The organism is Pseudomonas sp. MS01C9, from assembly GCF_058202755.1.
Genome location: NZ_CM177073.1, coordinates 1,310,846 through 1,368,516, shown reverse-complemented (window position 1 = coordinate 1,368,516; position 57,671 = coordinate 1,310,846). Strand labels below are relative to the sequence as shown.

Sequence of the window (57,671 nt, the reverse complement as noted above, 5' to 3'; positions counted from 1 at the left end):
GACCACTATTCCCACCGGGTACGTATCGTACTGGCAGAGAAAGGTGTCAGCGCCGAGATCATTTATGTCGAGGCGGGTCGTCAACCGCCAAAGCTGATCGAGGTGAACCCTTACGGTAGCCTGCCTACGCTGGTCGATCGTGACCTGGCGTTATGGGAGTCGACCGTGGTGATGGAATATCTGGATGAGCGTTATCCGCATCCACCCTTGCTGCCGGTGTACCCTGTCGCTCGTGCGAACAGCCGTCTGCTGATTCATCGTATCCAGCGCGACTGGTGCGGATTGGTGGACCTGATCCTGGATCCGCGAACCAAGGAGTCGGATCGGGTGGTCGCGCGCAAGGAGTTGCGCGAAAGCCTGACAGGCGTATCGCCGCTGTTCATCGACAAACCGTTTTTCCTCAGTGAGGAACAAAGTCTGGTGGATTGCTGCCTATTGCCCATACTCTGGCGTTTGCCGATTCTGGGTATCGAACTGCCGCGGCCCGCCAAGCCGCTGCTTGATTATATGGAGCGCCAATTCGCGCGTGAGACGTTCCAGGCAAGCCTGTCTGGTGTCGAGCGCGACATGCGCTGAGGCTTAGGGAGCCGCTATGAACTCCAGTCGACCTTATCTGGTCCGCGCGCTCTATGAGTGGATTGTGGACAACGATTGCACCCCGCATATGCTGGTCAACGCCGAGTATCCTTCGGTGCAGGTGCCGCAGGGTTTTGCCAGTGATGGGCAGATTGTCCTCAACGTTTCGCCGGCCGCCGTGCGCCATCTGCACATGGACAACGACGCCGTAAGTTTCGAAGGGCGCTTTGGTGGTGTGCCGCACACGCTGTATGTGCCTATTGCTTCGATCCTCGGGATCTACGCCCGGGAGAATGGCCAGGGCATGGTGTTCGAGTTGGAAGCGCCATTGGATGGCGAGGATGAGTATGAGGCGGATGATGACTTGCCGCCGGATGACGAGCCGCCGCGGCCTAGTGGGCGGCCTAGTCTTAAGGTGGTGAAGTAGCGGGGCGCCGTTTTTTTTGACTGCTTGGTGTGTATATCCGTTTCTTCGATAACGGCTGCTTACGGTTCCGCAGAAACGGATATACACACAAACCAACCCCCCAAAAAAAACGGCACTTCCCCATCTGAAGAAGCACCGTTTTCCAGCCAAGCCAAGCGCAGCATCAAGAACCGCAACTGCCCTCAGTCAATATACTCAAACAACTTAACGATCTTCTGCACCCCGGAAACTCCCTGCACCAGATTGGTCGCCTGGGCGGCCTCTTGCTTGGTCAGCAGACCCAGCAGATAAACAATACCGTTCTCGGTCACGACCTTGATGCGCGAGCCTGGAATACTGGCATCGGTGAGCATCTGGGTCTTGATCTTGGTGGTCAGCCAGGCGTCGTTCTGGCGCGCCAGCAGCGAGGAGGGTGGCAGGACCTGCAACTCGTTATGGACGGTCTTGACCCGTTGCACGGCGCTGGCGGCTTGCTCGGCCTTGGCCTTGAGGTCTTCCCTCGGGGTCTGGCCGGCCAGCAGCACGACACCGTTGAAGCTGGTGACGACGATATGCGAGTTGTTGTCCAGGTCCGGGTCGGCCTTGGCGATGTTCACGCCGGCCTTGGTTTCGATCAGAGAGTCGTCGATCTTGCTGCCGAAGGTGCGGGTGCCGCGGTCGTCTTCAATCGGCTTCTCCCGGCTGGCGTTCACCACCGATGTGCAGCCGCTGATGCCGAGGCACAGGGTCAGGGCCAGAAGGCCAAGGCGATTAGGGGTCATTCTTCACTCCCGAACAGTTGGCTGTCGATCAAGTCGCAGAGACAGTGGATCGCCAGCAGGTGGACTTCCTGGATACGTGCGGTGACATTGGCCGGTACGCGAATCTCGACGTCCTCGGGCAAGAGCAGTGATGCCATGCCGCCGCCATCGCGTCCGGTCAATGCTACGACAATCATTTCGCGATCATGTGCGGCCTGGATCGCCTGAATAATGTTGGCCGAGTTACCGCTGGTGGAGATCGCCAGCAATACATCGCCAGGCTGGCCCAGGGCGCGGATCTGTTTGGAGAAGACTTCGTTGTAGCTGTAGTCGTTGGCGATGGAGGTGATCGTCGAGCTGTCGGTGGTCAGGGCGATGGCCGGCAGGCTCGGGCGCTCGCGCTCGAAGCGATTGAGCAGCTCCGACGAGAAGTGCTGGGCGTCGCCGGCCGAGCCGCCGTTGCCGCACGACAACATCTTGCCCTCGTTGAGCAGGGCGTTGACCATCACCTGGCTGGCTTGCTCGATGTGCGGTGCAAGTACGTCCATCGCCTGCTGCTTGGTGTCGATACTGGCCTGAAAAAGCTGGCGGATTCGCGATTGCATGTCCATCTGTGTGACCTTAAGTAGCGCGACTTATCGGCACAGGCGTGTGCGGCGCGCAAAGCAAAGAGCAAAAATTGAATGAAGGTGTCCGGCCCGGTTCGTCATGACGTTGGCGTTCAACTGTCGAAGGCGTTCTGTAGCCAGTTCAACTGATCGGCGTTGCTGTCGATGGCAACCACGTCGAAACGACAGGGGTGATCGGCCCATTGAGATTCGCATTGCAGAAAATACTGCGCGGCGAATATCAGCTTCTGGCGCTTGCGCGCGTCGATGCTGTCGAGGGCGCCACCCCATTGGGTGTTTTTTCTGTAGCGGACTTCGACAAATACTACTGTATCGCCATCAAGCATGACCAGATCAAGCTCGCCGCGTTTACACAACCAGTTCTGCGCCACCAGGCGCAGACCGTGTTGCTGGAGATGCGCGAGGGCGAGGCCCTCGGCATTCCGACCGCTTTGCTGGCGTGATCGCTCGGGCATCAGCGCTGAGTGTCCGGCAGGCGCTGCACTTGACCGTTGACGAACTCGGCCCAGGGCAGTTGCCGCTGGATCCGCTGGGATTGCGACACCGCCAGGCTACCCGACAGGCCTTCGATACGGCTGTCCGGCAGGGTCTTGAGCTGACCCAGGCGTGGCGCCAGGCGGTAGGCATCCGCGCCCATCGCGTACAACCGGCCCAGGCTGCCGCCGGCCTGGGGCCATTGTGCGGTGACCTGCTTGCGCAGCGGGTCGTTGGCATCGAGCAGCCACGGGGTTTCGCAGAAACGGATACCGTTCATGTCGTTGTACTGGTTCTGGTCGCCGCTGGCACTGAACACCTGGGACGTTGCGTAGACCGGCACGTCGCCAGCGTATTGGAAGTTCAGGGTCGGCTTGATCTGCTGGGCCTGTTGCGGAGTCGAGGCCAGGAAAATGAATTCGATGTCCTGGCGACGGGACGGCTGGGCCGCAACCGTGGTGCCCACGGTGCTCTGCAGGCTCTTGGCGCGGGCTTCGCTCTGGCGCAGCTGGAACATGTCGGCGATCTGCTGGGCCAGTTGTACTGGCTGGTCGACGCGTTCGATAGCGACGATGGTGCCGCCGTTGGCTTGCCAGTCCTGGCTGAAGGCCTTCAGTACCCGATCACCCCATTCGCCTTTCGGCACCATCGCGGCCGCGCGATGCAGGCCGTCGGCGCGGGCGCGACGAGCGACTTCGCGAGCTTCGTCCTCCGGAGCCAGGCCGAACTGGAATAGCTGGGGTGGGCCTTGCTCGCCTTCGCTGTAGTTCAGCGCCAGGGTGGTGATCGGCAATTGCGGCCGCGTGCTGATCTGCTTGACCAGCGGTTTTTCCAGGGGGCCTACCACCAATTGCACGCCGTCCGCCTGGGCCTTGCGATAGAACTCGTCCATGGAGGTCAGGTTGGTGCTGTCGTAGAACTGGATGCTGGGTGGATTCTGCCCGGCCTGTTGGGCCTGGTAGTGGGCGGCCATGAAGCCTTCGCGCAGGGCCTTGGCAACCGTAGCCAGCTGGCCATTCTGGGGCAGCAGCAATGCGATTTTGCTCAGTGGCTGGCTGGCCAGCTCCTTGAGCTTGACCAGGGGTGTCGGCAGCTGGATCGCGGCGGGATGCTTGGGATTCTGCTCGCGCCAGCTATCGATGGCGGCCTGCTGCTGCTCCAGGGTGCCGGCGGTTTTCACCGCACGGGCCAGGCTCAGCCAGCCTCCGAGGTCATCGGTGGTGCTCGGTTGCAGTTGATCGGTGGGCAGCGAGGCGATCAGCGACCAGATGGCTTCGTGGTTTTTCGCCGCGGCCTCGTTCTCGAGCAGTGGTGCGATGAAGATCCGTTCCCGGGCGGCCGCCAGGGTCTGGCCATCGGCCTCCAGGGCACGGGCATGCACGGTGCCGGTACGGATCTGTTGTTCAACCGGCATTTCGCCTAGGTGCTGCTGGCTCGGATGGCTCAGGGCAGCCAGCGCCGCCTTGGGCTGATTGCGTGTCATGGCCAGTTCCGCCGACAGGGTGCTGGCGAAGATCTGCTGGCCAGGCTTGAGCTGTTCCAGCGGCACCTGTTGCAGGATCTGCGCGGACTGGCCGGCATTGCCTTGACGGTAGGCCAGGTCCGCCGCGCTCAGGCGCAGCAGGGCGGCTTTTTCCGGAGTTTTGCTTTGGGCGGCCTGTTCGAGCAGTTGCTCGATACTGGCATCCGGGGTCCGTGGAAGCTCGCCAAGGCTGGACGAGGGCGAGCTGGCGCAGGCCGCCAGAAGGGCAGCGAGGCAGAGAGCGGAAAACAGCCGCAGGCAAGCGATCATGTAAATGTTCCTGATACGAGATCAAATTAGCGTCGAATTGTACCCAAGCGCTGGCCGGGGTGCGATGTCGGTGGCGTGAATCGATCGATTTAGCTATTTCAAAGGGTGCGGCGCGCCACAAAAGTCAGGTATTGACCTGTGGCCAGGGGGCGCGCTCCCTGGCCACAATGGCTGAAGTGAACAGCCGAGACGGCCGGCACACGCTACAATGGCGGTTTTACCGATCATGAGGTATGCGCTTTGACTGTTCCAGGTGCTTTGAATTCCGCCGCCGGCTCGCTTTATGTGGTGGCGACGCCCATCGGCAACCTGGACGATATCAGCGCCCGGGCGCTGAAGATTCTGCAGGATGTTGCCCTGATCGCGGCCGAAGACACGCGCCATTCCCAGCGTCTGCTGCAGCATTTCGGCATAGGCACGCCGTTGGCGGCCTGCCATGAGCACAATGAGCGCGATGAAGGCAGTCGCTTCATCACGCGCCTATTGGCGGGCGATAACGTTGCGCTGATTTCCGATGCCGGTACGCCGCTGATTTCCGACCCCGGCTATCATCTGGTGCGCCAGGCCCGTGCCGCCGGTATCAATGTCGTACCGGTGCCGGGAGCCTGCGCGCTGATCGCAGCGTTGTCGGCGGCCGGCCTGCCGTCGGACCGTTTCATCTTCGAAGGTTTTCTGCCGGCCAAGGCGGTGGGGCGGCGGGCGCGCCTGGAGTCTATAAAGGAGGAGCCTCGTACCCTGATTTTCTACGAAGCACCGCATCGGATCCTGGAATGCCTGCAGGACATGGAGTTGGTATTCGGTCCCGAGCGCCCGGCGCTACTGGCCCGCGAGCTGACCAAGACCTTCGAAACCCTCAAGGGGCTACCGTTGGCGCAGTTGCGGGCTTTCGTCGAAAACGATAGCAACCAGCAGCGTGGCGAATGCGTGGTGCTGGTGGCAGGCTGGACGGCGCCGGAAAATGAGGAGGGTGTCAGCGGCGAGGCGATGCGCATCCTGGACCTATTGCTCGAGGAAATGCCGCTCAAGCGCGCCGCCGCGCTTGCCGCGCAGATTACCGGCGAGCGCAAGAACGTGCTGTATCAGGTAGCGCTGGATAAACAGAAGGCCCGGTAAAACCGGACAGGCAACCTGGCCAAAGGCTTTTAGCGCTTGTTCTTCGCACGCTCTGCCGTTAACCTTCGCGGCGGAGAGTCGATCGGACAGTCGCTGCCCTCTATGAGAATTAGGGGGGGGAGGAAAGTCCGGGCTCCATAGGGCGAAGTGCCAGGTAATGCCTGGGAGGCGCGAGCCTACGGAAAGTGCCACAGAAAATAACCGCCTAAGCGCTTCGGCGCCGGTAAGGGTGAAAAGGTGCGGTAAGAGCGCACCGCACGGCTGGCAACAGTTCGTGGCTAGGTAAACCCCACTTGGAGCAAGACCAAATAGGGTCCCAAGGCGTGGCCCGCGCTGGGACCGGGTAGGTTGCTAAAGATGTCCAGTGATGGCCATCGTAGACGAATGACTGTTCAAGACAGAACCCGGCTTACAGATCGACTCTCCACCTTTTCCCTCCCTGCTGAAATCATCGGCAGCAGCAGTTGCTAATACCAAAAAAATCTTACTCTTAACAAATCACTTTAACTTGTGAGCGCAGTTTCCTGTGTTCGCTCGAATTATGGTGAAAAATCCTACGTCAGATTCCTGTTAGCCCTCCAGATCCGCTCCTAAATCTCCGATCTATAAGGCTTTTCCTTCAATCCGCGCCTTGACGGTGCAGTGGGCGCGTTCCTATAGTGTGCGCGAGTGGAGGAAAGTGGCATGAAGTGGGTTTTTTGGGCGGTAAAACGCTGAATCTGGGAGAAACGCTGACGTGTTTCGCGGAGCTAACGCCATCAGTCTCGATGCAAAGGGCCGTCTCGCCATGCCGAGCCGGTACCGTGACGAGCTCGTTTCGCGTAGTTCCGGGCAATTGATCGTCACGATCGATGCTGTTGACCCCTGCCTATGCGTCTACCCCCTCGATGAATGGGAAGTCATCGAAACCAAACTGCGCGCACTGCCTTCGCTGCGTGAAGAAAACCGCCGTCTGCAACGTTTGCTGATCGGTAATGCCGTCGATCTCGAGCTCGACGGCAGTGGTCGTTTCCTGGTCCCGCCGCGCCTGCGCGAATACGCCAAGCTGGACAAGCGCGCGATGCTGGTGGGCCAACTGAACAAGTTCCAATTGTGGGACGAAGATGCCTGGAATGCGGTTTCCGCCGCCGACCTCGCTGCTATTCAACAACCGGGTGCCATGCCCGATGAACTGCGTGATCTGATCCTGTGACTATTGATAGCGGCTTCAAACACATCACCGTACTGCTGGACGAGGCCGTCGACGCTCTCGCCGTACGTCCTGATGGCTGCTATCTGGACGGCACGTTCGGGCGCGGTGGGCACAGCCGGCTGATTCTCAGCCAGCTCGGTCCGGACGGCCGGCTGCTGGGGTTCGACAAGGATCCTCAAGCGATTGCCACCGGGCAAGCGCTGGCGGCCGAAGACGGCCGCTTTGTCGTTGTGCAGCGCAGCTTTGCCGAGCTGGGTTCGGAAGTCGCCGAGCGGGGCCTGGCCGGCAAGGTCAGCGGCGTCCTGCTCGACCTGGGCGTGTCTTCGCCGCAACTGGACGACCCGGAGCGCGGTTTCAGTTTCCTCAACGATGGCCCGCTGGACATGCGCATGGATCCTTCCCGTGGCATCAGTGCGGCCGAGTTCGTCAATACCGCCCCAATGGAAGAAATCGCCCGCGTCTTCAAGGAATATGGCGAAGAGCGTTTTTCCGGGCGCATGGCGCGTGCCGTGGTGGAACGGCGCGAGATCAAGCCTTTCGAACGCACTGGTGACCTGGCCGAAGTGCTGAAGGTCGCCAATCCGGCATGGGAAAAGGGCAAGAATCCGGCGACCCGTGCTTTCCAGGGGCTGCGCATCCACGTCAATAATGAATTGGGCGATCTCGAAGCCGGCCTCGAAGCGGCCCTCGATGCGCTGGAGGTCGGTGGTCGGCTGGTGGTAATCAGCTTCCATTCCCTGGAAGACCGTATCGTCAAGCTGTTCATGCGCAAGCTGACCAAGGGCGAAGCCGATAACCTGCCGCGCAACCTGCCGGTGCGTTTCGAAGCCTTCGTGCCCAGGATCAAGATCCACGGCAAGGCCCGGTTCGCCTCCGAGGCTGAGCTCAAGGCCAATCCACGCGCCCGTAGTGCCGTCATGCGTGTCGCGGAGAAGTTGCGGTGAGCCGGCTCTTCGCCAAGCCCCTGCCAGGCGGCAGCTTTTTCATGCTGCTGCTGTTTATCGGCGTGCTCGTGTCGGCCATTGCCGTGTCCTACAGTGCCCACTGGAACCGTCAGCTGCTCAATACGCTTTACAACGAACTGAGCGTGCGCGACAAGGCGCAGGCCGAATGGGGGCGGTTGATCCTGGAGCAAAGTACCTGGACGGCCCATAGCCGTATCGAAGTGCTGGCCACCGAACAACTGAAAATGCGCATCCCGGGCGCTGCCGAAGTGCAGATGGTGGCGCCATGATGAAGCTCGAAGGGGCGCTGTTCCCGTGGCGGTTCCGTCTGGTCCTGGGGTTGCTCGGGATCATGGTGGCTGCCATTTCGTGGCGCATCATCGACCTGCAGGTCGTCGACCGTGATTTCCTCAAGGGGCAAGGTGACGCCCGCAGTGTGCGTCATATTCCTATTCCGGCTCACCGCGGCCTGATCACCGACCGCAATGGCGAACCCCTGGCCGTGAGTACGCCGGTGACCACCTTGTGGGCCAATGCCAAGGAAATGCAGCTGGCCAAGGACAAGTGGCCCGCCCTGGCGGCCGCTCTCGGGCAGGATCCCAAGGCTTTGGCCGAGCGTCTCGAAGCACAGGCCAACAAGGAGTTCATCTATCTGGTTCGCGGCCTGACCCCGGAACAGGGCCAGAGCGTGCTCGACCTGAAGGTGCCGGGTGTCTATGGCATCGAAGAGTTCCGGCGTTTCTATCCCGCCGGGGAAGTCACGGCCCACATGGTCGGATTCACCGACATCGATGACCGCGGCAGGGAAGGGGTCGAACTGGCCTACGATGAATGGCTTGCCGGGGTGGCCGGCAAGCGGCAAGTCATCAAGGATCGGCGCGGCAGGCTGATCAAGGATGTCCAGGTCACCAAAAACGCCAAGGCCGGAAAGCCCTTGGCGTTGTCCATTGATCTGCGCCTGCAATACCTGGCCAACCGCGAGCTGCGCAATGCCATCGTCGAGAACGGTGCCAAGGCCGGCAGCCTGGTGATCATGGACGTGAAGACCGGCGAGATCCTCGCCATGGTCAACCAGCCGACCTACAACCCCAACAACCGTCGCAACCTGCAGCCGGCGATGATGCGTAACCGCGCGATGATCGACGTGTTCGAGCCTGGTTCCACCATGAAGGCGGTCTCCATGGCCGCCGCCCTGGAGACCGGACGCTGGAAACCGAGCGACACCGTCGAGGTGTATCCGGGGACCTTGCAGATCGGCAAGTACACCATTCGCGACGTGTCCAAGACCGAAGGCCCGGTGCTCGACCTGACCGGTATCCTGATCAATTCCAGTAACGTCGGCATGAGCAAGATCGCCTTCGACATCGGCGGCGAAACGATCTACCGCCTGGCCCAGAAGATCGGCCTCGGCCAGGACACCGGCCTGGGGTTCCCGGGTGAACGTGTCGGCAACCTGCCGAACTATCGGGAATGGCGCAAGGCCGAAACGGCCACGCTGTCCTATGGCTACGGTGTCTCCGTGACGGCGATCCAGTTGGTCCACGCATTTTCGGCGTTGGCCAACAATGGCCGTATCGCACCCCTGACCCTGATCAAATCCGACAAGCCGCCGCAAACCACCCAGGTGATCCCGGAGAATGTCGCCAAGACCATGCAGGGCATGCTGCAGCAGGTGATCGAGGCGCCGCGCGGGGTGTATCGCGCCCAAGTGCCGGCCTATCACGTCGCGGGCAAGTCGGGTACGGCCCGCAAGACCTCCGTGGGGACCAAGGGCTATGCCGAGAACTCCTACCGTTCGCTGTTCGCCGGCTTCGGCCCGATGAGCGACCCTCGCTACGCCATCGTGGTGGTCATCGACGAGCCGAGCAAGGCCGGTTACTTCGGTGGCCTGGTTTCAGCGCCGGTCTTCAGCAAGGTCATGTCCGGCACCCTGCGCCTGATGAACATTACTCCGGATAACCTGCCGCCGACCCAGCAGGCGAGTACCGCGCCGGTCGTCCCCTTGAAAGCCGATGGAGGGCGTGGCTGATGTCCCTGAGCCTGAACAAGATATTCGCCCACGCCGGTCACGATCTGCTGATTCGCGAACTGGCCCTGGACAGCCGCAACGTCCGTGCCGGGGATCTGTTCCTGGCCGTGCCGGGCGCGCGTTCCGATGGCCGTGCCCATATCGCCGATGCCTTGAAGCGCGGGGCTGCCGCCGTGGCCTATGAAGTGGAAGGCGCCACCGTGCTGCCGATCACCGATGTCCCGCTGATCCCGGTGAAGGGGCTGGCGGCGCAGCTGTCGGATATCGCCGGTCGCTTCTATGGCGAGCCGAGCCGTCACCTGAACCTGATTGGCGTGACCGGCACCAACGGCAAGACCAGCGTTACCCAACTGGTGGCCCAGGCGCTGGACCTGCTGGGCCAGCATTGCGGCATTGTCGGGACACTGGGCAATGGTTTCCACGCAGCGCTGGAAAGCGGCCTGCATACCACGCCGAACCCGATCGCCTTGCAGGCGACCCTGGCCGACCTGAAGAAGGCTGGGGCCAAGGCCGTGGCCATGGAAGTTTCCTCCCACGGCCTGGACCAGGGCCGCGTGACCGCCCTGGCATTCGACGTCGCGGTGTTGACCAACCTGTCCCGCGACCATCTGGATTACCACGGCACGATGCAGGCCTATGGCGAAGCCAAGGCACGGCTGTTTGCCTGGAACGACCTGAAATGCCGGGTCATCAATATCGACGACGCGTTCGGCCGGCAATTGGCCGCCGAGCACCGCGAGTCCCGGTTGATCACCTACAGCCTGGAAGATGCCAGCGCCTACCTTTATATACGCCAGGCGCAATTCACCGACGAAGGCGTGCGCGCCACGCTGGTCACGCCCCAGGGCGAACATCACCTGCGCAGCACCTTGCTGGGGCGTTTCAACCTGAGCAACGTGCTGGCCGCGGTGGGCGCCTTGCTTGGCCTGGACTACCCGCTGGATGAAATCCTCAAGGTCCTGCCGAAACTCGAAGGCCCGGCCGGTCGCATGCAGCGCTTGGGTGGCGGTACGCAACCGCTGGTGGTGGTCGATTACGCCCATACCCCCGATGCCCTGGAGAAAGTCCTGACGGCCCTGCGGCCTCACGCCCGGGGCAGGTTGCTGTGCCTGTTCGGCTGTGGTGGCGATCGCGACCGCGGCAAGCGTCCGCTGATGGCCGAAGTGGTCGAGCGGCTGGCCGATGGCGTGCTGGTCACCGACGACAACCCGCGGACCGAAGACCCGATGCGGATTTTCGACGACATCCGCGCCGGATTCACCGCTGTGGATAACGTCACGTTCGTGGCCGGCCGTGCTCAGGCGATTGCGCAATTGATCGCTGGCGCTTCGGCGGACGACGTCATTGTCCTGGCTGGCAAGGGCCACGAGGACTATCAGGAAATCAATGGCGAACGCCACGCTTTCTCCGATCTGGTGGAAGCCGATCATGCCTTGACCGCGTGGGAGGTGGCCCATGCTTAAGGCCTTGAAACTCAGTGAACTGACCCATGCCTTGAACGGGCGCCTCGTCGCCGCGGACGCTACCTTCGACGGCGTGAGCATCGACAGCCGGGCCATTGTCGCCGGGCAGCTCTTCGTGGCCCTGGCCGGGCCGCGTTTCGACGGCCATGACTACCTGAACGAGGTCGCCGCCAAAGGCGCGGTCGCCGCGTTGGTCGAGCGGGAAGTGAGCAACAGCACGTTGCCGCAATTGCGAGTGGATGACACCCGCCAGGCCCTGGGCCAACTGGGCGCATTGAACCGTGCGGCGTTCGACAAGCCGGTCGCGGCCATCACCGGTTCCAGCGGCAAGACCACGGTCAAGGAAATGCTTGCCAGCATCCTGCGCACCCGTGGGCCAGTGCTGGCGACCCGTGGCAACCTGAACAACGACCTCGGCGTGCCCCTCACCCTGCTGGAGCTGGCGCCGGAACACAGTGCCGCCGTCATCGAGCTCGGGGCCTCGCGGCTCGGCGAGATTGCCTACACCGTGGCCATGACCAGGCCTCACGTGGCGGTGCTCAACAATGCCGGTACCGCCCACGTCGGCGAGTTCGGCGGTCCGGAGAAAATCGTCGAGGCCAAGGGCGAGATCATCGAGGGGCTGGATGCCAATGGCGTCGCCGTGTTGAATCTCGATGACAAGGCTTTCGAAATCTGGAAGGCCCGGGCCGGTGAGCGCAAGGTGCTGACCTTCGCCCTGAGCAACCTCGCCGCGAACTTCCATGCCAGCGACCTCGATCGCGATGCCCGCGGCTGCCCGGCCTTCAACCTGCACGGTCCCGACGGCGCCGAGCGGGTCCAGTTGAACCTCCTTGGCACCCATAACGTTGCCAACGCCCTGGCCGCGGCGGCGGCTGCCCATGCCCTGGGCATTTCGCTGCCGGGCATCGTCGCCGGGTTGAACGCGGTGCAACCGGTCAAGGGGCGCTCGGTCGCGCAATTGGCCAGCAACGGCATGCGCGTGATCGACGACACCTATAACGCCAACCCAACGTCCATGTGCGCAGCGGTGGATATCCTGGCCGGGTTCTCCGGTCGCACCGTGCTGGTGCTGGGGGATATCGGCGAGCTGGGCGAGTGGGCGCAGCAAGGCCATCACGATGTAGGGGCCTATGCCCGTGGCAAGGTCGACGCGTTGTATGCGGTCGGCCCGATGATGGCCCATGCGGTCGCCGCCTTTGGCGAGCACGCGCGGCATTTCACCACTCAGGCCGAGCTGATCGAGGCCCTGGGTGCCGAACAAGACCCGAACACCACTTTATTGATCAAGGGCTCTCGTAGCGCCGCGATGGAAAACATCGTCGCGGCGCTGTGCGGCACCCGTATGGAGAAACATTGATGCTGCTGCTGCTAGCGGAGTACCTGCAACAGTTCCACAAAGGCTTCGCGGTCTTCCAGTACCTGACCCTGCGCGGGATCCTGGGCGTGCTGACCGCGTTGTCGTTGTCGCTGTTCCTGGGCCCGTGGATGATCCGCACCCTGCAGAACCTGCAGATCGGCCAGTCGGTGCGTAACGACGGCCCGCAGTCGCACCTGTCCAAGTCCGGTACTCCCACCATGGGCGGTGCGCTGATCCTGTCGTCCATCGGCATCAGCACCTTGCTCTGGGCCGACCTGGCGAACCGCTACGTCTGGGTCGTGCTGTTGGTGACCCTGTTGTTCGGCGCCATCGGTTGGGTCGACGACTACCGCAAGGTCATCGAGAAGAACTCTCGTGGGCTGCCAAGCCGCTGGAAGTATTTCTGGCAGTCGGTGTTCGGCCTGTGCGCGGCTATCTTCCTTTATATGACCGCCGCCTCGCCGGTGGAAACCACCCTGATCCTGCCGATGCTCAAGGACTACAGCATCCCGCTGGGCGCCGGCTTCATCGTGCTGACCTACCTGGTGATCGTCGGTTCCAGCAACGCGGTCAACCTCACCGACGGCCTCGACGGCCTGGCGATCATGCCCACGGTCATGGTCGGCGGCGCGCTGGGGATCTTCTGCTACCTGTCGGGTAACGTGAAATTCGCCGAATACCTGCTGATTCCCTACGTACCGGGGGCGGGTGAGTTGATCGTGTTCTGTGGCGCCCTGATCGGTGCCGGCCTGGGCTTCTTGTGGTTCAACACCTACCCGGCGCAAGTCTTCATGGGCGACGTCGGCGCCCTGGCGCTGGGCGCGGCCCTGGGCACCATCGCCGTCATCGTTCGCCAGGAAATCGTCCTGTTCATCATGGGCGGCGTGTTCGTGATGGAGACCCTGTCAGTCGTCATTCAGGTTGCTTCCTTTAAATTGACCGGCCGCCGCGTATTCCGCATGGCACCGATCCACCACCACTTTGAACTCAAGGGCTGGCCCGAGCCACGCGTGATCGTCCGTTTCTGGATCATCACCGTGATCCTGGTGCTGATCGGCCTTGCCACCCTGAAACTGAGGTAGAACGAGTGTCCCTGATCGCTTCTGACCACTTCCGCATCGTTGTCGGCCTCGGCAAGAGCGGCATGTCCCTGGTTCGCTTCCTGGCGAAGCGGGGCGTGTCGTTTGCCGTGGCCGATACGCGGGAGAATCCACCTGAGCTTGCGACGTTGCGTCGCGACTATCCGCAGGTGGACGTGCGTTGTGGCGAGCTGGACGTCGAGTTCCTGTGCCGCGCCGATGAGCTCTACGTGAGTCCCGGCCTGGCCCTGGCGACGCCGGCCCTGCAGGCGGCCGCTGCCCGTGGCGTGAAATTGTCCGGTGACATCGAGCTGTTCGCCCGCAACGCCAAGGCGCCGATCGTTGCCATCAGCGGTTCCAACGCCAAGAGCACCGTCACCACCCTGGTGGGCGAGATGGCCGCGGCCGCCGGCAAGCGGGTCGCCGTCGGTGGCAACCTGGGCACTCCGGCCCTGGACCTGCTCAGCGATGACGTCGAGCTGTATGTGATGGAGCTGTCGAGCTTCCAGCTCGAAACCACCGACCACCTGGGCGCCGAAGTGGCCACCGTGCTCAATATCAGCGAAGACCACATGGACCGCTACAGCGGCCTGCCGGCCTATCACCTGGCCAAGCACCGGATCTTCCGGGGCGCCCGGCAAGTGGTGTTCAACCGCCAGGATGCCCTGACCCGCCCGTTGTTGGGCGAGGGCATGCCGTGCTGGTCCTTTGGCCTGGGGGTACCGGACTTCAAAGGGTTCGGGTTGCGCGAAGAGAATGGCGAGAAATACCTGGCCTTCGAATTCCAGAACCTGATGCCGGTGCGCGAGCTCAAGATCCGTGGCGCCCATAACCAGGCCAATGCCCTGGCGGCGTTGGCCCTTGGACATGCGGTCGGCCTGCCGTTCGATGCCATGCTCTCGGCCCTGCGGACCTTCGCCGGGCTCGAGCACCGTTGCCAGTGGGTGCGCGACCTCGATGGCGTGGCCTGGTACAACGATTCCAAGGCCACCAACGTCGGCGCTGCGCTGGCCGCCATCGAAGGCCTGGGCGCGGACATCCAGGGCAAGCTCGTGCTGATCGCCGGCGGTGACGGCAAGGGCGCCGACTTCAAGGACCTGCGCGATCCGGTGGCGGCCAACTGCCGCGCCGTGGTGCTGATGGGGCGTGACCGCGAATTGATTGCCCAGGCCATCGGCGATGCCGTGCCGCTGGTTCGCATCGACTCCCTGGACGAGGCCGTGCGGCAATGTCGCGCCCTTGCCCAGCCGGGCGACGCGGTGCTGTTGTCGCCGGCCTGCGCCAGTTTCGACATGTTCAAGAACTACGAAGAGCGTGGGCAGCTGTTTGCCCGGGCGGCGGAGGACTTGGCATGAGCCTCATGAATATCATCAAGCCGTACCCGTCGCCGTTGATCACCGGCCGTGGCATCGACCTGGACTTCCCGATGCTTGCCGGCTGCCTGGCGCTGCTGGGCCTGGGCCTGGTGATGATCACTTCGGCGTCCTCGGAAGTGGCCGCGGTGCAATCGGGCAACACGCTTTACCACATGATCCGTCACTTGATCTATCTGGTGATCGGCCTGGGCGCGTGCATCGTCACCATGATGGTGCCGATCGCCACCTGGCAACGCCTGGGCTGGATGATGCTGCTCGGCGCCTTTGGCCTGCTGGTGCTGGTGCTGGTGCCGGGGATCGGTCGCGAGGTCAACGGTTCGATGCGCTGGATCGGCTTCAGCTTCTTCAACGTGCAGCCTTCGGAAATCGCCAAGGTCTTCGTGGTGCTCTTCCTGGCCGGCTACCTGGTGCGGCGCCAGAAGGAAGTGCGCGAGAGCTGGATGGGCTTCTTCAAGCCATTCATCGTCCTGCTGCCCATGGCGGGCCTGTTGCTGATGGAGCCGGACTTCGGTGCCACGGTGGTGATGATGGGCGCTGCGGCGGCCATGCTGTTCCTGGGGGGCGTCGGACTGTTCCGTTTCATCCTGATGGTGGCGCTGGCGGTCGCGGCCGTGACCGTACTGGTACAGGCGCAGCCCTACCGGATGGCGCGCCTGATCACCTTCACCGACCCGTGGGCCGACCAGTTCGGTTCCGGCTACCAGCTGACCCAGGCCCTGATCGCCTTCGGGCGCGGGGAGTGGCTGGGTGTTGGGCTGGGCAACAGCGTGCAGAAGCAATTCTACCTGCCGGAAGCCCACACCGACTTCGTGTTCTCGGTCCTGGCCGAGGAGCTGGGCGTGGTGGGTTCGCTGTGCACCGTCGCGCTGTTCGTCTTCGTCTGCGTGCGGGGCATGTACATCGGCCTGTGGGCCGAGAAAGCCAAACAGTTTTTCGCCGCGTACGTGGCGTACGGCCTGTCGTTCCTGTGGATCGGTCAATTTTTGATCAATATCGGGGTGAACGTCGGCCTGTTGCCGACCAAGGGCCTGACCCTGCCATTTCTCAGCTATGGCGGCAGTTCCCTGGTGATCTGCTGCGCCTGCCTGGGCCTGCTGCTACGCATTGAATGGGAAAGCCGGACTCACCTGGGCAGCGAAGAAATGGAATTCCATGAAAGCGACTTCGCCGAGGAGCCGACTTATGGGCGCTAACGTGCTGATCATGGCGGGCGGTACCGGCGGGCACGTGTTCCCGGCGCTGGCCTGTGCCCGTGAGTTCCAGGCCCGTGGCTACACCGTGCACTGGCTGGGCACGCCGCGGGGCATCGAGAACGAGCTGGTGCCCGGCGCCGGCCTGGAGCTGCACCGGATCGACGCCAGCGGGCTGCGAGGCAAGGGCCGGTTGTCGTTGCTCAAGGCGCCACTGATGCTGCTCAGGTCGATCTGGCAGGCGCGGGCGATCATTCGGCGGCTGCGGCCGGTATGCGTGGTGGGGTTTGGCGGTTATGTGACCGGTCCCGGTGGTGTCGCGGCGAAACTGGCCGGCGTACCGGTGATCGTTCACGAGCAGAACGCCGTGGCCGGTACCGCCAATCGGTTACTCGTGCCGTTGGCCGCCCGGGTCTGTGAAGCCTTTCCCGACACCTTTACCCTGTCGGGCAGCCGGCGCACCACCGGCAATCCGGTGCGTACCGAGCTGTTTCTCGATACACCGCGCCCGGCCCTGGCCGGACGCAAGGCGCGTTTGCTGGTCCTGGGCGGAAGCCTGGGAGCGGAACCGTTGAACAAGCTGCTGCCCGAAGCCTTGTCGCAGGTCGCCCCCGAACTGCGGCCGGAAGTGTTTCATCAGGCCGGCAGGAACCACGATGAAGTGACCGCCGAGCGCTACCGCGCCGCAGGCGTCGAGGCGCAAGTGCAGCCTTTCATCAAAGACATGGCCCAGGCCTATGGCTGGGCCGACCTGGTGATCTGTCGCGCAGGCGCGCTGACCATCAGTGAACTGGCTGCCGCCGGTCTGCCCTCGATGCTGGTGCCTCTGCCCCACGCCATCGACGATCACCAGACCCGTAATGCCGATTATTTGGCCCGTGAAGGCGCTGCCTTCCTGATGCCGCAAAGAACGACTGGCGCCGCGGATCTCGCCGCGCGCCTGACAGAGGTATTGATGCAGCCGCAACGACTCGAAGACATGGCCCGCGCCGCGCGCCGCCTGGCCAAACCCGATGCTACGACCCAAGTGGTCGATACCTGCCTGGAGGTGGCCCATGGTTGAGAATCGCAAAGCCATGCCACAACCGGAAATGCGCCGTATCCGCCGCATCCACTTCGTCGGGATCGGCGGAGTGGGCATGTGCGGCATCGCCGAAGTGCTGTTGAACCTGGGCTACGAAGTTTCAGGCTCCGACTTGAAGGCTTCGCCGGTCACCGAGCGACTGGAGTCCTTCGGTGCGCAGATCTTCATCGACCACCGCGCCGAGAACGCCGCCAATGCCGACGTGCTCGTGGTGTCCAGTGCCGTGAACACTTCCAACCCGGAAGTCGCCACCGCCCTGGAACGCCGTATTCCCGTGGTGCCACGCGCCGAAATGCTGGCCGAGCTGATGCGCTACCGCCACGGCATCGCCGTGGCCGGCACCCATGGCAAGACCACCACCACCAGCCTGATCGCCTCGGTGTTCGCCGCCGGAGGCCTGGATCCGACCTTCGTGATCGGTGGCCGTCTGAACGCCGCGGGCACCAATGCCCAACTGGGCACCAGCCGCTACCTGATCGCCGAAGCCGACGAGAGCGATGCGAGCTTCCTGCACCTGCAACCGCTGGTGGCGGTGGTGACCAACATCGATGCCGACCACATGGCAACCTACGATGGCGACTTCAACAAACTGAAGAAGACCTTCGTCGAGTTCCTGCACAACCTGCCGTTCTACGGGTTGGCGGTGGTGTGCCTGGACGACCCGGTCGTACGCGAGATCCTGCCGCTGATCAAGCGCCCGACCGTGACCTACGGGTTCGGCGAAGACGCCGATGTGCGGGCCATCAATGTACGCCAGCAGGGCATGCAGACCTTCTTCACCGTGCTGCGTCCCGAGCGCGAGCCGTTGGATGTGTCGGTGAACATGCCGGGTAACCACAACGTGCTCAATGCACTGGCAACCATCTGCATCGCCACCGACGAAGGTGTCAGCGACGAAGCCATTGTCCAGGGGCTCTCCGGGTTCCAGGGCGTGGGCCGGCGCTTCCAGGTCTACGGCGAACTGCCGGTGGACGGCGGCAACGTGATGCTGGTGGACGACTACGGCCATCATCCGACCGAAGTCGCGGCGGTGATCAAGGCCGTGCGCGGTGGCTGGCCGGAGCGGCGCCTGGTGATGGTCTACCAGCCGCACCGCTACAGCCGTACCCGCGACCTGTACGACGATTTCGTCCAGGTGCTGGCCGATGCCAACGTGCTGCTGTTGATGGAAGTCTATCCGGCCGGCGAAGAGCCGATTCCCGGTGCCGACAGCCGCCAGTTGTGCCACAGCATTCGCCAACGCGGCCAATTGGACCCGATCTACATCGAGCGCGGCGTGGACCTGGCGCCGCTGGTCAAGCCGCTGCTGCGCGCCGGTGACATCCTGCTGTGCCAGGGCGCCGGCGACATCGGCGGGCTCGCTCCGAAACTGTTGAAAAGTCCGTTATTCGCCGGGGCCGTCGTGGCATCCAGCGAGGGGAAATTGAAATGACTGCTGCCTACGCCAACCTGGTCTCGACCCTCGACCCGAAAGCTTTCGGCCGTGTCGCCGTGCTGTTCGGTGGCAAGAGCGCCGAGCGCGAGGTGTCCCTCAAATCCGGCAGGGCCGTGCTCGAAGCCCTGCAAAGCGCCGGTGTCGATGCGTTCGGCATCGACGTGGGCGATGACTTGCTGCAGCGCCTGCTGAGCGAAAAGATAGACCGCGCATTCATCATTCTCCACGGGCGCGGCGGCGAAGACGGCAGCATGCAGGGCCTGCTCGAATGCCTGGGCATCCCCTACACCGGCAGCGGCATCCTGGCTTCCGCGCTGGCGATGGACAAGCTGCGCACCAAGCAGGTCTGGCACAGCCTCGGCATTCCGACGCCGCGGCATGCCGTGCTGGCATCCGAGGCCGACTGTATTTCGGCGGCCACGGAACTGGGCTTCCCTTTGATCGTCAAACCGGCCCATGAAGGTTCAAGTATCGGCATGGCGAAAGTGAATTCGCTGCCTGAATTGACCGCGGCATGGAAAGACGCCAGTTCCTACGATTCGCAAGTGTTGGTCGAGCAGTGGATCACCGGTCCAGAGTTCACCATCGCCACCCTGCGTGACCAGGTGTTGCCCCCGATTGCGCTGGGCACGCCGCACACGTTCTACGACTACGACGCCAAGTACATCGCCAACGATACCCAGTACCGCATTCCCTGCGGGCTGGACGCCGCCAAGGAAAAAGAACTGATGGACCTCACGGCCAAGGCTTGTGAGGCGCTGGGTATCGCCGGTTGGGGCCGGGCGGACGTGATGCAGGACGCCGAGGGGCAGTTCTGGTTCCTGGAGGTCAATACCGCTCCGGGCATGACCGATCACAGCCTGGTACCGATGGCGGCCCGTGCCGCCGGTCTGGATTTCCAGCAACTGGTGCTGTCGATCCTGGCGGCCAGTGTCGGCACGCAAGAGGCAAGAGGTTAAGCATGCAAGGCGCATCGCTTCGTCATCAGCCCTCCGCACCCGGCCGCAAGCCGGTGCCGCGGGGTGCCAGCCGAATGGTGGCCAAGGAGCCGATGTCGGCGCGCCTGCCGAAAGCCAATTTTGGTTTCCTGAAGAGCCTGTTCTGGCCGGTACTGCTGGTGGCGTTGGGGTTCGGTACGTATGAAGGGGCGCAACGGCTGCTGCCCTATGCCGACCGGCCGATCGCGCGGATCAACGTCCAGGGCGACCTGAGCTACATCAGCCAGCAAGCGGTGCAGCAGCGGATCGCCCCGTTCGTGGCGTCGAGCTTCTTCACCATCGACCTGGCGGGCATGCGCACGGAGCTGGAGCAGATGCCCTGGATCGCCCACGCCGAGGTCCGCCGGGTGTGGCCCGACCAGGTGTCGATCCGCCTGGAGGAACAGCTGCCGGTGGCCCGTTGGGGCGACGAGTCGTTGCTGAACAACCAGGGTCAGGCGTTCACGCCACGGGAACTGGCCAACTACGAACATTTGCCACAGCTGTTCGGCCCTCAGCGGGCCCAGCAGCAGGTGATGCAGCAATACCAGGTGTTGAGTCAGATGTTGCGGCCGCTGGGCTTCTCCATCGCGCGCCTGGAATTGCGCGAGCGCGGCAGCTGGTTCCTGACCACTGGCGCGGGCAGCTCGGGACCGGGCATCGAGCTGTTGCTCGGTCGCGGCAACCTGGTGGAAAAGATGCGCCGCTTCATCGCCATCTATGACAAGACGCTCAAAGAACAGATTACGAACATCGCGCGCATCGATCTGCGCTATGCCAACGGCCTGGCCGTCGGCTGGCGGGAACCTGTGGCGCCCACGACGGCCGAACCCGCCGTCGCGAAGAATTAAGAAGAGGCAGGACCCATGGCAAACGTGCAAAGCGGAAAAATGATCGTCGGGCTGGATATCGGCACTTCCAAGGTGGTTGCGCTGGTAGGTGAGGTCGCGGACGACGGCACGCTGGTCATCGTCGGGATCGGCACCCATCCGTCCCGCGGCTTGAAGAAAGGCGTGGTGGTGAACATCGAGTCCACCGTGCAGTCGATCCAGCGCGCCATCGAAGAGGCGCAACTGATGGCCGGTTGCCGTATCCACTCGGCGTTCGTCGGCGTGGCGGGCAATCACATCCGCAGCCTGAACTCCCACGGTATCGTGGCGATCCGTGATCGCGAAGTCAGCTCCGCCGACCTCGAGCGCGTACTGGACGCGGCCCAGGCCGTGGCGATCCCGGCTGACCAGCGTGTGCTGCACACCCTGCCGCAGGACTACGTGATCGATAACCAGGAAGGCGTGCGCGAGCCCCTGGGCATGTCCGGCGTGCGCCTGGAAGCCAAGGTCCACGTGGTCACCTGCGCTGTTAACGCCGCGCAGAACATCGAGAAATGCGTGCGTCGCTGTGGCCTGGAGATCGACGACATCATCCTCGAGCAACTGGCCTCGGCCTATTCGGTGCTGACCGACGACGAGAAAGAACTGGGCGTGTGCCTGGTGGACATCGGCGGCGGCACCACCGACATCGCGATCTTCACCGAAGGCGCCATCCGCCACACGGCCGTGATCCCGATTGCCGGCGACCAGGTGACCAACGACATCGCCATGGCGTTGCGCACCCCGACCCAGTACGCCGAGGAAATCAAGATCCGCTACGCCTGCGCCCTGGCGAAACTGGCTGGCGCCGGTGAAACCATCAAGGTGCCCAGCGTTGGCGACCGTCCGCCGCGCGAGCTGTCGCGCCAGGCCCTGGCCGAAGTGGTCGAGCCGCGTTACGACGAGCTGTTCACGCTGATCCAGGCCGAGCTGCGTCGCAGCGGCTACGAAGACCTGATCCCGGCCGGCATCGTGCTGACCGGTGGTACGTCGAAGATGGAAGGCGCGGTCGAGCTGGCCGAGGAGATCTTCCACATGCCGGTACGCCTGGGCGTGCCCCATGGCATCAAGGGCCTGGACGACGTGGTTCGCAACCCGATCTATTCCACGGGCGTGGGCCTGTTGATGTACGGCTTGCAGAAACAGTCCGACGGGATCTCGTTCTCGGGGATCGGCAGCCGCGACAGCTACAGCAGCGACGAGCCCAAGGCGCCGCTTTTCGAGCGGCTCCAGGCTTGGGTCAAAGGCAACTTCTGAACCAGGTTCAACACTTCAGGCGGCGAGTCTCAGGCTTGGCGCCGGAAGGCAGTAAAAACGCAGTAGGCGAAAAAAACTAGAGAATGTAAGGAGAGGGAAAATGTTCGAACTCGTAGACAACATCCCCGCTAGCCCGGTTATCAAAGTAATCGGTGTCGGCGGTGGCGGCGGCAACGCTGTCAATCACATGGTCAAGAGCAACATCGAAGGCGTCGAATTCATCTGCGCCAACACCGATGCTCAAGCGCTGAAGAACATTGGCGCGCGGACCATCCTGCAACTGGGTACCGGCGTGACCAAGGGCCTGGGTGCCGGCGCGAATCCCGAGGTTGGCCGTCAGGCTGCCCTGGAAGACCGCGAGCGCATCGCTGAAGTCCTGGCCGGCACCAACATGGTGTTCATCACCACTGGCATGGGTGGTGGTACCGGTACCGGTGCGGCGCCGATCATCGCCGAAGTGGCCAAGGAAATGGGCATCCTCACCGTTGCGGTGGTGACCCGTCCGTTCCCGTTCGAAGGCCGCAAGCGCATGCAGATTGCCGATGAGGGCATCCGCGCGCTGAGCGAGAGCGTCGACTCGTTGATCACCATTCCCAACGAGAAGCTGCTGACCATCCTGGGCAAGGACGCCAGCCTGCTGTCGGCTTTCGCCAAGGCCGACGACGTACTGGCCGGTGCCGTTCGCGGTATCTCCGACATCATCAAGCGTCCGGGCATGATCAACGTCGACTTCGCCGACGTACGCACCGTGATGTCCGAAATGGGCATGGCGATGATGGGCACTGGCTGCGCCAGCGGTCCGAACCGTGCTCGCGAGGCCACCGAAGCGGCCATCCGCAACCCGTTGCTCGAAGACGTGAACCTGCAAGGTGCTCGCGGCATCCTGGTGAACATCACCGCCGGTCCCGACCTGTCCCTGGGCGAGTACTCCGACGTGGGTAGCATCATCGAGGCGTTCGCCTCCGACCACGCGATGGTCAAGGTCGGTACCGTGATCGATCCGGACATGCGTGACGAGTTGCACGTGACCGTGGTTGCCACCGGTCTGGGCGCGAAGATCGAGAAGCCGATGAAGGTGATCGACAACACCGTTCAAACCGCCATGGCCGCACAGCCTCAGCAGCAAGCCCCCGTTCGTCAGGAACAGCCTGCGGTGAACTACCGCGACCTGGACCGTCCGACCGTCATGCGCAACCAGGCCCAGGCCGGTGCTGCGACTGCCGCGAAGATGAATCCGCAAGACGATCTGGATTACCTGGACATCCCGGCTTTCCTGCGTCGTCAGGCCGATTGATGAAATGTATCAGGGGGATACGGGTGATTGGTGTTCAGCAAAGGTCTGGTCTGCTATCATCGCCAGCCTTTGTTGATACCAGTTCGCAATTTGCGCTGAAGCGGCCCATGCCATGATTAAACAACGCACCCTGAAGAATATTATCCGTGCCACAGGTGTCGGCCTGCACTCCGGCGAGAAGGTCTACCTGACCCTCAAGCCCGCGCCTGTCGACACCGGCATCGTGTTTTGTCGTGCCGACCTCGACCCTGTGGTGCAGATTCCTGCTCGCGCGGAAAATGTTGGTGAAACCACCATGTCGACCACATTGGTCAACGGTGACACCAAAGTGGACACGGTGGAGCATTTGCTCTCGGCCATGGCTGGCCTGGGCATCGATAACGCCTACGTCGAGCTCTCCGCGTCCGAAGTCCCGATCATGGATGGCAGTGCCGGACCCTTCGTATTCCTGATTCAATCGGCTGGCCTGGAAGAGCAGGACGCAGCCAAGAAGTTCATCCGCATCCTGCGGGAAGTGACAGTGGAAGACGGCGACAAGCGCGCCACTTTCGTCCCTTTCGATGGCTTCAAGGTGAGCTTCGAGATCGATTTCGATCACCCGGTTTTCCGTGACCGCACCCAGAGTGCAAGCGTGGATTTTTCCAGCACTTCGTTCGTAAAAGAAGTCAGCCGCGCCCGTACCTTTGGCTTCATGAGTGACATCGAGTACCTGCGCAAGCACAACCTCGCACTCGGCGGCAGTGTTGAAAACGCGATCGTGGTCGATTCCGATGGCGTGTTGAACGAAGACGGCCTTCGTTATGAAGACGAATTCGTCAAGCACAAGATCCTCGATGCAATCGGCGACCTCTACCTGCTGGGCAATAGCCTGATTGGTGAGTTCAAGGGCTTCAAGTCCGGCCACGCACTGAACAACCAGCTGCTGCGCAAGTTGATTGAGCAGAAAGATGCTTGGGAAGTCGTGACGTTCGAAGATGCCAGCACCGCACCAATCTCTTACATGCGTCCTGTAGCGGCCGTGTAAGCAAAAAACCTCTCTAGTTTTTTAAAGGCTGCCTTCGGGTGGCCTTTTTTTATGGATGTTTCCTGAGGATCGGATGAGCCCTTTGGCGAGGGATTTTTCCCTCGCTACAGGGACCGTATCCATCGCCTTTGGGGGGCGCGGTGTTACATCGCGCACACCACACGATTGCGCCCGCTGGCCTTGGCCTGGTACAGCGCCTTGTCGGCGGCGAAGAGCAACTCTTCAAGTTCGCCATAAGGGCCCTGGGCCCAGGTGGCGATGCCGATGCTGACCGTCATGGGGCCGTCGCCCGGGATCCTGGGTGGCTGCTGCTCTACGGCTTCGCGAATGTGCTGCGCCATGGCAAATGCCCCGGCGGTGGTGGTCTCCGGCAATACCACCGAAAATTCCTCGCCACCGTAGCGTGCCGCCAGGTCGGCGGGCCGTCGTACGTGCTCGCCGATCAGCTGCGCCAGGGCCTGCAGGGCTTCGTCGCCACCCTGGTGGCCGTGGCGGTCGTTGAACGCCTTGAAATGATCCGCATCGATCATCAGGACCGACAACGGTTGGCCCGAACGTTGGGCCCGCAGCCACTCCTGTTGCAGCGTTTCATCCAGGGTGCGTCGATTGGCGAGGCCCGTCAGGGCGTCGGTGGAGGCCTGCTGGGCCAGTTCACGCTCGGCACTGTGGCGGCGCCTCAATTCACGCCGCAGGAGCCACGTCAGCCAGAGCAAGCCGATGCACAGCGCGCCGGTGGCGCCGCTGACCAACAGCGCCGTACGTTGCCATGAGGCGAATACCTCCTGGGAGGACAGCGCCACCACGACGATCAATGGCAAGTTCCCTACCTGGGAAAAGGTGTACAGGCGTTGCGTCTGATCGACACTGGATACGCTGGTGAAACTGCCGTCGCCCTCGCGCAGGATGCGCATGAAATTCGGTCTGTTACTGAAGTCCTTGCCGATCATGTCCTCGGCCAGGGGCGGTTCCTGTGCCAACAGGAATCCGTCTCGACTGACCAGGTTGACCGTCCCGCCATGGCCAATGTTCAGGCTCTTGAACAACTGGCTGAAGTAGTTCAGGCGCATCGCCGCCTCGGCCACGCCGATGAACTCACCACGCTCGTCGTTGATTCGATAGCTGAAGCTGATACGCCAGTCGTGGGCGGCACTCCTGGAACGGAACGGGCGGCTGATCATCATGCCCAGGTCCGGGTTCTGCCGATGGGACTGGAAATATTCCCGGTCGGCGTAGTTGCCTTTGCGTGGTTCGATGGAGGCGGAATCGGCGATGACATCGCCATGCTTGTCCAGCAGCAGGATATCGCCCTTGTACGGCGCTGCGGTGGCGCGGTCGAACAGGGCCAGGTGGCGGACCGTCGGCGAAACCTCCTTCAGGTCATCGCGTTTTGCCGTGGCGATCAAGCCCTGCAGCGACAAGTCATAGAGCTCGACGTTGCGCAGCACATCGGCATCGATCAACTGCACGATGTTGGTCGCTGCACGGGTGGCAGCCTGCTGGGCGCTGGCATGTTCGCGAATCAGCAGGAACGTGACGATGCTCAGGATGGCGATGACGACCAGTGAACTGGCCAGTACGAGTGCGCGTTCCGAACGTTTGGAGGGTTGGGTGGTGCCGGGTGTCGCACTGCTTGCACTCATGGTTCCAATGTCTGCATTGTCATGTGGCAGGGATCCTTCCCAATGGGTTGCATAACGGGCAATGAACCAGATGCTGGCCTTTTGCTGATTGTGCTTGGATCGGTGGAAGCGGGCAATCGGTGTTCGTGCAATAGCCCCGGGATTGGCCTGAGCCTGGTTTGCGATTTTGATCGAGTTGGCTTTCGCCCAGCATTCAATGGCTGCAAAGGCCTGCGCTGGATGCCGTGGGAGCCTTTGGGAGGATGTCAGGCCGGCAAGCGGATGCCGAAGGTGTTGGCGCCCTGGTCGCTGTGCACGAAGACTTCCCCTCCGTGCATCAGTGCAATCGCCCTGACGATGGCCAGCCCCAGTCCATGATTGGCTCCGCTGTTGCTGCGGGAGGCATCGACCCGGTAGAAGCGTTCGAACAGGCGCGGCAAGTGTTCGCCGGCGATCGGTTCGCCGGGGTTGGTGACGGCCAGGGTGACCTGGTCGCCAAGGGCTTCGATGTGCACGTCGATCACCTGCCCCGGAGCGGTATGCTGCACGGCGTTGCTCAGCAGGTTGATCAGTGCCCGGCGCAGATGGGCGATCTCGATGTTGGCCTGGGCATCGCCGCTGACCCGGACCTGGACCTGGGCGTCCTCGAGGATGAAGTCGAGGTAGTCGAGGGTGGTGGCGACCTCGCCGGCCAGGGACGCATGGGTCAGTTTGGTCGCCTTGCTGCCCTGGTCGGCGCTGGCGAGGAACAGCATGTCGTTGATGATCGAGCGCAGCCGTTCCAGTTCCTCCAGATTCGATTGCAACACTTCGAAGTAGTGCTCGGCCGAACGCCCGCGGGTCAAGGCCACCTGGGTCTGGCCGATCAGGTTGGTCAGGGGCGAACGCAGTTCATGGGCGACATCGGCGTTGAACGACTCCAGGCGCGAGTACGCCTGTTCGACCCGGTCGAGGGTAGCGTTGAAGGAACTGACGAACTGACCGAGTTCCGGTGGTAGCGGCGACAGATGCAAGCGCCCGCAGAGGCGTGGCGGGGCCAGGCGCCGGGCTTCCTCGGACAGCTTGATCAGCGGCTTGAGGCCGATGCGCGCGACCCAGTAGCCCAGCAACGAGGCCAGCAGCACGCCGATGCATGCCAGGCTCACCAGCGCCACCAACAGGCGGTGCTGGGTCTGGGAGAATGTTTCGGTGTCGATGCCGATCATGAAGCGTAGCGGCGGTCGCTGGTCCTTGGCCGGGAACTGGCTCACCAGCACCTTCATCGGGTAGTCCCGGTCGGGCAACTGCAGGTCGTGCTTGCCCAGTGGCCCTTGGGTGATGGCCCGGATCTGCGCGTCGGGGTTGCCGTACTCGAAGCGGGGATCGCCGCTGACGATCCAGAAGTGGATGCGCTTGTCTTCTTCGGCCAGCAATCGCAATTTGTTGTTGATCTTCACCCAGTGCTCGGGCGTGCCGTAGCGACCCACCGTGGATTCCAGCACGCTGTAGCGGGCGTCGAGTTCGGCTTCGGGCAACAGCCCCAGGCCTTTTTCGACCTGTTGGTAAAGCGCGCCGCCGATCAGCAGGAACACCACGGCGGCCACCAGTGTGAAGAGGCCGCTGAGTCGCAACGCGATGCTGTTACTCACCGCGATTCTCCAGGACGTAACCCATTCCGCGAATGGTGTGCAGCAGTTTCTGTTCGAACGGCCCGTCCAGCTTGGCCCGCAGGCGCTTGATCGCCACCTCCACCACGTTGGCGTCGCTGTCGAAGTTGATGTCCCACACCATTTCGGCGATGGCGGTCTTGGAGAGAATCTCCCCCTGGCGGCGTGCCAGCACGCTGAGCAGGGAGAACTCCTTGGCGGTCAGGTCCAGGCGTTGGCCGGCGCGAGTGGCCTTGCGGCTGATCAGGTCGATCCACAAGTCGGCGATGCTCACCTGCACCGGTTCATGACCCCCGCTGCGGCGGGTCAGGGCCTGCAGGCGGGCCACCAGTTCCAGGAACGAAAACGGCTTGCCCAGGTAATCGTCGGCCCCGTCGCGCAGGCCCTTGATGCGATCCTCGACCCGTTCCCGGGCGGTGAGCATGATTACCGGTGTCTGCTTGCGGGCGCGCAAGGCCCGCAGCACGCCGAAGCCGTCCAGGCCCGGCAGCATGACATCGAGCACGATCACGGCGTATTCGCTCTCCAGGGCCAGGTGCAGCCCCTCGACGCCGTTCGCTGCCACGTCCACGGTGTAGCCCTGTTCGGTCAGGCCGCGGTGCAGGTAGTCCGCGGTTTTCTCTTCGTCTTCGATGATCAGAACGCGCATGGCCTTGCCTCAGTCTGTAGTCGCCAGCGCCGCTGTCGAAGCGGGCCCGGGTGGAAGTGGGCGCCGATGGAACAGTCGCTCGAGCCACAAGTATATGACCGGTGTGGTGAACAGCGTCAGCGCCTGGCTGACCAGCAGGCCGCCGACCACCGCGATGCCCAGGGGCTGCCGCAACTCGGCACCAGCGCCATAACCGAGCATCAACGGCAAGGCACCCAGCAGGGCGGCCAGGGTGGTCATGATGATTGGGCGGAACCGGGTCAGGCAGGCCTGGAAAATCGCCTCCTGGGGGGCAAGCCCGCCGTTGCGCTGGGCATCGAGGGCGAAATCGATCATCAGGATGCCGTTCTTCTTGACGATCCCGATCAGCAGCACCAGCCCGATCAGCGCCATGATGGAAAAATCCTGGCCCAGCAGCCAGAGCATGATCAACGCGCCGAGGCCGGCCGAGGGCAGGGTGGAAATGATGGTCAGTGGATGCACGAAACTCTCGTAGAGCACGCCAAGGATGATATACACCGCCACCAGCGCGGCAAGGATCAGCCACGGCTGGCTCGCCAGGGAGCTCTGGAAGGCCTGGGCCGCACCCTGGAAGCTGCCGGTGATGGCGGCGGGCATGCCGATCTCGTTCTTGGTCTGTTCGAGGATGCGCACCGCGTCCCCCAATGCCACGCCGGGCGCCAGGTTGAACGAGAGGTTGGCCGCCGGGAACATGCCGTCGTGGGCGATGGACAGCGGACCGTTGGTGGGAGCATCGAAGCGCGCCAGGGCCGAGAGCGGCACCATTTCTCCGCTCAGGGGCGAACGCAGGTAGAAGTACGCCAGGCTCTCGGCCTTGCCACGTTGCAGGGTGTCCAGCTCAAGGATGACGTTGTACTGGTTGGTCTCGGTCTGGAATTCGTTGATCTGCCGCTGGCCGAAGGCGTCGTACAGGGCCTGGTCGACATCGCTGGCGGTCAGGCCGAAGCGCGCCGCCGCGCTGCGGTCGATGTTGATATGGGTGATGCTGCCGCCCAGTTGCAGGTCGTTGGAGATGTCGCGAAACGCCGGGTTGCCGCGCAACCGGTCGGTGAGTTTCTGCGTCCAGGCCGTGAGCGTCGGCCCGTCGTTGCTCTTGAGCACGTACTGGTACTGGGCGCGGCTGGGCCCGGAGCTGAGGTTGATGTCCTGCCCGGCACGCAGGTAGAGCACCACGCCAGGAACCTTGAGCAATTGGGGCCTGATCCGGTCGATGAAGCCGCTGGCCGATACGTCGCGCTCCCCCCGTGGCTTGAGGGCGATCCAGAAGCGGCCATTGGCGATGGTCTGGTTGTTGCCCGAAACGCCGACGGAATGGGAGAAGGTCTGCACCGCGGGGTCGGCGGCGACGATTTCGGCCAGGGCCTTGTGCTTGGCCACCATGTCCGGGAAGGACACGTCGGCCGCTGCTTCGCTGGTGCCCAGCACCAGGCCTGTATCCTGCACTGGGAAGAAGCCCTTGGGGATGAATACGTAACCCACCACGGCCAGCGCCAGGGTCAGGCCGAAGACACCGATCATCAGGGTCTGGTGGGCCAGTGCCCGGCGCAGGCCCCGTTCGTACCAACCCAGCAGGCGTTCGCCGAACCCCGGGTGGCGGTGCGCCGCATGCACCGGAGCGCGCATGAACAGGGCAGCCAGGGTGGGCGCCAGCGTGAGGGAGACCACCACCGAAATCAGGATGGTCGAGGTGGCGGTCAGGGCAAACTCCTTGAACAGGCGCCCGACCACGCCGCCCATGAACAGCAGCGGTATGAACGCGGCCACCAGCGAGAAACTGATGGAGACCACCGTGAAGCCGATTTCCCCGGCTCCCTTGATCGCCGCCTCGCGCATGCCATCACCGGCCTCCAGGTGCCGGTGGATGTTCTCCACCACTACGATGGCATCGTCCACCACGAACCCCACCGAGATGACGATGGCCACCAGGGTCAGGTTGTTCAGGCTGAAGCCCATGACGTACATCAGGGCGAAACTGGCGATCAGCGACACCCCCAGCACCGCCGATACAATCAGGGTCGCCGAAAGCTGGCGCAGGAACAGCGCCATCACCGCCACCACCAGCAGCACCGCGATCAGCAGGGTGATTTCCACTTCGTGCAGCGAGGCGCGGATGGTCTGGGTCCGGTCGATCATCACCTTGACCTGCACCGAGGCGGGCAGCATGGCTTCCAGGGTGGGCAGGGCCGCCTGGATGCGGTCGACCGTCTCGACGATGTTTGCGCCCGGCTGGCGGAAGATCACCAGGTTGACGCCGGGGTCCTGGTCGGACCAGGCCTGGACGTAGGCGTTCTCCGAACCGCTGACGACCTGGGCGATGTCCTTCAGGTGCACCGGTGCGCCGTTCCTGTAGGAGACGATCAGGTCGCCATATTCCTCGGGCTGGAACAACTGGTCGTTGGTGGAGAGGGTGGAGATGCTCGACTGGCCATACAGCGCGCCCTTGGCCAGGTTGAGGCTGGCTTGCTGGAGCGACACGCGCAGGTCGGCCAGTGTCAGGCCGATGGCGGCGAGACGGTCGGCGGAAGCCTGGACCCGGATGGCGGGACGTTGCTGGCCGGTAATGTAGATCTGGCCCACGCCGTCGATCTGGCTGATCTGCCGGGCGAGCAGCGTTTCGACGTAGTCGCTCAGTTCGGTGCCGGGCATCAGGCTGGAACTGATACTGAGGATCAGCACGGGGCTGTCGGCCGGGTTGACCTTGCGCCAGGTGGGCAGGTTCGGCATGTCGCTGGGCAATTTGCCGGCAGCGGTATTGATGGCCGCCTGCACTTCCTGGGCGGCGGTGTCGATGCTCTTGTCGAGACTGAATTGCAGGGTCAGGTTGGTCGAACCCAGGGCGCTGCTGGAGGTCATCTGGGTGATGCCGGGAATGGCGCTGAATTGCACTTCCAGCGGCGTCGCCACCGACGACGCCATGGTTTCGGGACTGGCGCCGGGCAATTGGGCGCTGACCTGGATCGTCGGGAACTCCGCTTCCGGCAACGGAGCCACGGGCAGGCGAGGAAAGGCGATGCACCCCAGCAGCACCAGGGCAAACGTGAGCAGCACCGTGGCCACTGGATGATCGATGCACCACGCCGAAATAGAACCGCGACCCTTCATGGCTGCGGCTCCGATGCCTTGGCGAGGGCCGGTGGATCACTGAGCACCTGGATGCTGGCCCCCGGCTTGAGCCGCGATTGCCCGTCGCTCACCAGTTGGTCGCCGGCGTCGACCCCCTTGATGATGTGCATGTCGCTGTCCTGGTAGACCATCACTACCGGTACGCTCTCGACCTTGTCGCCCTTGATCCGGTACACGAAATGCTGCTCCAGCCCACGCTGGACCACGGTGGGCGGCACCACCAGGGCGTCCTTGTCCAGGGCGGTCTGGATCTTCAGCGTGACCAGTTGCCCGGGCCACAGGCGTTGCCCCGCGTTGCTGAATTCGGCCTTGGCCCGCAGGGTGCCGGTATTGGCGTCGATCTGGTTGTCGATGAGGCTCAGCCGGCCCTCGCCCAACAGCTCTCCCTGACCGCCATCGGTGCCAATATAGGCCTTGACCAGGGCGGGCTCGGGGGCGGCGATCAACCTTTGCAGGGTGGGCAGCATCTGCTGGGGCAGGGAGAATTCCACCGCGATCGGGTCGATCTGGGTCACGGTGAACAGGCCTTCGGTGTCGCTGGTGCGCAGGAAGTTGCCTTCATCCACGTTGCGAATGCCGACACGACCGGTCACCGGAGAGCGGATCTGGGTATAGGACAGTTGCACTTGGGCCGAGTCGATGGCCGCCTGGTTGCCCTGGGCGGTGGCCTTGAGCTGGTTGACCAGGGCCTGTTGCTGGTCGTAGGTCTGTTTCGACACGCCGTCGTCGACACTCAATGCCTTGTAGCGCTTGAGATTGACCTGGGCCACCGCCAGCTGTGCCTGGCTTTCGCCAAGCTGGGCCCGAGCCTGGTCGAGGCTGGCGCGGATGGAGCGGTCGTCGATGGTCGCCAGCAGGTCCCCCTTGTTGACCCGTTGCCCTTCCTTGACCAGCAACCGGGTCAGGATGCCGTCCACCTGGGGACGGATCACCACGCTGTGCAGCGACAGCACCGTGCCGATGCCGCTGGCGAAGCGTGGGACATCCTTTCGCTCCACGCTGATCACCCGCACCGGAACGGCGGCGGGAGCACCGGGCCTGGCGGTGACGGGCTTCATGACAAACCAGAGGACAAGTGCCGCCAGGGCGGCCAGCAGTGCGACAAGCAGGACGGTTTTTTTCTGGATGTGCATGAATGTGGGAAGCCGGTTCGGACGAAGGGATTTTTATGTTTCTTATATAGCGTTGCGAGACGGTCAGGAAGGTGACGGCTAGCTGACGGGCGTGTCAGTTTCGTCCCGGATTCCTGTCAGACACGTATCCATGCCTATTGAAACGGCCCGGTGCGTTCGCCAACGGGCAGGTATACTGCCGCCTCGCGCCCTGTGAGCGGGGCCGACTCGCATGCATTTTCCCGGAGCCTTACATGACTTCCCCGACACCCTCGTCCGCGGACGAGCGCCCGAGCGACCACCAGCTGGACTCGCCTGCCGGCGACGTTACCGCTACCGCCGACGCCAAGGCGGCCATCCCGGCCTTCAAATTCCCGTTCAAGCCCGGTGAACTGGCCGCGGCCAAAGGGGCCGGCCAATTGCCGTGGTACAAGAACGGCGTGAAGGACGGTCATACCAAGACCCCCGGAGCCGCGCCTCCCGGTACCCGTCGTTCGATGGGCAAGCGCTGAGCCGAACGGGCGGGGGAGCTCAATGGGGCCCCCGTGCCCCCGCCAGGCTGCCGCTCAGTTCGTAGGCGGTCAGCTCGGCTTGATGCGCCGCCAGGATTTCCGGCAGCGAGCCTCGCAAATACTCGACCCAGGTCTTGATCTTCGCATCCAGGTACTGGCGCGAAGGATAGATGGCGTACAGGTTCAGTTCCTGGGAGCGATAGTTGGGCATGACCCGCACCAGCGTGCCGTTGCGCAGGCCTTCGATGGCGGCATATACCGGCAATACTCCCACGCCCATGCCGCTGGTGATGGCGGTTTTCATGGCGTCGGCGGAGTTCACCAGGAACGGTGACTGATTGATGGTGACCATCTCCTGGCCTTCAGGGCCATCGAACACCCACTTCTCCAGCGGAATGACCGGACTGACCAGGCGCAGGCAGGCGTGGTTGAGCAGGTCGCTGGGTTTTTGCGGGCAGCCGCTGGCCTTCACATAGGCGGGCGAGGCGCAGACGATGCTGTAGGTGATCCCCAGGCGCTGGGAGACGAAGCCTGAATCCGGCAGTTCGCTGGCCAGCACGATAGAGACGTCGTAGCCCTCGTCGAGGATATCCGGTACGCGGTTGGCCAGGGTCAGGTCGAAGGTCACGTCCGGGTGTGTCTTGCGATAACGGGCGATGGCGTCGATCACGAAATGCTGGCCGATACCGGTCATGGTATGGACTTTCAGCTGCCCCGCCGGGCGGGCGTGGGCATCGCTGGCCTCGGCTTCGGCTTCCTCGACGTAGGCCAGGATCTGCTCGCAGCGCAGCAGGTAGCGCTTGCCGGCCTCGGTCAGGGCGATACGGCGAGTGGTGCGGTTGAGCAGGCGGGTTTGCAGATGGGCTTCCAGGTTGGAAACCGCACGCGAGACGTTGGCTGTGGTGGTGTCGAGTTGCCCGGCGGCGGCGGTGAAACTGCCGGCTTCGGCAACACAGCAGAACGCACGCATGTTTTGCAAGGTGTCCATGAACGGTTCTCTTGGGAGGTGGCAAATTGTGACATGAAGTTACAGCGCGAAGGGACCCCGACTAATGGATTATCGCGTTAACGGTAACAAAGAATCACAGAAAGGTCGGCTTATCGCCGCTCGACGCCCTGCCTAGAATTGCCGCCAAAGCAGGAGCGGGACCTTGTGGACACCTGTGGGAGCGAGCTTGCTCGCGATAAGGTCGCCTCATTCGACATTTGAATTGAATGTCCGGACGCCTTCGCGAGCAAGCTCGCTCCCACAAGTCTGCGTCAACAGGCCGCCATTCTCGTCGTCATGCCCCCCTCAGGAATTTTGTGCAAGTGCCGCGTTGCATCAGCAGAGAGCTGAAGACTCTCAGTGTTTGGGTTTTGGCGTCAGTCATCGGCGGTTGCATCGGGACGGGAGGGATTGCCCCCCAGGGCGAGGCCTTGCCGGCCAATGGGCTAGCCACCGATGCCGCGATCCGCGAAGCCGCCCGGGACGCCCATTGGCCGACCCGACAGTGGTGGAAAGCCTACGGCGATCGGCAACTGGATCGTTGGGTCGATCTCGCGCTGCAAGGCAGCCCGAGCCTGGCGATGGCGGTGGCCCGGGTGCGTCAGGCCAGGGCCCTGGCCGGGGTCGCCGAGGCCGCCGAGTCCCGGCAGATCAATGGCCAGGCGAATCTCAAGCGGCACGACTGGCCCACCGACCAGTTCTACGGCCCTGGCGAGCTGGCCAATACCACCACCTGGGACAACAATGCCGGCTTGGGCTTGAGCTACGCCCTGGACCTGTGGGGCCGGGAGCGCAATGCCAGCGAACAGGCCGTCGACCTGGCCCACATGAGCGTGGCGCAGGCACGGCAGGCGCAGCTGGAATTGCAGAACAATGTCGTGCACGCCTATATCCAGTTGTCGCTGCAATACGCTCAGCGCGATATCGTCGCCGCGACGCTGCACCAGCAGGAGCAGATCCTCGAGCTGGCCCGAAAACGCCTGGACGGCGGCATCGGCACTCACTTCGACGTCAGCCAGGCCCAGGCGCCCCTGCCGGAAACCCATCGCCAGCTCGACGCCCTCGATGAAGCCATTGCCCTGAGTCGCAATCAATTGGCGGCGCTGGCGGGCAAGGGGCCGGGAGAGGGCGCGCAATTGCAACGACCGACCCTGGCCCTTGGTGCACCCTTGAAGCTGCCGTCGGCGCTGCCCGCCGAACTGCTCGGCCAGCGTCCCGATGTGGTTGCCGGGCGCTGGCAGGTGGCGGCCCAGGCCAGGGGTATCGATGTGGCCCGTGCCGGGTTCTATCCCAACGTCGATCTGGTGGGCAGCCTTGGCTACATGGCCACCGGCGGCGGGGCGCTGGAGTTCCTGACGGGCAAGAAACTCACCTACAGCGTCGGGCCGGCCCTGTCGTTGCCGATTTTCGACGGTGGGCGCCTGCGCGCACAATTGGGAGAGGCGGCAGCCGGTTATGACATCGCCGTGGCGCACTATAACCAGACGCTGGTGAACGCGCTGAAGGGCCTTTCCGACCAGTTGATCCGGCGCGAGTCCATGGACAAGCAACAGGCGTTCGCGGCCGAATCGGTGGCGGCCGCGCAGCGTACCTACGACATCGCCCTGGTGGCGTTCCAGCGCGGGCTCACCGACTACCTCAGCGTGCTCAACGCCCAGAGCCTGCTATTCAGGCAACAGCAGATCCAGCAGCAGGTGGAGGCGGCGCGCCTGAGCGCCCATGCCGACCTCGTGACGGCATTGGGGGGCGGGCTGGAAGCCGGCGACGATACGCCGGCCGCCGCGGCGACACGCCCGACCCCGGCTCCGGCCATTCTTGGCGCATTGGACCGGTGAGCCTGCCTCGATGACTTCCTTGCGCGCCTCATGGCGCTGGCTGCATCGCCTCGAATGGCGCCGCGGTTTTTTCGACTGGGCCCGCAGCGACGGGGTGACCTGGGTCTACATATTCAAGGTGCTGTTCGCCGCGTTCCTGACCCTGTGGCTGGCGATGCGCCTGGAACTGCCGCAACCGCGCACGGCCATGATCACGGTGTTCATCGTCATGCAGCCCCAGAGCGGCCAGGTGTTCGCCAAGAGTTTCTACCGCTTCCTCGGGACCCTGGCCGGTTCGGCGGTGATGGTGGCGCTGATCGCCTTGTTTGCCCAGAACACCGAATGGTTTTTGGGCTGCCTGACGATCTGGGTCGGTTTCTGTACGGCGGGGGCGACACGTTCGCGCAACTTCAGGGCCTACGGTTTCGTGCTGGCCGGCTATACCGCGGCGATGATCGGCCTGCCGGCCCTGGCCCATCCGGAAGGGGCGTTCATGGCGGCGGTCTGGCGGGTGCTGGAAATTTCCCTGGGTATCCTCTGTTCCACCCTGGTCAGCGCCGCGATCCTGCCGCAAACCGCCAGCGCCGCCATGCGCAACGCCTTGTACCAGCGCTTCGCAGTGTTTGCCCTGTTCGTCACCGACGGTCTGCGTGGACGCAGCAGGCGGGAGGCATTCGAGGCCGGCAACGTGCGTTTCATCGCCGAGGCCGTGGGCCTGGAGAGCCTGCGCAGCGTGACCGTGTTCGAGGATCCGCACATGCGTCGGCGCAACGGTCGGCTCAGCCGGCTGAACAGCGAGTTCATGGGCATCACCACGCGCTTCAATGCCTTGCACCAGTTGCTTGAACGACTGCGCGACAGTGCGGCCGACCATGTGGTGAGCGCCATCAAGCCAGGCCTGAACAACCTGGCCGAACTGCTGGACGGCTTCAGCGCCCGGGCCCTGACCGACGCTGACGCCGCGCGGCTGGTGGTGGCCTTGGCCGAGTACAAGGCCCAGCTGCCGGCACAGGTGCGTCGCTTGCGGGCACTGTTCCAGGAAACGGGGCCGAGTGAGGCGCAGTTGCTGGATTTCCACACGGCCTACGAGTTGCTCTACCGATTTGTCGACGATTTGCATGGCTATGCCCTGACCCACGCTTCACTGGTGGATCACCACCACGAACGCGAGCGCTGGGACGAGCCGTATGTGCCGCGGACCAACTGGCTCGCGGCCCTGGCATCAGGGTTTCGCGCCGCGTTCATTCTGCTGGTGCTGGGCAGCTATTGGGTCGCCACGGCCTGGCCGAGCGGGGCGACCATGACCATGATCGCCGCGGCCACGGTGGGCTTGTCGGCGGCGACGCCGAACCCCAAGCGCATGGCATTCCAGATGGCCTGTGGCACTTTGCTCGGGGCACTGGTGGGTTTCGTCGAGATGTTCTTCATCTTCCCGTTGATCGACGGTTTCCCTTTGCTCTGCATGGTGCTGGCACCGGTGCTCATGCTGGGTTCGTTTCTCGGTTCGCGACCGCAATACGCCGGGGTCGGGCTCGGGTTGCTGATCTTTTTCTGCACGGGCTCGGTGCCCGACAACCTGACGGTGTACAACCCCTACACCTTCATCAACGACTACATCGCGATGATTCTCGGCATGCTGGTGTGTGCCGCTGCCGGGGCGATCATTCTGCCGCCCAACAGTCGCTGGCTGTGGCGCCGGCTCGAACAGGACCTGCGCGAGCAAGTTGTGTTCGCCATCAGCGGCCGGCTCAAGGGGCTGGCATCGGGCTTCGAAAGTCGTACCCGAGATCTGCTGCATCAGGCCTATGGGCTGGCAGCGGGGCAGCCCCAGGTGCAGCGGGACTTGCTGCGCTGGATGTTGGTGGTGCTGGAGGTCGGGCACGCGATCATCGAATTACGCAAGGAACAGGCGATCCTGCCGGTGCATCCGGCCTACGCCGAAACCCAGCCGTGGCGCCAGGCGATCCGCGTGATGGGACGAGCCCTGGTGAGGCTGTTCCGCCAGCCGTGCCAGAACAATCTGGAGCGTGCCCTGGTGGCAGTGGACCAGGCGATCGGTCGCGTCCAGGCCACCGATGAACCGTTCGCGCCGCACTTCGACACATCGGCCCTGCGCCGGGTGAAGAGTTACCTGCATTTCATCCGCACTTCCTTGCTGGACCCGCAATCGCCATTGGCCGGCTATGCCATGTCGCATGCCGCCCCGCTGTCCCAGGACCCTGACCATGCCTCGTGAAATCGCCTTCCATGGCGTCTACATGCCCACCATGACCCTGATGTTCTTCATCGCCGCCGCACTGGCCTGGGCCCTGGATCGCTTCCTCTCGGGCATGGATCTGTACCGCTTCTTCTGGCACCCGGCGCTGCTGCGCCTGAGTCTGTTTACCTGCCTGTTCGGCGCGCTGGCGCTGACGGTCTACCGTTGAGATCGATGCGATGAAAAAATTCTTCAGCCTGCTGGCGACGCTGTTGGTACTGGCCTTGGCGCTGTGGGTCGGCCGTACGCTGTGGGTGCACTACATGGACACGCCCTGGACCCGCGATGGACGGGTGCGGGCCGACATCATCAACGTCGCCGCCGATGTCAGCGGCGAAGTGGTCGATGTGCCCGTGCGCGACAACCAGCGGGTGAGCAAAGGTGACCTGTTGATGCGTATCGATCCCGAGCACTATCGCATCGCAGTCAAGCAGGCTCGTTCCCTGGTGGCGTCGCGCAAGGCCACCTGGGAAATGCGCAAGGTCAACGCTCATCGTCGCGCGGACCTGGACAGCCTGGTGATCTCCCGGGAAAACCGCGATGACGCCAGCAACATCGCCGACTCGGCCCTGGCCGACTACCAGCACGCCCAGGCGCAACTGGAGGCGGCCGAACTGAACCTGTCGCGCACCGAGGTGCGTGCCGCGGTGGACGGCTATGTCACCAACCTCAACGTGCACCGTGGCGACTATGCCCGTATCGGCGAGGCGAAGATGGCGGTGGTGGACATGAACTCGTTCTGGGTCTATGGCTTCTTCGAAGAAACCAAGCTGCCCAAGGTCCGCATCGGCGATCCGGCCCAATTGCAGTTGATGAGCGGGGAGCTGCTCAAGGGGCACGTGGAAAGCATTTCCCGTGGCATCTACGACCGCGACAACCCGGCAAGCCGGGAACTGGTGGCCGACGTCAACCCGACCTTCAACTGGGTGCGCCTGGCCCAGCGGGTGCCGGTGCGGATTCATCTTGATGAAGTGCCTGATGGCGTGCTGCTGGCGGCGGGGATGACGTGTACGGTGGTGGTCGAGCCGCAGGGTGAGCCCATTCTTCACCGCTAAGCCCTGTGGGAACGGGCTTGCCCCCACATTGGATTTCCAGTGGGCACGGGTTTTGTGTTCGGCCCGATCCCCTTGCTACAAAGCGCCTGTTGTCGCTTTCGCATCTACAGTGTTCTACCCAGCCCAAACCGCTTCATCAACACCTTCTCCAGCAACCCCTTGGGCAGTAAGCCAGCCATCAGCGGCAGGGTCCGGCTGCCATTGCCCAGGCGCAGCAAGCGGGCAGGCCTGGGTTGTTGCACGGCCTTGAGCAGCCCGGCGGCGAATTCGCCGGCCGGGGTCGGCTTGTCCTGGGACGCCTTGGCCCGGGCGCGGATACCGTCGCGCAGGGGCCACCAGGGTGATTGCTCGTTGATCAACTGTTCGGCTTCATGGCCGGCATTCCTGGCGAAACTCGAAGCGATGGCGCCGGGTTGGACTTCCATGACGCGGATACCGAACGGCGCCAGTTCCATGCGCAGCGCGTCGCTCAAGGCGTGCACCGCGGCCTTGGAGGCGCAATAGGCGCCAGCGAACGGTGTGACCAGCACACCGGAAACACTGCCGATGTTCACCACCAGGCCCCTGGCCCGGCGCAGCACCGGGAACAGCGCGCGGGTCACGCCGACGATGGCGAACACATTCGTTTCGAACTGGCGCTGCAAGGCGGGCACGCCGCCGTCCAGCAACGGGCCCATGGCGCCGTAGCCGGCATTGTTGACCAGCACATCGAGGCCGCCGTGCTGCTGGTTGATCCGTTCGCTCAATTGCTCCAGCGCCTGGCCGTCGTTCACGTCCAGCTGGACGGCGGTGAAGCCGGCGGCGCTGAGCGCTGCGACGTCCTCAGCCTTGCGGGCGCTGGCCCAGACCTGGTATCCGGCAGCCTTGAAGGCATCGGCGAGGGCGCGGCCGATGCCGCTTGAACATCCGGTAATCAACGCAACGGGCATGGCGCGTTCCTTGTGCAGAAAAAGAGGAAAGTGGCTCAATCGGAGAAGCTGCCGTGCAATCGCTCGGCACGAAACTCCAGCGTCTGCGGGCGATAGCCGGGACGCAGCGGGGGCAGGGGCAGGCAATCCTGCCAGTCGGCACCGGGCTGCAACTGGCCGGGCCCGTGGTAGCGCGGTGCATTGTACGGGGTGTCGGCCAGGTTGATGGTGTCGCCGGGTGCATAGGCCGCGACCCGCCAGCCCAGCTCGACCAATGGTACGTCGTTGCCGTTCTTGAGTTTCAGCAGCAGCGGGCGGTCGGCGGGGCAGTGTTCCGGAGCGTAGGCAAGGCGCAGCTCCAGGCGTGCCAGTTGCCGGGTCTCGCGGTTTTCCTGCCAGATCACCCAGGCGGCCACCAGCCCCAGGCCGACAAACGCCGCCAGGGACACCGGCAGTGCCTTGGCCGGGTAGCGCAGCAGCAGGATCAGCCAGGTAATGACCAGCAAGACGCCAATAAGCATGTTCGAAGCCTCCGATAGCGTAGCCACATCCTACCGGAGGGCTCGGGGCATGGATATTCTCTGCCCTGCCGATCCACTGGTCGTCACTGTTATATCTGACAGTAGGCAGCGCTGTACGCCCCCTTGTTAGATGGCGAAGGCGCAGGCGGCTTTGGCCAGGAGACCGAACGATGAGCATGGATCAGGGGACCCCGACGTTGATTGCCGTTGATCCGCGACGCTTGCCGGTCCGTTCGGTCGATTACTGTCGCACCCTCGAGCGAGGGCCGGCGCACCGACGCATCAACCGCAGCCGCATCGATACGGCGGGGCGCCTGGTCGAGCAATGGGACCCACGCTTGTGGGCCCTGCGACAGGAGGATGAAGCGACCCCCGCCAACCTTTCGGCGGTTTATTCGCTGTCCTCGACCCTGCTGCTCACGACCAGCGTCGACGCGGGCCGACAGGTCGATCTGCCTGGGCTCGCCAGCGAAAACCTGCGCAGTTGGGATGGCCGGGGCACCCAACGGGAAATCGCCTACGATCACTCGCTGCGCCTTGTGGCAGTGTTCGAGCAGGGGGCCGGCCAACCGCTTCGGTGCGTCGAGCGCATGAAATATGGTGATCCGGGCCAGGGCGATGGCGATCACAACCAGCACGGCCAACTGGTTCGTCATGACGATCCGGCGGGAACCGTGCTGTCGACGTCGTTTTCCCTCGGCGGTCAACGCCTTGCCCAGGAGCGCCGTTTTACCCTCGACGCGGTCATTCCCGATTGGCCGGAACGGGAAGCCGATCGTGAGCCGTTGCTTGAACCTGGCGATGGGTTCCTGACGACGTGGCGCCTGGGTCCGCAGGGCGATGTGCTGGAGCAGGTCGATGCCAGGGGCAATCGGCAGCGGCAGACGCTGGCCGTGGATGGAAGGATGGCTGGCAGCCAGCTGTTGCTACGGGGCCAGAGCCAGTGGCAATCCCTGGTGAGGGATATCCGTTACAGCGCCGAAGGGCAGGTCGAAGAGCAAACCGCCGGCAACGCTGTGCGGACCCGGCTCGCCTATAGTCCCGAGGATGGTCGCTTGGTGACGCGCAGCGTTCGACACGGCGACCGGGTCTTGCAGGACCTGGAGTATGCCTACGATCCCATGGGCAACGTCCTGAGCATCGAAGACAAGGCCCAGCCGGTGCGTTATTTCGCCAACCAGCGGATCGAGCCCGTCAGCCGTTTCGTCTACGACACGCTCTATCAGTTGAGCCAGGCCACGGGATGGGAAGCGGGCGCCCCAAGCCAGGGGCCCGAGTCCATGGGGCACGGCGATCCGGCGGCAGTCAGCAATTACCGGCAGACCTACCGCTACGATGAAGGCGGCAATTTGGTGGAATTGACCCATGTCGGTGCGCAGAATCACGGACAGCAGATGAAGGTGGCCCGCCACAGCAATCGTGGCCTGCCATACCGTAATGGTGTGCCGCCGACGGAGGAGGAGATCGACGCGGCATTCGATGCGCAAGGCAATTGGCTGGAACGGGAGCCGGGACGTTCCCTGGCCTGGGACCTGCGTAACCAGTTGGGTTCGGTCACCCCCATAGCCCGGGCGTCGGGTCTCGATGATAGCGAGCGGTATGTCTACGCAGGAGATGGTCAACGGGTGCGCAAGCTTCGTACCCTGCAAACCGCGAGTCGCACGCTGGTCGCCGAGGTGCGTTACCTGCCGGGGCTGGAACTGCGCGCCGACAGCGGCAACGGCGAGTCATTGCAGGTCATCGTTGTCCGAGGCGGACTCGACGGCGTTCGGATACTGCATTGGGAGAGCACGCCGCCTTTCGCAGAGAACGACCGCTATCGCTACAGCTGTTCCGATCACTTGGGGTCGATCGCCCTGGAGCTCGACCACGACGCCCGGATCATCAGCCGGGAGCATTTCTACCCGTTCGGCGGGACTGCCTATCTGGCCGGCGATGACGAGGCCGAAGTCAGCTACAAGACGGTTCGCTACTCAGGCAAGGAGCGCGATGCCACGGGGCTTTATTACTATGGGTTCAGGTATTACGCGCCGTGGCTGCAGCGTTGGGTCAATCCGGATCCGGCTGGGGAGGTGGACGGTTTGAATCTTTATCGGATGGTCCGTAACAATCCGCTGACGTTTTTTGACGTTCAGGGGGAGAACGCCGAGTCCAAGACTGCACTGGAAACCGCAGTCGGTATTTTCGAGTATTACCAGGCCAGTTACAGCGCCTTGGATCGGGAGCTCCCTTTCCGGATGATGGAGGAAATAACCGGGGGGCAACTGCAATTCAAGGACAAAAGGGCGCCGGAGGCGGTATTGACCAGCACCAAAGACAAAAAATTCAAGCTCAGGCACTACACCTACTCTGCAAGCGGGTCTCCCTCCTTCGCCGAAATTTCGTCGAATTTTGCGCTGGTCAAGGCGAAGTTGAAAACGATAGGAGATTCGAGCGGCAATACCAATGAAAAGGATTGGACCAGGGCCGGGAACATGGGTTTTTCGTTCTTTCTCCTGGCGGTGGACGACGAGGTCAATGACCGGGCTTTCCTTCGGACAGCGACTCACTTCGCCGAATACGATCTTGAAGATTCCGAGCAGATGCAGGAGGCGTTGGGAGCCGGTTGGCAAGACATCAACTTCTTTGCTTCTCCGGACGTGCTGGACCCGGCACATGCTGCGGATTTGAAGAAGGTGCCCATGGTAAAGGGACGCCTGGAGGACCTGAAAGCGTTGCTGTTGGGGCTCTCGGGCATCAAGGCGGTCCAGGCGAGAGTAATGGATGCTTCCCAGTTGCTCAAACAGATCGACAATGCGTTTGGAGGCAGCTTGGAAATCAAGATTCCAGGGTCAGTGAACGTCACGAGATGGCATGCCAAAGCTCAGGGGGCCAGGGTGAGAAAGGCTGCTTGAATGACCGGCAAATGGAACTGGGCCGGCAATGGCGGCGAGTGACCTGGCAGCCCGGCCCAAATAAGAAAGCCCCCATCCAACCCACTGCGGATAGGGGGCGCAGTGGGCTGGATGGGGGCTTCGTTTGGGGCCGAACGTTACTGCGCGATGGTCTTCACCGACACGCCGCGTTCGATCGGGGTGGAGCGACCGTAGATGTCTTCGAAGCGCTCGATGTCGTCTTCGCCCAGGTAGCTGCCGGACTGCACCTCGATGATTTCCAGCGGGATCTTGCCCGGGTTGCGCAGACGATGGACGGATGCGATCGGGATGTAGGTCGACTGGTTTTCACACAGCAGGAACACGTTCTCGTCGCAGGTGACCTCGGCGGTGCCGCTGACCACGATCCAGTGTTCGGCGCGGTGGTGGTGCATCTGCAGCGACAGGCACGCGCCCGGCTTGACCGAGATGTGCTTGACCTGGAAACGACCGCCCATGTCCACCGAGTCGTAGGAGCCCCACGGACGGTAGACCTCGCAGTGGTTCTGGGTTTCGCTGCGGCCCTGGGCGTTGAGGGTGTTGACCAGCTGTTTCACGCCTTGGACCTTGTCCTTGTGGGCGATCATCATGGCGTCCTTGGTTTCCACCACCACGATGTTCTCCAGGCCGATCACCGACACCAGCTTGCCGTTGCCGTGGATCATGCAGTTGCGGCTGTCCTGGATCACTACGTCGCCCTTGGTGACGTTGCCGTTGGCGTCTTTTTCGTTGACTTCCCACAGCGACGCCCAGCAGCCGACATCGCTCCAGCCCGCCGCCAGTGGCACCACGCAGGCCCGCTGGGTCTTTTCCATCACCGCGTAGTCGATGGAGTTGTCCGGGCAGCAAGCGAAGGTGGCTTCGTCGAAGGTGATGGTGTCCGCTGTCTGTTCGCTGCGCTCCAGAGTCAGCAGGCAGGTGTCATAGATGTCCGGATCGTGCTTCTTCAATTCTTCGAGGAAGCGGCTGGCGCGGAACAGGAACATGCCGCTGTTCCAGAAATAGCCACCGGCTTCGAGGAATTCGGTGGCGCGCTTGGCGTCGGGTTTCTCGACGAAGTGCGAAACGCGGCTCACACCCTCGGGCAGCAGCGCATCGTTGGTCGACTTGATGTAGCCGTAGCCGGTCTCCGGCTTGGTCGGCGGGATGCCGAACAGCACCATCTCGCCGCGCTCGGCGGCCACGGTGGCCAGGGCCAGGGCGCGTTGCAGGGCTTTCTGGTCTTCGATCACGTGGTCGGCCGGCAGCACCAGCATCAACTCGTCGCGACCTTCATTGACCAGCATCATCGCCGTCAGGGCCACGGCCGGTGCGGTATTGCGTCCGAACGGTTCCATCAGGATGCGCTGGGCTTCCAGTTTGCGGTTGGCCAACTGCTCGTTGACGATGAACCGGTGGTCTTTGTTGCAGACCACGATCGGCGTGTCCATGCCTTCGAACACCAGGCGTTCGAGGGTCTGCTGGAACAGGGTGTTTTCCCCGGTCAGGGCCAGGAATTGTTTTGGGAATTGCTTGCGCGAAAGCGGCCAAAGACGTGAGCCGCTACCACCTGACAAGATCACCGGAATCATGTGTGTTACTCCTTGAAGCGAAATGGTTATAGAGCTACTGCGTTCTGTCGTTTCACTCTCTTGTTGTTGTTCCTTGCCCGAATGACAGCTGTGCTCAGTGTGGGAGCGAGCTTGCTCGCGATGGCGGTGTATCGATCGACATCCATGTTGAATGTCAGATAGCTATCGCGAGCACGCTCGCTCCCACAGGGCACAGCGTCAGTCAGGAAAACTCATCAGCGGGTCGACACGGGGCGCTTGACCCACACTGGCGACAGGCTGCTGCCCGAGCCGGTGACGTACAGCACCGCGGCTTCACCGCGCTCCAGGGCTACGGGTTTCAGATCGCCGACTTTCTTGTCGCCCTCGAACAGCGCCAGGCTGACTTTGACCGGATTGATTTCACGCTCGCCGCGGCCTTTGGCCGCCACGTTCGGAACCACTTCGGTCTTGCCGTCGGCGGTCTTGAGGGTCAGTGCCTTGTCGCTCAGGTTCTGCACGCGAACCAGGGACTTCTGCTTGTTCTTGAACGGTGGTTCTTCGATCAGTTGTGGTTGGCCGCTGGCGTTGTTGACCAGGGTGTAATAGTGATCGGGAGCCAGTTTCACCGGTACGGTCTGGCTGCCGACCTTGGCGCTGTAGTCGCCGCCGGGCATGAAGCTGAAATCGCTGCTGGCCAGGGGGGCGACATCGCTCAGGTTGGTGCTGCCGACGGTGGCGCTGACTTCGGCGTTGCTGGCGTTGTAGAGGCGCACGAAGCTCGAGCCTTTTGGCGCGACCGGGCCGTACAGGGCCGAGTCACCGGCGAAGGCGGAAAAGGACAGGGCGCTCAGGCTGGCAGCGAGGGCAACGGCCTTGAAGGAGCGAGCAGCGAGACGGCGATGAGTTGTGGTGAAAGTCATGGTGGACCTCTCTTTCAGTTTTGCGCCCGGTCGGGCGTCTCGGATGGGGTGTTGGCGGCTACGTTCTGTTGGCGCGCACCGGCTTGTTTGAGCTCTGCGACCCACTGTGGGTCGGCGTCGCCGATTTCGTTGTTCACGGGCAGATAACGTTCAGGGAACTCCCAGATCAGCACCTGGGGCGGGCTGTTCTTGAAGGCGTCGCTCTTGAGGTAGCTGAGCATTGGCAGAATCGGGCCATGGCCGTCTTCGGCGTAGTTCACGACGTCGCTGTGCAGGGCCTGCTTGAGCGCACCGACGAAGTTCCAGTTGGGGTTGGCGCTGTAGCTGGTGCCGATCAGGGCCACGGGCACCTGGGCGTCGGCGAACAGGGCGTCGCCTTCGGCCGGCTGGTCGTCGGCTTCGCGGGTATTGCGCTTGACCAGCGGCTCCTGGGCCGGCATCAGCTCTTCGAACAGCGGATCCAGGGGCAGGAACTGACGCAGGTCGCCCTTGTGGGTGATCTTTTCCACAGGCTCGGTGACGAAGCGCTGCGGTTCACCGTTGAGCGGAGCGCGCTCGGCAATGGCCTTGGCCAGGTTCTCGGCGGCCACCTGGGCACCTTCCGGCGTCCAGTGGGTGTCGGTGCGCAGGAACACTTGCTGGCCGCTTTGCTTGGCCTGTTGCAACGGGCCGAGCAGGTCGGGGGCGATGATCTTGTCCGCCGCCACGCGAGCATGGAAATCCTGGTAGAGGTTGGCGTGGATGCTGGATGGCTTCACTTCACCCAGGTGCTCGGGGTACAGCCGCGCCTTGGCCGGCACGATCGCCATCACCAGGGTGATGCCTTGCTCCTTGAGCTTCTGGCGCACGCCCTCGATCAACGCGTAGTTGCCTTGCAGGTTCAGCTCTTCGTTGACGATCGGGTTGAACTCTTCATCGCTGTACAGCCACTGGTCACGGCCCAGGACCACGCCCTTGCGGCCTTCGTTGAACAGCTTGTAGTCCAGCGCCGCCCAGATGTTGGTGCCCAGGCGCTTGATGGGAAACTCGTCGTCGTAGTGGGTTTCCACGGCCTTGGCCCAGCGCCCGTTGAGCACCGTGGCATCGGGGTTGGTGCTGAAGCCGAAGAAACTGCGCATCGACCACAGGCCCAGCACCACCAGGGTCAGCAGGAACAGTGCGATGTAAAAGATGCGTAATGAGCGGGTCATGTTCAGATCCCTCAGAACTGGAAGTAAAGGAACGGCGAGAAGCTTTGCGCCGAGAGTTTGAGAATCGAGGCGATGAACAGCAGCAGCACCAGGGCGCGCATCACATAGCGTGGCCAGTCGGCGACCCAGTAGGCTGGTTGCACCTGGGCTTCGACACCCACGGTGTAGCCCGGTTCATGGATGTTCGACGGGTTGTCGCCCGGAACGGCCTTGATCAGGCCCGGTTGCGCGGTGGCCGGACCATCGGCCTCGGTGTTGACCTCGGGCTTGGTCTTGACTGGAGGACGGTTGGTGTAGAAGTCCCGCAGGCCGAAGAAGGCGAGGGTGACGTAGGCCACCACCAGCGTGGCGATCTGCAGGCCGGTGAGGTTGGCGCGGGTCAGTTCCGACAGCGACCAGTCGCCGAAGCTGAACATGGCGCCGTACATGCGACCGGCCACGTGCAGGTTCTCGGCACGGAAGATCACCCAGCCCATGACCACCAGCAGGAAGGTCAGTGCCCAGCGGATCGGGTTGATGGTGCGCGGCGTGGTGTTGATGCCCACGGCCTTCTCGATGGCCAGCCAGATACCGTGCCAGGCGCCCCAGATCACGTAGGTGATGTTCGCACCGTGCCACAGACCGCCGAGCAGCATGGTCAGGAACAGGTTGCGATAGGTCATCAGCGTGCCTTTGCGGTTACCGCCCAGGGTGATGTAGAGGTAGTCACGCAGCCAGGTGGACAGGCTGATGTGCCAGCGCCGCCAGAACTCGGTGATGGACTGGCTGATGTAGGGCTGCTTGAAGTTTTCCATGAAGCGGAAACCCATCATCAGGCCCAGGCCGATGGCCATGTCGCTGTAGCCGGAGAAGTCGAAGTACAGCTGCGCGGTGTAGGCCAGGGCGCCGAGCCAGGCGTCACCCGTGGTGGGGTTCTGCAGGGCGAAGCAATGGTCGGCCACCACCGCCAGGGTGTCGGCGATGAACACTTTCTTGATGAAGCCCTGCATGAAGCGCGTGCAGCCTTCGGAGAACTTGTCCAGGGTGTGGGTGCGGTTGTTGAACTGATCGGCCAGGTCACGGAAACGCAGCACGGGGCCGGCGATCAGGTGGGGGAAGATCGCCACGAACGCCGCGAAGTCGATCAGGTTGCGGGTCGCCGGGGTATCGCCGCGATAGACGTCGATGATGTAGCTGATGGACTCGAAGATGTAGAACGAGATCCCGATCGGCAACAGCACGTGGGTCAGGATGAACGGATTGAGACCGAAGCTGGTGATGATGGCGTTGAGGCTGTCCACGCCGAAGTTGGCGTATTTGAAATAGCCGAGGATGGCCAGGTCCACGCCCACGCCAAGCAGCAGCCAGCGCTGGGCCGGTTTGGTGCGCACGCCCGCGGCGCCGACTTTAAGGCCGATCCAGTAGTTCCACAGGGTGACGCCGGCGAACAGCGCCAGGAAATCCACCCGCCACCAGGCATAGAACACATAGCTGGCGATCAGCAGCAGCAGGTTGCGATAGCGTTGCCCGCTCAGGTAGTACAAGCCGAGAAAGATCGGCAGGAACAGGAACAGGAACACGTTGGATGAAAATACCATCCCGATCTCTCCATGTTGAATCAACAGTCAAGGGCCAGAGCCCCCCCAAACCCCCCCATGAAAACCGGGGGGTTGATTACATTCGAAACAAACCACATTCCCTGTGGGAGCGAGCTTGCTCGCGATTGCGATCTGACATTCACTTTGGTGGCGACTGACATACCGTCATCGCGAGCAAGCTCGCTCCCACAGAATTCCCCGCCAGGCAGGGAGGGTGGGCTTAGCTTCCTTTCTCACCTTTATCCCGCGATGGGTCGTACACCTTGGTCAAGTCCCCGCCGAGGCGGAAGGTCTTGAACGGCTGCATTTCATGCTTGCGTTCCAGCACATCCTGCGAGCATGTGTAGAGGGAGCAGAACGGTTCGAGCCAGGCGAATTTCGAATCGATCTTGAGATCCTTCATGTCCTGTTCTTCGCCGTTCTTCTCTTCGAAGATGTCCGGGTCTTCCACACCGGCCAGTACCCGCTCGCCCAGACGCTTGAGGGCGGCATTGTTTTCCTGGCGCAGGTCCACGCCGTTGACCTGGGCAAAACTGGCGATCATCGCCAGGGGCGGCAGGGCATAGTTGTGGTACGACAGCGCCCGCTGCTTGCGCTTGAGTTCGTTGGGCAGGAAACCGTCGGCGTCCACCTGGTTGACGCCGACCTTGTATTCCTTGACGGCCCAGTCGAACAGGTCGCGACGGTTGGTCGCCACGGCCGTGGCCATCACCGACCAGGCTGCCCAGTAGGAGTGGTTGTTGGTCTTGTCCAGGGGCAGGTTGTCCCAGTCGCTGACCACCTGGTCGGCCATCTTGCTGAACCAGCCTTCGATCAGTTGCGCCTGTTCCTGGTGGTTGGCCAGTGGGCGCGACTCGGAGAACTTCAGGCGCACATAGGCCGAGGCCATGCTGCCCAAGGCCCATTTGCGCATGGACTTGCCGGTGTGGTTGAAGTCGGTGGACATCAACGCATCGGCCTTGGCCCATTCGGTCAGCCAGTTCAAGGTGCATTCCAGTTGCTCGGGGCGACCGTCGCGCATGAACTGCATCACCTGCTTGCTGATACCCCGTTCGATCCGGGTGATGTCGGCGGTGCTGTCACGGAAGGCTTTTTCCGATTGCACGTTCAAGGTCGCGCGGGCCTTGTCGGAGCCTTCGTACTTGCTGCGGAACTGCAGCGCGCCGGTATAGGGCGTTGGCGTTGCATCGCAGCCCTGGGCCGGGTCGCCGACCTTGACCTTCTCGATCGGTGCGAAGTAGCCCTGTGGCGGACGCAGCGGAGCCGCGGCCTGGGTGGCCCCGGCGAACATCGCCAGGGTCAGCAGGGACGGCGCCAGCAGCGCTTTCAACGTTCGGGGTCGCATGTTTCTGGTCATAAAGCGAGACCTCATTGTCCGATTTGAGCCGTTTGTTCGGCTTGCGGAGAGACATTGCGTTTGCAGACTTTCGCTTCGATTTGCTGTGGTGCCGCACCGGCTTCGGGGCCCTGGACTTCAACGGCCAGCAGGTTCTGCGAGGCCCAGTCCTCATCGGTGCGCAACTGGAAGGCGAAACGCCCGTCGGTTTCGGAGGTGTTCGGTTTCTCGATCTTGATGTCCTCGTGGCGCCCATTCATGTACCAGAGGGTGGCTTGCAACGTTTTCACCGAGGTGTCGGCGAAACGGATGTCGACCTGGTGGCTGCCGTTACGCAGATCCATGTTCTTGCTATTGACCATCAATTCGTTCTTGCCCGGCTTCAGGGCGGTCTTGCTGCTCATCAGCGCCGGCTTGCCTTCGCAACCGTTGTTGTCCAGCAACGCCATCATCTGGCGGTAGATGGTTTCCTGGTCCAGGCGATACAGCGGCGAGAATTCCCAGATCAGGATCTTGGGTGGGCTCTTCTGGAATTCCTCGCTGCCCAGGTACTGGATCATCGCGCCCTCGAAACCACCGCCGGGGAAGGCGACGTTGAGAATGTCGGCGCCGATGGCTTCTTCCAGGAAGCCGGCGAAGTTGTAGTTCTTGCCGCTGTGACTGGTACCCACGAGGGTGATCTGCGGGTTGCCGGAATCGCCGAACAGGTCGCCGTCGCCAGCTTCGCCCTTGGGCTCGGTGGTGAACTGGTCCATGTACTGGATCGCATAGCTGGTGCCGCACAGCTGGCCGGCCATGTTGTGCAGGGTGCCGGTCTTGCCCATGCGGCCGGACTTCTTGGTCTCGAACTCACGCTTGGGAATGTCGGCGAAGGCCGGGATCTGCTTGACCTTCTCGGCGACGATCTTCGCCGTGCGCTGGGCGCCGTAGGGTGTCCAGTGCTGGTCGCCACGGAAGTAGAAATCGTGGGCCGGCAGGGTCTCGGGGAGGTTTTCGTTGGTCAGCGGAGACAGGTCCGGTACCACGTAGCCCATCTGCGCGAAGCGACCGAGCATGGCCTTGTAGTTGGTCAGGGCCTTTTCATAGTCGAAGCTGGCCTTTTCCTGTGGGTTGAGCTTGTTGCGGTTCACCAGGCCCCGGGTGGGCTGATAGACGATCACCAGTTCGACGCCTTTCTTCTTGAAGGCATCGTGCAGCATCTGCATGCGCTTGTAGCCGGCCGGGGTAGTGTCGAACTCGGTACGCAGGTCTTCCCGGGTACGGAACAGCCAGTCGCCCTGGGCCTGTACCAGCGTGGTGAAGTTCTGCTGGTAGCGCGTGGTGTAGTTCTTTTCGTCGTGTGCCGCAGGGCACAGGCTGCAGCAAGGTTCGGCAGTAAAGGTCGGCGCCTTGATTTCGTCGGCGCGCGCGCCGCTGGTGGCGGCGAGAATGCCGGCGGTCAGGGCGGACAGGCCCAGGAGTTTGATCATCTGTGGGTTCATAAAGGTCATCCTCAATCCCGCATTTCGGTCTGGCGTTCGACGGGGTCGATCAGCACGGCTTTCTGCTGGCGCACCAGCAGGTCGAGAATTTCGTCCTGGCGCTCGCCCAGGATTCCCGTGAAGCTGATGCCGCTGGATTTGGTCGGCGCGAGCATGGACACGCGGTACAGCTCGACGCTCAGCGGCGAGTCGATGGACAGCGGGCCACTGCCATTGGCGGCCAGTTCGCCGCCGACCACGATCAGGGAAACCTGGGCGTCGAACGGGTCGAGCTTGATGTCACGGTCGGTATCGGACAGGTCCTTGATGTGACCGTAGATACCGGTCAGGCCGTTGGCCATGGACACGTTTTCGTAGAGGCGAATGTTCACGCTGTTACGAATGCGGATGCCGTGGCGCTGGTTGCTGATCACTTTGTTGTCCCACAACAGGTTGTCACCACTCTCATAAAGCGTGATGCCGTCGGTGTGGTTCTTGTAGATCTCGTTGTAGGCGATGATGTTGTTGACGCTGTTACGGTCGATCACCAGGCCCGAGAGTTTGTTGTCGTAGCTGCGGTTGTTGAAGATGAAGCTGTCGTTGACCTCACGGGAAATGATGATCCCGTGCTTCTTCTTCGTCCCGTAGACGGTGTTGTCGGCAATGATCAACCGATGGGACCGGTCGTGGGGGTCGATACCGTAGACGATGTTGTCCTTGTAGGTGTTGCCCTGGATGACGAAGTCGCGGGTCTCGTAGCAGTAGAAGCCGTACCACATGTCCGAGAACTCGGAACCGATGATCCAGCCGGTCGGTTCCGGGCGCTTGAGGACCTTGGCCATGTTCGGCGTGTACTGGGAGATACTCACCCCGTACGACTTACTGTTGGCGTAGCCGAAGCTGGCCATCTTCGAGTTGACGATGTAGGTCTCGGTACCGCCCCAGGCCAGCAGGAACGGACGGAATTCGTTGGCCGAACGGAAAGTGGCGGGGCCGTTTTCCTTTTCGCGCCAGCCGGTGACCTTGGTGTCGTGGATGAACATCTGGCCATCGTTCACCAGGAACGAGCCGCCTTCCTGGGACAGGCGCAGCTCCTGGGTCTGCTTGTCGATTTCCAGGATGCCTTTCTGGCCGACCACGATCGGGATCCTCGCCAGGAAGACGCCTGGCGAGGTCTCGATGATGTATTTGGGCGCCTTCCTGGCCACGTCCTTGAGGTTCATGTAGCCATCGTCGATGAAGATGGCCTGGGGAATACCGTGCTGGCGCACGACCCACTCGGCCATCTTGTTGTCACCGCCGATGAAGTCCTTCAGGGCGTTTTCCTGCATCATCCGGCGCACGCTGACCTTGCCGGGCTTGCTGCGCACGATCTTGGCCACAGCCGCTTCGGCGGTGAAGCCCTTGAGGTCGGGCAAGGTCGGCTTGGCCAGTTCCAGCGGGGCGGTCGGCGCACTGCTGACGGTGTAGGTCTTGGCCGCTTGCAGTTCCTTGGCCACGTTGCCCGGCTTGACCACCGGTTCAACGTTGGCGAACGCCGGCGAGCCGGCCAGCAGCATGGCTGCGACCAACAGGCTGATCGAACCTTTCATCGCCTGGCTGTTCCTTTGGTAGCGGTTCATATCGGGCACTCCCATGGCCGTTCGCATCAGAAGCGCCAGATCACGTCGACAAAGGCGCGATGCATGTACGAATCGACCTCTTTGCCGTAGGCGTCGCCTGGCTTGAACACGCCGCCACGAAAGCGCACCAGCGCCGACGGCTCATCGATGGACTGGCTCAGCGCGGCCGGCAGCAGCCCTTGCTTGAAGTACTTGGTGACCACCAGATCGACTTCCTGGCCCAGGTCCTTGTCGCCGTCACGCAGCGGCAGGGTGGAGGTGGACAGGATGGCGCCGGTCACGTCGTCGGTGTTGTTCTGTACGGCGTTGATGCCGTTGCTGCCCACCGGCTTGTTGCCGTCCACGCGCCAGAACTTGTGGTACACCAGGCTGGCGTCGTATTCGTCGCGCAGCTGCCAGGAGCCGAACAGCGAGGCGCTCTGGGTGTTGCTCATCTCGCCACGGAACGCCTCGCCGAAACGATGGACCCGCGAACGAGTGCCGGTGAAGTTCGAGCGGTTGCTCTGCAGGCCATTCTGTTCATAGTCCTCGCTGGCGCGGGCATAGGCGGCACCGACTTGCCATTGCGGATCCAGGCGCAGGCGAATACCCAGGTCGGTGGCCCAGCCATCCACGTCGTCGCTGCGCTTGGCTTGCGCCGGACGGGTGCCGTCGGCGTTGAGCGGGTTGACGGTGTCGCGGTCGCCGGTCATGCCGGTGATGCTCGCCCAGTAGTTGACGGTATTGGTGTTGCGCCAGTTATAGGCATCGCTGTTGGCTTCCAGGCCGAGCCAGGACAGGTCACCGTTCTCGGTCTTGTCCAGGACATCGGTGGGTTCGCCCGGGGTCGGGTAGTCGAGGCTGCCGTTGTCATGGGTGTGATGGGCGCGGATACCGGCCCACTGGCCTGGCATCCACTGGTAGCCCACGTCGCCGTAGACGTGCAGGCGATCCTTGTCCTTGGGCGACAGCTCCTTGAGGTCGGTGCGGTATTCGCTGAAACGTTCGGCCACGCCGAGGTTGGCCCGCAACAAGGTGGTGTCGAAGGTCCAGTTCAAGGCCTCGATGTTGGTGTCGCGCCACTGGCCGTCATCGTTGCGCAGGCGCTGGCGGCCGAACTTCAACTGCTCGCCCGGGTACGGGGTCAGGCCGCGATAGCCAATCCAGAATTCGCGCATGGCCAGGTAGCTCTTCTTGGCTTCGCGATCGCCGCTGTCGGTTTCCTGGGTGCTGCCATCGGACTGTTGCAAGGTGTCAGTCTCGATGATGTCGGAAGACGTCACGGCCTGGGCCATGGCGTAGGCGCTCCAGGCACCGCTTTCGCTTTCGCCGTAGACCCAGGGACGCAGGTCCAGGCCGACACCGTTGACGTCGCCACCGCTCTGGGTGCCGAGGTCACGGTCGTCTTCGGACTGGCCGGTGATCTTCACTTCCAGGCCGAAGTTCTTGGTGTCGGTCAGGGCCGCCAGGGTCGGGCAGGACCACAGCAGGGCGCAGGTCAGGCCAATTCCGGCCTGCACAAAAGGATTGAGCTTCAAAGGCTTCATAGAGGTTCCTCGCCGTTATCTTCTTTTAGGGCTTGCAGTTCCAGCGTATCGGGGCTCATGGCACCACGAATGGCCTGCTCTTGTTGTAGCAGGCGTTGCGCTTGGGCAAGCTGTTGCGGCGGTAATTGGGCTTCGAGGGTCTGGGCAAGCTCGGTGGCTTGCGGGGTGTTCTGGGCCTTGGCCAACTGGCTGAACACATAGGCATTGACCGGGTTGGGCTTGGTGCCCTTGCCCTGGGAGAACAGCTGGGCAATGGCATAGTCAGCGCTGTTCTGGCCGTTACGGGCAGCCTTGAGCAAGTGGTCCAGGGCTTTTTGCGAGTAGACCTGGCCCAGGTAACCACGGCGATAGATCTGGCCGAGGTAGTAATCGGCGGCCACTTCGCGGCCGACGGCTTTCTGGAAATGTGCCTCGGCGACCTTGGCGTCGGCCGGTACCCACTTGCCTTCGTAGTAGAGTTTGCCCAACAGCAACTCGGCCCGAGGCTGGTCGGCGGCACGGCCGTTTTCCAGGTACTGCATCATCTTGTCGACGTCGCCCAGCTCGGGGAAATCGTAGAGCAACTGCGCCAGGCTGACCCAGGCGGCGGGGTAGCCGGGGGCGATGCCTTCGAGCAGCGACTGGGCTGTCTTCTCGTCGGTCTTGCCGAGGCTGGGATCGGCCAGCACGCGCGCGACGCTGTCCACGCGCTGGGCAGAAACCACGCCACGACTGTGGCCGGCCTGCATCTGCTTGAGCAACTCGGCCTGCTGTTCCGGCTGGCCGCGTTTCTGGTAGACCGTGGCCAGTTCGACGTAGCAGATGTCGGTGGTCGCCAACGCGGCCTTGCACACCTTCTCCACTTCAGCCAGGTGCTGGTCGTAGGTGCCCTGGGTGCGATAGAGCAGAATCTGCGCCAGGCCTGCCTCCGGATAACCGGCGTTGCGCCACTGGTCGATCTGCTGCTGGGCGTTGACGTTCGGGAAGCTGTGGGGGTATTGCAGGTACAGCATCGCCAGCGGGATCAGGGTGTTGCCCTCACCGTTGGCGAAGGCTTTCTTCAACAGGCCCTCGGCCTCGTGCTTTTCAGCCTCGGTGGAACCGGGCTTGGCCACCAGCAGGCGACCCAGGCGAGCCTGGGCCCGTGGCGAGATATCGGCGGCAGCGCGGTAGGTCGCCTCGGCCTTTTTCATCTGCTCGGGGTCGCGGCTGTCCACCTGGATATCGGCCAGGCCCACCTGGGCTTCGCTGTAGCCCAGGTCTGCCAGTTGCTGATAGTTCTGCTGCGCCAACGCCGTGTCGCCGCGCTTGAGGGCTTCGTTGGCCAGGCGCTGGTCGGGCAGGCCCGCGCAACCGGCCAGGCTCACGGCCAGTGCCAAGGCACACAGTGTCCCCACTTGGGAACGAGCTTGCGGCGTATCATCCTGACCGCATTGATCCTTTCGCGAGCGAGTCGGATTGCCGAACCGTCGCTCCCACAGACTCTGTGGGGTATTCAGGATTTCTATAATGGTCACGGGCATATCCTCGACTTAAAGACCGACGGCCATGGCTTTGTCGATCAGCCAGTTCAGGCTTGGGCCACGGTCGCTGTGGACTTCTACCGGACGACCGGCCAGGGAGCTGTCCAGCGGCTCGTCAGGCTTGATCATCACGCGGATATCCGAAGACAGGTCCGCGCTCTTCAGGCTGGTGCTGCTGACGATCTTGCCGGTGCGGGTGACGTCTTCGCCGGCAACCTGGAAGTTGACCGCGGTGCCTGGGCGTACGTCGCCGAACTGGCGATAGGAGAAGCGAGCTTCGACATTGGCCTCGGTGCCGCGCGGGACCAGTTGGAAGATGACGTCGCCCTTGCTTGCGTACTGGCCGTCGGCAACCAGTTGCTGGGATACGATGCAGTCGCAAGGGGAGGTGAGGGTACCGGTCATCTGCTTGCCGAACAGTTCCTCGACCTTGGCCGGTTGCAATTGGTTGTCGTCCAGGTGGCCCTTGAGGACGTCGAGCATGCTGGTGCTGAACGTCGCCAGTGGGGCGCCCTTGGCCGCCACGCCGTCGGCCTTGACCAGGCTCTGCACGGTGCCGTCGCGCGGCATGGTGATGGCCATGCCCGGTACGTTCACCAGGCCTGCCTGGGCATGGCTGACGAAATACATGCCGTACACCGACTTGAAGATGAAACCGAACGCCGCCAGGCCGACAACGAAGATGCCCAGGCTGAAGGTCACGGCCCGCAGGCGACCCAGGGCGCTCATGCCGCCGGTTTCGTCCTTCTGCTTGCGTGCCTTGGTGAAGTTGTCGCGCTGCAGCGTCGCCAGTACGTCGCCCACGCTGACGATGTCGCCTGCCAGGTGCGAAGTGATGATGTGACGCAGTGTCGAGATGTCCCGCGGTTCCAGGTTCTGGAACTGGCAACCGGTGCGGCCGGTCTGGCGGTCGTGGGAGCGGATCTGCAGCTCCACGTCCATCGCCAGGCCGAGGTTGTCGATCACGAACTGCAGGCGAGCCTTGTACGACTCGCCGACCTTGAGCGGCATCTGACCGGCGTTGAAGCACAGGCCGCCGGCGGACAGGTCCAGGACCTTGACTTCCATCGGCGTACGGTCGGGACCGAAGAAGCGCAGCTTGGCCGGGATTTTGACCCGGGCGTGTTGGCGCTGGGCTTCGGATTCATGCACTACGTTGACATTCACGGCGGTGTTCATAGAGGCGATTTCCTAGTTAATTCAGGCGAGTTCGGTCAGACCATCGTCAGCAGCACGGCGACAAAGATGCTGCCGGCGGAGAAGGTCATGGTCCGAGACGACCAGGTGTTGAACCAACGTTGAAAGCTGGCGAGATCACGGGTCAGTGAGGTGGGCTGGCGTGTCCAGGACTGTTGGTCGAGGCGGAAGAACACGTAGATCTTCACCAGCGCGCCGACGATCTGGTTGTAATAGAGAATCATCGGGTAGGCCGGGCCGATCCGGTGTCCGGAGCACGACAGCAACAGGGTCAGCAGCAGCCGCGTGATGCCGATCCACAGCAGATACACCAGGATGAAGGCGGTGCCGTACTTGAAGCTGGCGATC

48 protein-coding genes and 1 other RNA gene (2 of these 49 running past the window's edge) are annotated in these 57,671 nt (G+C 62.9%); 26 read left to right on the top strand and 23 right to left on the bottom strand.

Translation table 11 applies throughout. The features are described 5' to 3' along the window. Together AC1M7R_RS06270 and AC1M7R_RS06265 are read left to right on the top strand one after the other, a co-directional pair. On the top strand, positions 1-576 hold the 3' portion of the coding sequence (locus AC1M7R_RS06270; RefSeq protein WP_072396934.1) for a glutathione S-transferase N-terminal domain-containing protein. 42 nt of this gene lie to the left of the window's left edge; only the last 576 of its 618 coding nucleotides appear in the window; its start codon lies off the left edge, out of view; its stop codon occupies positions 574-576. Positions 577-592: 16 nt separating this feature from the next. After that, entirely contained in the window at positions 593-1,003 is a 411-nt protein-coding gene (locus AC1M7R_RS06265; protein WP_072396936.1) for a ClpXP protease specificity-enhancing factor, read from the top strand. A 182-nt stretch (positions 1,004-1,185) separates the two neighbouring features. Here the strand turns inward: AC1M7R_RS06265 and AC1M7R_RS06260 are convergent, their stop codons facing one another. The 4 genes from AC1M7R_RS06260 to AC1M7R_RS06245 all read right to left on the bottom strand — a co-directional run bounded on the left by AC1M7R_RS06260 (position 1,186) and on the right by AC1M7R_RS06245 (position 4,638). Continuing rightward, a complete protein-coding gene (locus tag AC1M7R_RS06260) occupies positions 1,186-1,764 on the bottom strand; it encodes a BON domain-containing protein (protein WP_072396938.1) in 579 nt (192 codons plus the stop codon). Further along, positions 1,761-2,354: a phosphoheptose isomerase gene (locus AC1M7R_RS06255; protein ID WP_007928463.1), complete on the bottom strand. Its 594-nt coding sequence runs from the start codon at positions 2,352-2,354 to the stop codon at positions 1,761-1,763. Before AC1M7R_RS06255 ends, AC1M7R_RS06260 begins: the two co-directional genes overlap by 4 nt. 110 nt (positions 2,355-2,464) lie before the next feature. Then, a complete protein-coding gene (locus AC1M7R_RS06250) occupies positions 2,465-2,827 on the bottom strand; it encodes a YraN family protein (RefSeq protein ID WP_072396940.1) in 363 nt (120 codons plus the stop codon). Further along, complete coding sequence (locus AC1M7R_RS06245; protein ID WP_072396963.1) at positions 2,827-4,638, bottom strand: penicillin-binding protein activator; 1,812 nt, start codon at positions 4,636-4,638, stop codon at positions 2,827-2,829. Before AC1M7R_RS06245 ends, AC1M7R_RS06250 begins: the two co-directional genes overlap by 1 nt. Positions 4,639-4,878: 240 nt before the next feature. Here AC1M7R_RS06245 and rsmI point away from each other — a divergent pair, with 240 nt between their 5' ends. From rsmI to lpxC, 18 genes are all read left to right on the top strand, one after another. Next, on the top strand, positions 4,879-5,751 hold the full coding sequence (gene rsmI, locus AC1M7R_RS06240; RefSeq protein WP_165887282.1) for a 16S rRNA (cytidine(1402)-2'-O)-methyltransferase: 873 nt from the start codon (positions 4,879-4,881) through the stop codon (positions 5,749-5,751). A 74-nt stretch (positions 5,752-5,825) separates the two neighbouring features. Continuing rightward, an RNA gene (gene rnpB, locus AC1M7R_RS06235) (RNase P RNA component class A) lies at positions 5,826-6,179 on the top strand. A 308-nt stretch (positions 6,180-6,487) separates the two neighbouring features. After that, the gene (mraZ, locus tag AC1M7R_RS06230; protein WP_072459358.1) at positions 6,488-6,943 is read left to right on the top strand and encodes a division/cell wall cluster transcriptional repressor MraZ; all 456 of its coding nucleotides are present in this window, start codon (positions 6,488-6,490) and stop codon (positions 6,941-6,943) included. Then, a complete protein-coding gene (gene rsmH, locus AC1M7R_RS06225; protein ID WP_072396990.1) occupies positions 6,940-7,887 on the top strand; it encodes a 16S rRNA (cytosine(1402)-N(4))-methyltransferase RsmH in 948 nt (315 codons plus the stop codon). The genes mraZ and rsmH overlap by 4 nt, the downstream gene beginning before the upstream one ends. Further along, positions 7,884-8,177 carry a cell division protein FtsL gene (gene ftsL, locus AC1M7R_RS06220; protein WP_053146444.1) on the top strand — a complete coding sequence of 98 codons (294 nt, stop codon included), beginning with the start codon at positions 7,884-7,886 and terminating at the stop codon, positions 8,175-8,177. Before rsmH ends, ftsL begins: the two co-directional genes overlap by 4 nt. Then, positions 8,177-9,916 carry a peptidoglycan D,D-transpeptidase FtsI family protein gene (locus AC1M7R_RS06215; RefSeq protein WP_172834658.1) on the top strand — a complete coding sequence of 580 codons (1,740 nt, stop codon included), beginning with the start codon at positions 8,177-8,179 and terminating at the stop codon, positions 9,914-9,916. The genes ftsL and AC1M7R_RS06215 overlap by 1 nt, the downstream gene beginning before the upstream one ends. Continuing rightward, the gene (locus AC1M7R_RS06210; protein ID WP_072397004.1) at positions 9,916-11,379 is read left to right on the top strand and encodes a UDP-N-acetylmuramoyl-L-alanyl-D-glutamate--2,6-diaminopimelate ligase; all 1,464 of its coding nucleotides are present in this window, start codon (positions 9,916-9,918) and stop codon (positions 11,377-11,379) included. The genes AC1M7R_RS06215 and AC1M7R_RS06210 overlap by 1 nt, the downstream gene beginning before the upstream one ends. Further along, positions 11,372-12,739, top strand: coding sequence for a UDP-N-acetylmuramoyl-tripeptide--D-alanyl-D-alanine ligase (locus AC1M7R_RS06205; RefSeq protein WP_076406303.1), 1,368 nt, complete (start codon positions 11,372-11,374; stop codon positions 12,737-12,739). Before AC1M7R_RS06210 ends, AC1M7R_RS06205 begins: the two co-directional genes overlap by 8 nt. After that, positions 12,739-13,821 carry a phospho-N-acetylmuramoyl-pentapeptide-transferase gene (gene mraY, locus AC1M7R_RS06200; protein WP_072397008.1) on the top strand — a complete coding sequence of 361 codons (1,083 nt, stop codon included), beginning with the start codon at positions 12,739-12,741 and terminating at the stop codon, positions 13,819-13,821. Before AC1M7R_RS06205 ends, mraY begins: the two co-directional genes overlap by 1 nt. 5 nt (positions 13,822-13,826) lie before the next feature. After that, positions 13,827-15,173, top strand: coding sequence for a UDP-N-acetylmuramoyl-L-alanine--D-glutamate ligase (gene murD / locus AC1M7R_RS06195; protein WP_490610305.1), 1,347 nt, complete (start codon positions 13,827-13,829; stop codon positions 15,171-15,173). Continuing rightward, positions 15,170-16,387, top strand: coding sequence for a putative lipid II flippase FtsW (gene ftsW / locus AC1M7R_RS06190; RefSeq protein WP_490610304.1), 1,218 nt, complete (start codon positions 15,170-15,172; stop codon positions 16,385-16,387). The genes murD and ftsW overlap by 4 nt, the downstream gene beginning before the upstream one ends. After that, positions 16,377-17,447, top strand: coding sequence for an undecaprenyldiphospho-muramoylpentapeptide beta-N-acetylglucosaminyltransferase (gene murG, locus AC1M7R_RS06185; RefSeq protein WP_072397014.1), 1,071 nt, complete (start codon positions 16,377-16,379; stop codon positions 17,445-17,447). Before ftsW ends, murG begins: the two co-directional genes overlap by 11 nt. Next, entirely contained in the window at positions 17,440-18,900 is a 1,461-nt protein-coding gene (gene murC, locus AC1M7R_RS06180) for a UDP-N-acetylmuramate--L-alanine ligase (protein ID WP_076406305.1), read from the top strand. Before murG ends, murC begins: the two co-directional genes overlap by 8 nt. Further along, a complete protein-coding gene (locus tag AC1M7R_RS06175; protein ID WP_072397018.1) occupies positions 18,897-19,862 on the top strand; it encodes a D-alanine--D-alanine ligase in 966 nt (321 codons plus the stop codon). Before murC ends, AC1M7R_RS06175 begins: the two co-directional genes overlap by 4 nt. A 2-nt stretch (positions 19,863-19,864) precedes the next feature. Then, positions 19,865-20,731, top strand: a complete 867-nt coding sequence (locus AC1M7R_RS06170) for a cell division protein FtsQ/DivIB (RefSeq protein WP_042729561.1) — start codon at positions 19,865-19,867, stop codon at positions 20,729-20,731. Between the two features lie 15 nt (positions 20,732-20,746). Continuing rightward, positions 20,747-22,006 carry a cell division protein FtsA gene (gene ftsA, locus AC1M7R_RS06165; RefSeq protein ID WP_053149737.1) on the top strand — a complete coding sequence of 420 codons (1,260 nt, stop codon included), beginning with the start codon at positions 20,747-20,749 and terminating at the stop codon, positions 22,004-22,006. A 100-nt stretch (positions 22,007-22,106) separates the two neighbouring features. Beyond that, positions 22,107-23,300 (top strand): cell division protein FtsZ, encoded by a 1,194-nt coding sequence (gene ftsZ / locus AC1M7R_RS06160; RefSeq protein WP_072397020.1) that lies wholly within the window; start codon positions 22,107-22,109, stop codon positions 23,298-23,300. 112 nt (positions 23,301-23,412) lie between these two features. Beyond that, complete coding sequence (lpxC, locus tag AC1M7R_RS06155; RefSeq protein ID WP_010452622.1) at positions 23,413-24,324, top strand: UDP-3-O-acyl-N-acetylglucosamine deacetylase; 912 nt, start codon at positions 23,413-23,415, stop codon at positions 24,322-24,324. Between the two features lie 143 nt (positions 24,325-24,467). Here the strand turns inward: lpxC and AC1M7R_RS06150 are convergent, their stop codons facing one another. The 5 genes from AC1M7R_RS06150 to AC1M7R_RS06130 form a co-directional block, all read right to left on the bottom strand. Further along, positions 24,468-25,964: a sensor domain-containing diguanylate cyclase gene (locus AC1M7R_RS06150; RefSeq protein ID WP_103894638.1), complete on the bottom strand. Its 1,497-nt coding sequence runs from the start codon at positions 25,962-25,964 to the stop codon at positions 24,468-24,470. 245 nt (positions 25,965-26,209) lie between these two features. Beyond that, a complete protein-coding gene (locus tag AC1M7R_RS06145; RefSeq protein WP_490610477.1) occupies positions 26,210-27,577 on the bottom strand; it encodes a heavy metal sensor histidine kinase in 1,368 nt (455 codons plus the stop codon). Beyond that, the gene (locus tag AC1M7R_RS06140) at positions 27,564-28,238 is read right to left on the bottom strand and encodes a heavy metal response regulator transcription factor (protein ID WP_072397026.1); all 675 of its coding nucleotides are present in this window, start codon (positions 28,236-28,238) and stop codon (positions 27,564-27,566) included. Before AC1M7R_RS06140 ends, AC1M7R_RS06145 begins: the two co-directional genes overlap by 14 nt. 9 nt (positions 28,239-28,247) lie before the next feature. Continuing rightward, entirely contained in the window at positions 28,248-31,361 is a 3,114-nt protein-coding gene (locus tag AC1M7R_RS06135) for a multidrug efflux RND transporter permease subunit (RefSeq protein WP_076406309.1), read from the bottom strand. Next, the gene (locus AC1M7R_RS06130) at positions 31,358-32,515 is read right to left on the bottom strand and encodes an efflux RND transporter periplasmic adaptor subunit (protein ID WP_490610303.1); all 1,158 of its coding nucleotides are present in this window, start codon (positions 32,513-32,515) and stop codon (positions 31,358-31,360) included. The genes AC1M7R_RS06135 and AC1M7R_RS06130 overlap by 4 nt, the downstream gene beginning before the upstream one ends. 233 nt (positions 32,516-32,748) lie before the next feature. Between AC1M7R_RS06130 and AC1M7R_RS06125 the strand changes: the two genes are divergently transcribed. Beyond that, the gene (locus AC1M7R_RS06125) at positions 32,749-33,006 is read left to right on the top strand and encodes a hypothetical protein (RefSeq protein WP_072397032.1); all 258 of its coding nucleotides are present in this window, start codon (positions 32,749-32,751) and stop codon (positions 33,004-33,006) included. 19 nt (positions 33,007-33,025) lie between these two features. On the opposite strand, the gene AC1M7R_RS06120 is transcribed toward AC1M7R_RS06125, so the two are convergent. Further along, on the bottom strand, positions 33,026-33,994 hold the full coding sequence (locus tag AC1M7R_RS06120) for a LysR family transcriptional regulator (protein ID WP_072397034.1): 969 nt from the start codon (positions 33,992-33,994) through the stop codon (positions 33,026-33,028). Positions 33,995-34,317: 323 nt separating this feature from the next. Here AC1M7R_RS06120 and AC1M7R_RS06115 point away from each other — a divergent pair, with 323 nt between their 5' ends. Genes AC1M7R_RS06115 through AC1M7R_RS06100 form a run of 4 tightly spaced genes read left to right on the top strand, consistent with a single transcriptional unit; the run spans position 34,318 to position 39,120 of the window. Then, complete coding sequence (locus AC1M7R_RS06115) at positions 34,318-35,829, top strand: efflux transporter outer membrane subunit (RefSeq protein ID WP_490610476.1); 1,512 nt, start codon at positions 34,318-34,320, stop codon at positions 35,827-35,829. A 10-nt stretch (positions 35,830-35,839) separates the two neighbouring features. After that, complete coding sequence (locus AC1M7R_RS06110; protein ID WP_072431569.1) at positions 35,840-38,044, top strand: FUSC family protein; 2,205 nt, start codon at positions 35,840-35,842, stop codon at positions 38,042-38,044. After that, positions 38,034-38,234, top strand: coding sequence for a DUF1656 domain-containing protein (locus tag AC1M7R_RS06105; RefSeq protein ID WP_072397040.1), 201 nt, complete (start codon positions 38,034-38,036; stop codon positions 38,232-38,234). Before AC1M7R_RS06110 ends, AC1M7R_RS06105 begins: the two co-directional genes overlap by 11 nt. Before the next feature lie 10 nt (positions 38,235-38,244). Next, positions 38,245-39,120 carry an efflux RND transporter periplasmic adaptor subunit gene (locus AC1M7R_RS06100; RefSeq protein WP_072397042.1) on the top strand — a complete coding sequence of 292 codons (876 nt, stop codon included), beginning with the start codon at positions 38,245-38,247 and terminating at the stop codon, positions 39,118-39,120. Positions 39,121-39,224: 104 nt separating this feature from the next. Here AC1M7R_RS06100 and AC1M7R_RS06095 read toward each other — a convergent pair whose 3' ends face one another. Together AC1M7R_RS06095 and AC1M7R_RS06090 are read right to left on the bottom strand one after the other, a co-directional pair. Continuing rightward, the gene (locus AC1M7R_RS06095; RefSeq protein WP_072397044.1) at positions 39,225-40,049 is read right to left on the bottom strand and encodes an SDR family oxidoreductase; all 825 of its coding nucleotides are present in this window, start codon (positions 40,047-40,049) and stop codon (positions 39,225-39,227) included. Positions 40,050-40,084: 35 nt separating this feature from the next. Then, a complete protein-coding gene (locus tag AC1M7R_RS06090; RefSeq protein WP_072397046.1) occupies positions 40,085-40,549 on the bottom strand; it encodes a multidrug transporter in 465 nt (154 codons plus the stop codon). Positions 40,550-40,719: 170 nt separating this feature from the next. On the opposite strand from AC1M7R_RS06090, the gene AC1M7R_RS06085 reads away from it, so the two are divergent. Continuing rightward, a complete protein-coding gene (locus AC1M7R_RS06085) occupies positions 40,720-43,443 on the top strand; it encodes an RHS repeat domain-containing protein (protein WP_490610302.1) in 2,724 nt (907 codons plus the stop codon). 137 nt (positions 43,444-43,580) lie between these two features. Here AC1M7R_RS06085 and AC1M7R_RS06080 read toward each other — a convergent pair whose 3' ends face one another. From AC1M7R_RS06080 to alg8, 11 genes are all read right to left on the bottom strand, one after another. Next, on the bottom strand, positions 43,581-45,032 hold the full coding sequence (locus tag AC1M7R_RS06080; protein ID WP_072397050.1) for a mannose-1-phosphate guanylyltransferase/mannose-6-phosphate isomerase: 1,452 nt from the start codon (positions 45,030-45,032) through the stop codon (positions 43,581-43,583). A gap of 215 nt (positions 45,033-45,247) precedes the next feature. Continuing rightward, entirely contained in the window at positions 45,248-45,913 is a 666-nt protein-coding gene (locus AC1M7R_RS06075; protein WP_072397060.1) for an alginate O-acetyltransferase AlgF, read from the bottom strand. 14 nt (positions 45,914-45,927) lie between these two features. Further along, positions 45,928-47,103 carry an alginate O-acetyltransferase gene (locus AC1M7R_RS06070; protein ID WP_072397062.1) on the bottom strand — a complete coding sequence of 392 codons (1,176 nt, stop codon included), beginning with the start codon at positions 47,101-47,103 and terminating at the stop codon, positions 45,928-45,930. Positions 47,104-47,114: 11 nt separating this feature from the next. Continuing rightward, complete coding sequence (locus AC1M7R_RS06065) at positions 47,115-48,680, bottom strand: MBOAT family O-acyltransferase (protein WP_072397064.1); 1,566 nt, start codon at positions 48,678-48,680, stop codon at positions 47,115-47,117. A gap of 220 nt (positions 48,681-48,900) precedes the next feature. Beyond that, on the bottom strand, positions 48,901-50,025 hold the full coding sequence (locus tag AC1M7R_RS06060) for a mannuronate-specific alginate lyase (RefSeq protein WP_072397209.1): 1,125 nt from the start codon (positions 50,023-50,025) through the stop codon (positions 48,901-48,903). Positions 50,026-50,048: 23 nt separating this feature from the next. Beyond that, positions 50,049-51,497 (bottom strand): alginate O-acetyltransferase, encoded by a 1,449-nt coding sequence (locus tag AC1M7R_RS06055; protein ID WP_072397066.1) that lies wholly within the window; start codon positions 51,495-51,497, stop codon positions 50,049-50,051. Positions 51,498-51,508: 11 nt separating this feature from the next. Further along, the gene (gene algG / locus AC1M7R_RS06050; RefSeq protein ID WP_490610301.1) at positions 51,509-53,098 is read right to left on the bottom strand and encodes a mannuronan 5-epimerase AlgG; all 1,590 of its coding nucleotides are present in this window, start codon (positions 53,096-53,098) and stop codon (positions 51,509-51,511) included. A gap of 26 nt (positions 53,099-53,124) precedes the next feature. Further along, the gene (locus AC1M7R_RS06045; protein ID WP_072397211.1) at positions 53,125-54,615 is read right to left on the bottom strand and encodes an alginate export family protein; all 1,491 of its coding nucleotides are present in this window, start codon (positions 54,613-54,615) and stop codon (positions 53,125-53,127) included. Positions 54,616-54,620: 5 nt separating this feature from the next. Further along, the gene (algK, locus tag AC1M7R_RS06040) at positions 54,621-56,126 is read right to left on the bottom strand and encodes an alginate biosynthesis TPR repeat lipoprotein AlgK (RefSeq protein WP_072397070.1); all 1,506 of its coding nucleotides are present in this window, start codon (positions 56,124-56,126) and stop codon (positions 54,621-54,623) included. A 9-nt stretch (positions 56,127-56,135) separates the two neighbouring features. Then, on the bottom strand, positions 56,136-57,305 hold the full coding sequence (locus AC1M7R_RS06035) for an alginate biosynthesis protein Alg44 (protein WP_072397072.1): 1,170 nt from the start codon (positions 57,303-57,305) through the stop codon (positions 56,136-56,138). 35 nt (positions 57,306-57,340) lie between these two features. Further along, positions 57,341-57,671 carry the 3' end of a mannuronan synthase gene (gene alg8, locus AC1M7R_RS06030; RefSeq protein ID WP_371128610.1) on the bottom strand. The gene runs 1,151 nt beyond the window's last position, so 331 of the gene's 1,482 nt are visible here — the last part of the coding sequence; its start codon lies off the right edge, out of view; its stop codon occupies positions 57,341-57,343.

Excerpts from the sequence above, each read along its gene's own strand:
- AC1M7R_RS06150 (WP_103894638.1), bottom strand. The coding sequence starts at position 25,964 with ATGAGTGCAAGCAGTGCGACACCCGGCACCACCCAACCCTCCAAACGT.
- AC1M7R_RS06090 (WP_072397046.1), bottom strand. The coding sequence starts at position 40,549 with ATGCTTATTGGCGTCTTGCTGGTCATTACCTGGCTGATCCTGCTGCTG.
- algG (WP_490610301.1), bottom strand. The coding sequence starts at position 53,098 with ATGAACCGCTACCAAAGGAACAGCCAGGCGATGAAAGGTTCGATCAGC.
- AC1M7R_RS06100 (WP_072397042.1), top strand. The coding sequence starts at position 38,245 with ATGAAAAAATTCTTCAGCCTGCTGGCGACGCTGTTGGTACTGGCCTTG.
- AC1M7R_RS06175 (WP_072397018.1), top strand. The coding sequence starts at position 18,897 with ATGACTGCTGCCTACGCCAACCTGGTCTCGACCCTCGACCCGAAAGCT.
- ftsW (WP_490610304.1), top strand. The coding sequence starts at position 15,170 with ATGAGCCTCATGAATATCATCAAGCCGTACCCGTCGCCGTTGATCACC.
- AC1M7R_RS06170 (WP_042729561.1), top strand. The coding sequence starts at position 19,865 with ATGCAAGGCGCATCGCTTCGTCATCAGCCCTCCGCACCCGGCCGCAAG.
- AC1M7R_RS06070 (WP_072397062.1), bottom strand. The coding sequence starts at position 47,103 with ATGACCCGCTCATTACGCATCTTTTACATCGCACTGTTCCTGCTGACC.
- murC (WP_076406305.1), top strand. The coding sequence starts at position 17,440 with ATGGTTGAGAATCGCAAAGCCATGCCACAACCGGAAATGCGCCGTATC.
- AC1M7R_RS06140 (WP_072397026.1), bottom strand. The coding sequence starts at position 28,238 with ATGCGCGTTCTGATCATCGAAGACGAAGAGAAAACCGCGGACTACCTG.
- AC1M7R_RS06245 (WP_072396963.1), bottom strand. The coding sequence starts at position 4,638 with ATGATCGCTTGCCTGCGGCTGTTTTCCGCTCTCTGCCTCGCTGCCCTT.
- murG (WP_072397014.1), top strand. The coding sequence starts at position 16,377 with ATGGGCGCTAACGTGCTGATCATGGCGGGCGGTACCGGCGGGCACGTG.
- algK (WP_072397070.1), bottom strand. The coding sequence starts at position 56,126 with ATGCCCGTGACCATTATAGAAATCCTGAATACCCCACAGAGTCTGTGG.
- AC1M7R_RS06065 (WP_072397064.1), bottom strand. The coding sequence starts at position 48,680 with ATGGTATTTTCATCCAACGTGTTCCTGTTCCTGTTCCTGCCGATCTTT.
- AC1M7R_RS06130 (WP_490610303.1), bottom strand. The coding sequence starts at position 32,515 with ATGCACATCCAGAAAAAAACCGTCCTGCTTGTCGCACTGCTGGCCGCC.
- ftsA (WP_053149737.1), top strand. The coding sequence starts at position 20,747 with ATGGCAAACGTGCAAAGCGGAAAAATGATCGTCGGGCTGGATATCGGC.
- AC1M7R_RS06260 (WP_072396938.1), bottom strand. The coding sequence starts at position 1,764 with ATGACCCCTAATCGCCTTGGCCTTCTGGCCCTGACCCTGTGCCTCGGC.
- ftsZ (WP_072397020.1), top strand. The coding sequence starts at position 22,107 with ATGTTCGAACTCGTAGACAACATCCCCGCTAGCCCGGTTATCAAAGTA.
- AC1M7R_RS06110 (WP_072431569.1), top strand. The coding sequence starts at position 35,840 with ATGACTTCCTTGCGCGCCTCATGGCGCTGGCTGCATCGCCTCGAATGG.
- AC1M7R_RS06205 (WP_076406303.1), top strand. The coding sequence starts at position 11,372 with ATGCTTAAGGCCTTGAAACTCAGTGAACTGACCCATGCCTTGAACGGG.
- mraY (WP_072397008.1), top strand. The coding sequence starts at position 12,739 with ATGCTGCTGCTGCTAGCGGAGTACCTGCAACAGTTCCACAAAGGCTTC.
- lpxC (WP_010452622.1), top strand. The coding sequence starts at position 23,413 with ATGATTAAACAACGCACCCTGAAGAATATTATCCGTGCCACAGGTGTC.
- AC1M7R_RS06080 (WP_072397050.1), bottom strand. The coding sequence starts at position 45,032 with ATGATTCCGGTGATCTTGTCAGGTGGTAGCGGCTCACGTCTTTGGCCG.
- AC1M7R_RS06085 (WP_490610302.1), top strand. The coding sequence starts at position 40,720 with ATGAGCATGGATCAGGGGACCCCGACGTTGATTGCCGTTGATCCGCGA.
- AC1M7R_RS06055 (WP_072397066.1), bottom strand. The coding sequence starts at position 51,497 with ATGAACCCACAGATGATCAAACTCCTGGGCCTGTCCGCCCTGACCGCC.
- AC1M7R_RS06215 (WP_172834658.1), top strand. The coding sequence starts at position 8,177 with ATGAAGCTCGAAGGGGCGCTGTTCCCGTGGCGGTTCCGTCTGGTCCTG.
- AC1M7R_RS06095 (WP_072397044.1), bottom strand. The coding sequence starts at position 40,049 with ATGCCCGTTGCGTTGATTACCGGATGTTCAAGCGGCATCGGCCGCGCC.
- AC1M7R_RS06250 (WP_072396940.1), bottom strand. The coding sequence starts at position 2,827 with ATGCCCGAGCGATCACGCCAGCAAAGCGGTCGGAATGCCGAGGGCCTC.
- AC1M7R_RS06125 (WP_072397032.1), top strand. The coding sequence starts at position 32,749 with ATGACTTCCCCGACACCCTCGTCCGCGGACGAGCGCCCGAGCGACCAC.
- AC1M7R_RS06105 (WP_072397040.1), top strand. The coding sequence starts at position 38,034 with ATGCCTCGTGAAATCGCCTTCCATGGCGTCTACATGCCCACCATGACC.
- AC1M7R_RS06075 (WP_072397060.1), bottom strand. The coding sequence starts at position 45,913 with ATGACTTTCACCACAACTCATCGCCGTCTCGCTGCTCGCTCCTTCAAG.
- AC1M7R_RS06210 (WP_072397004.1), top strand. The coding sequence starts at position 9,916 with ATGTCCCTGAGCCTGAACAAGATATTCGCCCACGCCGGTCACGATCTG.
- AC1M7R_RS06255 (WP_007928463.1), bottom strand. The coding sequence starts at position 2,354 with ATGGACATGCAATCGCGAATCCGCCAGCTTTTTCAGGCCAGTATCGAC.
- AC1M7R_RS06060 (WP_072397209.1), bottom strand. The coding sequence starts at position 50,025 with ATGCGACCCCGAACGTTGAAAGCGCTGCTGGCGCCGTCCCTGCTGACC.
- AC1M7R_RS06135 (WP_076406309.1), bottom strand. The coding sequence starts at position 31,361 with ATGAAGGGTCGCGGTTCTATTTCGGCGTGGTGCATCGATCATCCAGTG.
- AC1M7R_RS06120 (WP_072397034.1), bottom strand. The coding sequence starts at position 33,994 with ATGGACACCTTGCAAAACATGCGTGCGTTCTGCTGTGTTGCCGAAGCC.
- AC1M7R_RS06265 (WP_072396936.1), top strand. The coding sequence starts at position 593 with ATGAACTCCAGTCGACCTTATCTGGTCCGCGCGCTCTATGAGTGGATT.
- AC1M7R_RS06035 (WP_072397072.1), bottom strand. The coding sequence starts at position 57,305 with ATGAACACCGCCGTGAATGTCAACGTAGTGCATGAATCCGAAGCCCAG.